Below are 57,232 nucleotides of genomic sequence, written 5' to 3' on the forward strand. Positions count from 1 at the left end.
CAAAATCCTGCGAGACTACCGCCGCGCCGCAAGCACGCTCGCCGACACCGTCTCCGGAATCGCGAACCTCCACAACATCATCCTCACAGCCTGACCCAACCACTAGCCCCACCAACCACAACACCAGCTACGAGACAGCCCTTAGGCAAACGCAAGCTCCGCGAATTGACCGCAGAAGATGTCGACAAATGGTTGGCCGAACTAGCCTGTTCTGTCAGCACGCGCACACTACGGCTGCTGCACTCGATTCTTAGTCGAGCTGTCAAGCACGCACAGGCACGGGACAAGGTGAAGCGTAATGTCGTCGCGCTCTGCGAAATTCCTACTGGACAGGATGGAAGGCCATCAAAGTCCCTCACGCTCGAACAGGCGGAAGCCGTCTTGGCTGCCTCGGAAAACTCACCGCTGCACGCGTACATCGTGTTGTCCTTGTTGATCGGTGCCCGAACGGAGGAGCTGCGCGCGCTGACTTGGGATCACGTAGACCTGGCTGGTGACGTCACCGCCGATCCCCCGGTGCTGCCTTCCATCAGTGTCTGGCGGTCTGTCCGGGCTGGCGGCGATACGAAAACGCGGAAGTCGAGGCGCACCCTCGCGATGCCGAAGCGTTGTGTGATTGCGCTCCGACTGCATCGAATGCGGCAACGAGCCGTGAAGGTGGCGAGCGGGCAGAGGTGGCAGGAACACGGGCTGGTGTTCGCCTCGCAGGTCGGTACGGAGCTGGATGCGCACAACGTCCGACGCCAGTTCCGGAAGGTCGTCGCGGCCGCCGGGCTCATCGCGGAGGAGTGGACACCTCGCGAGATGCGGCACAGCTTCGTCTCGCTGCTGTCCGACGCCAAGGTGCCTCTGGAAGACATTTCGCGCCTGTGCGGCCATAGTGGCACCGCTGTCACCGAGCAGGTCTACCGCCACCAGATCCGGCCGGTGATGGTCGAAGCCGCCACCGCGATGGACCAGATCTTCAGCCTTAGTCACCCACTTAGTCACTCGGCGCGCTGAGATCGCTGAACGAAAAGGACCCCTGACCTGGCTTTTAAAGCAGGTCAGGGGTCTTCTCTGGCCGTCGGGCTGACAGGATTTGAACCTGCGACCCCTTGACCCCCAGAGTAGTGGAGGCAACGCGCTTACCTGCGAAAACGGAGAATCCCCTGCACAAGCTGGGGCAGTTGCGGCACATTCGGGGCAGCTCAGCGAACAACACGAACATCGGCGGCTCCACTTTCGCTCCTTGCTCCACCAGTCGGCTGGGTGTTCGGTCAGTCCGCGCTACCTGCGAACGCAGCCTGGCGTTGACCTCTTCGGTGTGAACTATGTACGCGATACCGCGCCGACCTGGGAAAACATGCCTTCCGCAGGTTAGCGCGGGTCCGTTCGGAGCCGTCGGGCGCAGTTCAGCACCATTCAAAGCCTCCGTCTGCTCCCCGTTTGCTCCCCACGCCGCTCCCCCGTTACCTTCTTCGCGGCTCTTGTCCAAGGGCCATGGTCGCCAGGCCGGGCATGACTGATGCCCCCGGACGTCCTTGTCGATCTTCACGACCGAGGCGATCGAGGCGGTGGTGTACTCGCTGAAGGTGGAGATGCCGCACTGTTGGCCGACCGGGTCGCCGTCGAGGTGCATCCGGAACCTGGCCGGGTCGTCGGCTCGGGCGCCGGTGCGCAGCGAGGCACCGAGGTCGCAGAGATTGGACAGGCCGCTGGCGCAGAACTCGCACCGGCCGCAGGCAGGCAGGAATCAGAAGACGACGTGATCCCCGACCTCGAAGGCGGGAGTGTCCGGGCCGACCGCGGTGATCACGCCGGCGCCCTCGTGGCCGCCGGCGCAGGGGTAGATGCCGACCGGAATGTCCCCGGTAACGGCGTGGTCGGGTTGAGCGCGGCTGAGGGCTCCTGGAACACCATGCCGATCCGGGCGCCACGCACCTCCCGCAGCGCGCGTGGCCCGAGCCCGAGCAGTTCCCGGTTCCCGAGCACCCGTCCCGCTTCCTCCTGTCGTGACCGTCTCGGAGGCGGCCGGGCTCTCGTCCGGCCGCCGAACCCGTCAGGCTGTCCGGTGCGCCGCCCGGCGCCGCCTGTACTCGACGAGCCCGAAGATCACCAGAAGCCCGGCCATCGTGCCGTACGTCACCCAGCGCATGACTGCTGACGGCCCGGGTGGCGGGTTGAGGACATCGTTGATGTAGAGCCACACGATGACCAGTGCGGCGAGGGCCGCGGCCACGATGACGCGCCACTGCACACGCCTGTCCCGCAGCGTCCGGACGATCGCGCCGATCGAGAGGAGGAGGTAGGCGGGAAGCCACGAGTAGACCAGTGCGGTGGCGAGCGCCGTGTAGCCGCTGGTGACATCGCCGGCCACCACTACCGCCGACTCCACCACCACGAACCCGACCGCGGTCAGGACGATCATCGCGAGAGCCGGGCTGCGGTAGCGGCGGTGGACGACCGCCAGCCGGGATGGCAGCAGCTTGTCGGCGGCCAGGGTGGCGACGAAACGGGAGCCGAAGTTCACGAACCCGACCAGGCCGGCGAACATCGACACGGCCAGGAGGAGGTCCGCGGCGGTTCCGACCGCGGGAGGCAGCCCGGCGTGCAGAGCGAGCGCGGCGGGCGGTGAGAGCCCGGCTTCGATCTGCGCCGACGCGGCGGCGAGCCCGGGAATCTGCACGATCGTGGCGAGCAGGTACGCGATCCCGAGCACGACCGGCAACGACATGACGGCGAGGGGAACGTTCCGCTTCGGATCCCGGGTCTCGGCAGCCAGCGCCGCGAGGCTCTCGAACCCCACGAGAAACGTCACGCCGGCAGCGAAGCCCTGGAACGTCCCGTTGACCGAAAGTTCGTCCAGATCAAACTGGTGCGGCAGCTCGAGACCGGTGTGGGCACCACTGAGCACGGTGATGAGCAGTGGCAGCGGAAGTGACACGGCCGCCGCGATGACCACGGTGCGCACCGACGCGTCCAGGCCGCGGATGGCGATGAGTGCCGCCGCGCCCAGGGCGACGAGGTAGATGACCGCCTGGAAGGCGGCGCCGGTCGCGGCGTCCACTCCGATCTCGGTGAGAAAGCTGCCGAGGAACACCCCGACGACGCCGACGATGATCGCGACCTGCAGCACGAACCCCAACAGCAGCGCCGCGGCGACGACGATGCGGGCCCAGCGACCCTGGAACGCGTTGCCCATGTACGAGTAGATCGAACCCGTCGCCACGTACCGCCGCGCGAAAAAGCTGACCGTCAGTCCGATGCACACTGTCGCGGCCATCCCGAGAAGCTGTGAGGGCCAGCTCTGCATCCCGCTGTAGGAGAACATCAACATGGGAACGAGGGAAATCCCGACCGCGGGAGAACCGGCCGCGATCGCGAACAGAACGATCTGGGTGCGGCTGAGGTGACCCGCTTCCAGGTGCACCACCCCGCCGGAATCCACTGCTTCGCGTTGGTTCCGCACTTCTGGGTCAGGCATGGTGGGCCTCCCTATCGGCGGTCTGACAACACGACCTGCCGCACAGCGCGTGCCGCGCGGAGGCCGGTTTCGATGGCGCCGTCGATGTAGCCGACCCAGCCGGTCGCGATGTCCGCGGTGGCGAACGCGATGCGGCCCTCCAGCTCCATGAACCTCGTGTGTGGTTCGTAGCCGCTCAGCTGTCCCAAGCCGTAGTACATCCACGCGCCCCGGGAAAACTCGTCGTCCATCCCGTACACGCCAGGGACGACGTCGACGACCTCCACGTGCGGCAGCAGCTCCCGCAACGCCGCCGCGACCTCGGCGGGATCGCCCGGGTCCGTCATGCCACCCGTGGCGATCGCCACGACGGTCTGCTCGTCGGCCGACTGGCGCGAATCGGTCCAGACCGCGTCGAGGGGACGTCCTGGCCTGTTCAGGACGTTGATGTTCCGCGGCTCCCCCTTGATGCGAATGAGAATCTTCGCGGCCCCGGTGGCTCCTTGCATGCCCTCCCGCGCCGCCTGGATCCGTTCCGGGGACAGGGCCGGGGAGAAATCGATGTGGGGCCACACCCCGGTCGGCGTCGCGATCACGACGGCAGCGGACGAATACGTCCGGCCCCCCGCGGTCGACACCCGCACGCCCTGGCCGGTCGACTCCACTGTGGTCACTGCTTCGCCGAGGCGGACCTCGGCGCCACCGTCGGCCAGCATTGCGTTGAGGAGACTCGCCGTCCCCCGCGCGAGCTTGAAGCCCAGGATGGCTTCGTACACCGAATCGGCGTCCCCGCCGGACACCGACCACCATCGCATCCAGGTCAGGATGCTGCTTTCCTCCGCCGAGCGCATGGTCTCGTAGGTCAGCGCCTGGGTGACGAGCGCGTCGTCCTCCTCCGACAGGTCGAACCTGTCCATCCACTCGCGAACCGTGGTCCGGTCCAACTTTTCGACGTCCGCTCGTCGTAGCAGGGGCTGGAACGGCTGCGGGAAATAACGCCGGGACTCTTGGAAGAGCTTGTCCAGCAGCGCCGATTCACGCTTGTCGTATTCCGCGGCGTCGACCCAGGCCATGCCCGAGGAGGACGGAGCGAAACACTGGTCGGGCGCCACAGCGCCCGGAACGAGATCGTCGGCCAGACCGTAGCGCGTGATTTCCGCCCACACGTGGGGCTGACGCCAATGCACGTACGTGCCGCCGATGTCGACGAGCTGACCGTCGGACATCTGCGATGTCCACGTTCGTCCGCCTACGTGGTCCCGGCCTTCGAGTACCAGTGTGCGCAATCCTCGGACGGCGCACTCGCGAGCCGCCGTGGCGCCGGCAAAACCAGCGCCGACCACAATGACATCATAGTTTTTTGGCATGATCACTCCTTTGTGAGTCACGCGGTTGGTGGGAAGGAAAAGATCCGGTCTAGCGGGCCCGGTGCGCGGTCTTGGCGCCGGGTCGGTCAGCCATGAGTTCGATGGACTTCACGGCCAGGTCCATCGAGGCCCGCATACGCTTGCGGTCATGGTCGGCGAACCAGGCGAGGACAAGCCCGTCGACGATGGCGAAGACGAGGCGGACCAGTGGCTCGACGAGGTCGTCGTCCTCGCCGGGCAGCATGCAGGAACGGAGTATGCCGGCAGACTTCCGCTCCCCGGACCGGTAGGCGGTCCTGGCGATTTTCGACCACTTGCCGCCCTGGTGCAGCATCCATTGGTACAGGTCCAGCTGGGCGCGCGCGTAGGAGGGATTGGCCGTGTACCACTCGCATGCGGTGACGAGGAACGCCGCGGCCGCCTTACCCATCCCCGCATGCCGGCCCGTCGACTGCACCGCGTCCAGGATCAAGGCGTCGACATGCTGGAAAACGGCCACGAGAAGGTCCTGTTTCGTGGCGAAGCAGTAGTGGATGCTCGCCAGCGGGGCGTTCGCGGCGGCCGCGATGCGCCGCGTGGTGGCGCCACCGACGCCATGCTCGCCGATGACCTGGACGGCAGCCTCGATGAACCGCTGTCGACGGTCATCCGCCGCCATCCGGACCATGCGCTCCCCCTGCCCGCTGACTTGGTCGGCCGACCCAGACGGTAGCACGGGCTTAGCTTCCGTCAGCTCCTGGAATGAACCGCCGGATGTTGCGCGCTGCCTTGAGTCCGGTCTCGATCGCACCGTCGATGTAACCGACCAGCACGGTCGCGATGTCGGCCGTGGCGAACGCGATGCGGCCTTCCAGTTCGATGAACTTCCGCGACGGTTCGAAGCGGGTCATCACGCCGGGGCGCAGGTACATCCACGCGCCTCGCGAGTGCGGATCGCCCGCGTCGTAGACGCCAGCCGCCACTTCGAGAACCTCGACGTGCGGAAGGAGTTCCCTGATGCCGTCCGCGATCTCGGCCTTGTCGTTCGGATCCTTCATGAGCCTGCCCGCGACGGCCACGACCGTCTGCTCGTCGGGTGCGTCACGCCGCTCCGTCCACATCGTGTTGATGCGGTACGCGTCGCCGCTGGCCACCTCGATGCTGTGCGGCTCACCCTTGATCCGGGCCAGCACTTTGGCCGCGCGCGGGCCCTGAATCCCTTCGCGCACCGCCTCGAACCGCTCCGGCGCGATCGCGGGCGAGAAGTCGATGTCCAGCCAGGAACCCGTCGGCGTCGCGACGACCACCGCGGCACCCTGGTAGGTGTGCCCGTCGGTCGTCGACACCTCGACACCGGCATCGCCAGAGACGACCCGGGTGACGGTCTGCCCGAGCCGGACCTCGGAGCCGCCGTCGGCGAGCATCCGTTCTTGCAGGCTGCCGATCCCGTTCCGCAGCCGGTATCCGAGCAGCATCTCGTACGCCGAGTCGTAATCGCCGCCGGACTGGGCCCACCACCAGACCCAGGTGAGGATCCCGGCCTCGTCCGCGGGCCGGAGCGCCTCGTAGGTCAGCAAACCGGTCGCCAGCGCGTCGTCCTCCGGCGACAACTGGAATTGGTCGAGCCAGTCGCGAATGGTCAGCTGGTCCAGTTTCTCCACCTTCTCCCGTGCCGCCAGCGGATCCGGGAGGAACGGGAAGTAGTCACGCGCATCGGCGAAGATCCGGTTCATGAGCTCGGCCTCGCGCTTGCGGTGGGTGGCCGCGTCCACCCATTTCAGCCCGTCCCCGGACGGCGCCAGTACCTTTTCCGGGGTCTCGGACGCGGCGATGAGGTCGCCGGTCAGGCCGTATCGGGTCAGCTCGGCCCAGATGTGGGGCTGGCGCCAGTGCACGTACGTACCGCCGATGTCGATCGGCTGACCGTTGGAGAACCGGGAGGTCCAGGTCCTGCCCCCGATCCGGTCACGGCCTTCGAGCACCAGCGTGCGGAAGCCTCGTGTCGCGCACTCCCGTGCCGCGGCGGCGCCGGCGAAACCCGCGCCGATGACGATGACGTCGTAACGTTGCGACATTACTTCTCCTTTTTCCTGCGGCCGGCAGATTTCGGCTTGTTGCTGAAAAGGATTGTCAGGCGAGGTGCGATGAGAAAGGCTGATGATCAGCCGACTTGGTCGCTTGACCAGAATGCGTCCGGTCCTCGTCCGTGTCAACAGGAACCGGCGGGTCGGGCACCGTGCACAGATCGCGTCCGCCGGGTTCGTCCGCCGCGCCGAAGTTCCGGCCACCGTCATCCTGTTAGCGTCGCGAGATCTGGAACTGGCGGGAGGAGACACGATGCGGCCAGCCCCCTTCGATTACTCCGATCCTGAGACGGTGTCCGAGGTCTGCGAAGTCCTGCACCGACTTGGCGGCGAGGCCGCCGTGCTCGCCGGTGGGCAGAGCTTGCTCGCCCAGCTCAACAGCCGAACTCGCAGGCCCGCCGTGCTGGTCGACCTACGCCGAGTCGCGCAGCTGCGCGAGGTGACCGTCGAGCGCGGCACCCTCGTGATCGGCGCGGGTGTCACCCAGCGGGCGCTGGAGCACCACTCGGCGACACCGGCCGTGCTGCGCGAAGCGCTCGCCCGCGTCGGGCACATCCCCACGCGCAACCGCGGCACCGTCGGCGGAAGTCTCGCGTTCGGCGATCCCCAGGGCGAGTTGCCCACGGCGGTGCTGGCGCTCGACGGCCGCGTCCGCGTGACCTCCGTGCGGGGTGAGCGTGTCCTCGCCGCGACGGGGCTGTGGACGGGCCCGTTCAGCACCGCGCTAGCCCCCGACGAGCTGATCACCGCCATCGAGGTGCCGCTGCCCGAGGATTCCCGGTGGGCGTTCGAGCAGCGCGACTTCCGCCGGCACGGCAAGACCACCGCGGTCGCCGGATTCCGCGCCGGGCGGCTCGTGCTGTCCCTGGGCGGTGTCGGCACGCGCCCGTTCCTCGTCGACGACGAGCTGCTCGCGGATCGCTCCCCCGACGCCGTCGGCGCCGCCGTGCGCGAACTCGTCGTGCCGATCGGCCCCGACCCCTACGTGTCCATCGACCACCGCAGGCACCTCGCCGCTTCCGCCACCGCGGCCGCGCTGCGCCGCGTCCTGACCACCGCACCTCGGGAGGATTCATGACCACGACGGCACGGCCGATGCCCGGACGCCGGACGCGGCGCGCGATCACGGTGCGCGTCAACGGCGAGGAGGTGACCGGCGCCGTCGAGCCACGCACCCACCTCGCCGACTTCCTGCGCGAGAAGGCGCAACTCACCGGCACCCACACCAGCTGTCACCAGGGCCCGTGTGGAGCGTGCACGGTGCTGGTCGACGGGCTGTCCGCCCGGTCGTGCCTCACACTGGCCGTGCAGGCCGACGGGGCCGAGGTCACGACGGTCGAGGGCATCGCCGAGCGCGGCGCGCTTTCGGTGCTCCAGCAGGCCTTCATCGAGCACTTCGGCTTCCAATGTGGATACTGCACGCCCGGCATGATCGTTCTCGGCACCGAAATCCTCGCCGAGGCCGCCGCCGGCGCGGTGTTCACCCGCGAGGATCTGCGCGCCCGCCTGTCGGCCAACCTGTGCCGCTGCACCGGGTATGTCGGCATCGTCAACGCCCTCGAAGCGGCGCTCGCCGCCCAGGCACGGGGAGAGTCCGCATGAACGCCACCGACCAGCGCGTCACCGGCAGCCGTGTCCCCAACCGCAACGGCGAGCGGTTCGTGCGCGGCGCCGGCCGCTACACCGGCGACATCCACCTCCCGCGCGAGGCGACGATGGTGTTGCTGCGCAGTCCGCACGCCCGCGCCAAGATCCTCGACATCGACACCTCCGCGGCCGCCGCGCTCGACGGCGTCCACGCCGTCGCGACCGGTGCCGAGCTGTTCGACCGCATCGGCCCCCACGGCTACCTGTGGGACCTGCCCGGCCAGAAGGTCGGTTCCGGGCGTCCACTGGCACACGGCGAGGTGCGGCATGTCGGCGAGCCACTGGTGGCCGTCGTCGCGTGCGACCAGTACGTGGCCGAGGACGCCCTCGACCTGATCCGGGTGGAGTACGAACCGCTGCCGCCGGTGAACACCCCGGCGGAGTCCCTGGCGGAGGGCGCACCGCTGCTCCACGCCGACTGGGGAGACAACGTCCAGGTCGTCGCGAGCTGGCCGGTCGCGATCCCCGGCCTGCCCACACCCCCGGACCCGGCGCAGGCGCTGGCGGAGGCACATCTGACCGTGCGCGAGACGTGGACCTCCTCGCGCATCACGGCGGCGTCGATGGAAGCCCGCGCGGTGGTCTGTGACTACGCGCCCGGACCGGCGCTGACGTTGTACACCTCCACCCAGGCCCCGCACATCATCCGCGAGGAGGTCGCCCGGATGCTCGGGGTCGCCGAGCACCGCATCCGCGTCATCGCCCCGCATGTGGGCGGCGCGTTCGGCATGAAGGGAGTCTTCTACCCGGAGGAGGCCCTCGTGCCGTACTTCGCGATGCTGCTGCGCCGCCCGGTTCGCTGGATCGAACAGCGCGACGAGAGCTTCGTCGCGGACACCCCCTCGCGCGCGCAGGAAATGGACTTGGCGGTCGGCTTCGATACCGACGGGCGCATCGTCGGGCTGCGCGCCCGGTACTCCATCGACCTGGGCAGCGCGCCGTCGGCCTGTGGCGCCGGGACCGGATGGGCCACCGGTGCCCTGCTTCCCGGGCCGTACGCGGTGCCCGCCGTCGACATCGTCGCCACCGCGGTGGTGACCGACAAGACACCGCTGGGTGCCTTCCGCGGTTTCGGTCAGCCCGAGGCCAATTTCCCGCTGGAGCGCACGCTCGACATCGCCGCGCGGCGGCTCGGGCTCGACCCGGCCGAGATCCGCCGACGCAATCTGGTCCCGGCGGCGAAAATGCCGTTCGCCACGGCCACGGGCAGCATGCTCGACAGCGGCGACTACGCCGAGCTGCTCGAGCTTCTGCTCGAACGTCCCGCCTACCGGGCCGCGCTGGCCGAGCGGGACGCCGGCCGCGCCGAGGGCCGCGTCCTGGGCCTGGGACTGGCCGTGTACAACGAGAACACCAACTTCGGCCCCTCCGGAATCCTGCCGCTGATCGGTGTCTCGACCGGTGGCTGGGACACCGCGACGGTGCGGATCGAGCCCGACGGCACGGTCCGCGTGGTCAGCAGCCAGACCCCGATGGGCCAGGGCGTCGAAACCGCCTACGCCCAGGTCGCCGCGGACGCGTTCGGGGTGCCGCTCGACGCGGTCACCGTCGCGTTCGGCGACACCGATTCCAGCCACTTCACCGGGTACGCCAGTGGCGCGAGCCGTGCCGCGGGTGTCGGCGGCTCCTCGGTGCTGATGGCCGCGGGCAAGGTCCGCGACAAGATGCGGGCGATCGCCGCGCACCTGCTGGAAGCCTCGGCCGACGATGTCGAGCTGACGGCGGGCGGGTTCGTCGTCGCCGGCAGCGGGATGGACCCGTTGCCGATCGCGGGCGTGGCCAAGGCCGCCTATCAGGGCGGCAACCTGCCCGAGGGCATGGAGCCCGGGCTGATCGCGGAAGCCGGGTACGACCCGCCGGGGATGGCCTTCTCCTACGGCGCGGTGGCCGCGCTCGTGGAGCTCGATCCCGAGACCGGGAAGGTCGCGGTGCGCCGGCTGATCTTCGGGCACGACTGCGGCACCCAGCTCAACCCCGCGATCGTCGAGCACCAGGTGATCGGTGGTGCGGTGCAGGGCATCGGGATGGCCCTGTCCGAGGTGCTTCCCTACGACGAGCACGGGCGCCCGTTCGCCAGGTCGTTCGCCGACTACCTGCTGCCGCTGGCCACCGACGTGCCGGAGATCGATCTGTTCCACACCGAGCACCCGACGCCGTTCACCCTCAACGGCGCCAAGGGCGTCGGCGAGAGCGGTGTGATCGCGGCACCCTCGGCGATCGTCAACGCGATCCAGGACGCCCTGCCCGAGGGCGCCGCCCCCATCACCTCGATCCCCGTGCTGCCCGAGCGGGTGCTCGACGGGCTGCGCACCGGCGTCAGCCGAGGGTGACGACGGTTTTGCCGACGAGGCTGCGGTCGCGCAGGGCGTTGATCGCGTCGGAGGCGCTGCGCAGCGGGACGAGCGCGGCAAGGGATTAGTCGAAAGCCTTGGCACCGGCCGAATCGAGCACGAGATCCGCCCTGGCCCGCGGTCACCTCAGCCAGCTCGGCAAACCCACCGCCGTCTACGACCAGCGTCGCCACCCGGCACGGCCACCTCCCTCGCCCCGACACCTGGTAGCGCGTTGTCCTTCCCGACCTCGGCGCGGAGTTCGACTACGGCGCCACCTACGTGCTCGAGGACTACCGCGCCTACATGTACGCCCCGCTGCACATCGAGACCGACTACGTCGGCATGCCCGTGATCGCGAAGACCGAGATCATCTCCCAGACGGACTCCTTCACCGGCAGCGGTGGCTTGGAGACTGAGGGGCGCGGGTGCGGCGCCGGCTTCTGACGGTGCCGGGCGCCACGGGGTGCGGAACGCGTCGCGGATGTCGCCAAGGTGAGTCGGCAGGTCCTCACGCAGGTTCCCGGTATCCAGCGGCCGGCGGCGGGGCGAACTCGTCACGCCGGTCGATGAACGCCGTGGCCACCAAACCCGCCTTGTCACCCCACCGCCGGTAGATCGTCGTCTTGTTCACCCCGGCCCGCTCGGCCACCGACTCGATCCGCAGCGCCGCGTACCCGACCTCGCTCAGCTCGGCGATCGTCGCATCCAGCACGGCCTGGCCCACGCGCGCCGTCCGGCCTCCTGGCCGCGACGTCCTGCTGTCCGCCCGCAGGTGCTCGACCGAGCCGGTGCCCGGTTCGCCGGTGTCCTTCCCCACCGCCCCAAGATAACGGGCCCGCTCTCACCAGCCTCCGCGCAGGACCAGGAGGCGGACCTGCAACTCAAGCGTGAACCGCTGGACCGCGTCGTCGAGGTCGATGGCGCAGAGCTTTTCGATCCGCTGGAGCCGGTAGCGGAAGGTGTTCCGGTGCACCCGCAGGGCCGCGGCGGCGCGGGTGGCGTCGCAGCCGGCGTCGAACCAGCTCAGCAGGGTGTCCAGGTACTCGGCGCCGCGCGGCGAGTCGTCGTGGCGCAGCACGTCGAGCGCGCCGTGCAACAGCTGCGGATGGTCGGTGGCCAGGCCGGCCACCTCGGCGATCAGGACGTGCGGGCGCAGGTCGGCCAGGTCGCCGGTCACCGGCTCCGCTCGCGCGGCCAGCACGTCCACCGCTCGCCGCAGCAGTCCGCATTCGGCACGGACGTCCTGGCTCGTCTCGAGCGGCCGGCTGAGGCAGGCGACCAGGGGGCCGCCGGCAGCCCTGGCTGCGCGTTGCCGCAGGCGCTCGGCGAACGCGGCCGGGCCGGGCGCGGCGGGGAACAGCACGTAGGCCACCGCGCCCAGTACCGCCGTGGACGCGTCCGGATTCAGCATCCGCGCGCAGCGGCCCAGCACCCGTTCGACGTCCGGGGTCACTCCGCCCGTCTTCGCGTGCGCCCCGAGGCTCATCAGGCACCATCGCCGTGTGCCCGGCCGGTCGAGCCGGTCCGCCAGTGCCTCCAACGATCCGGTCCCGGTCAGCAGCCTGCGCAGCAGCTCCGCCCGCACCGCGTCTTCGTCGTCGCGTCCGGCCGGTTCGTCGATGAACCACGCGGCGGCCGCCGCCGCGACGTCACCGAGCACCCGCGGCGCGGAATCGGGGGTGTCGGCGCCGGGCGCCAGCACCGCATATCCGCCCACCACGTGCCCGACCGGGATCGGCGCGACGAGCCGCGGACCCGCGCCCGGCACGTCGATCCAGGCGGCGGTCCGCATCGGCGCGAACTGGTCGCGCAGGGCAACGGGGACCCGCCGGGCGAGGATCGTCTTGGTGGTGAGGTCGTCGACCGTCCCGGGGCAGGCGAAGGCGAGCACCCGCAGACCCGCGTCGGTGAGCACGACCGCGCCGTCCAACGCGAGTGCCGCGCTTTCGGCGAGCTCGTAGAGCCCGCTCGCGGTGGGGGCGCCGCTTCGCGCACCGAATCGGGCGCCGGACACCAGCGCCCGCACCAGCGTGCCGATCTCCTCCCAGCCGACCTGCTCCCCCACCGCGAGCACCGGCACCCCGGCCCGCGCCGCGACCGCCGTGACGTCGAAGTCCCGCGGCAGGCAGCCCTCGCGCACCACGAGCGCGGCGGCATCCGCGCGAGCGGCCGTCTCCAGCGCCTCGGTGAGCTCGGCGGCGGCCGGGCGCGGCGCGGGCACCAGCACCAGCTGATGCCGGCCCGGTGGCCGCGCCGGGTCCCAGATCGTCGCGCCGGACAACGGCTTGTCGATCCCCGTCGCCGGGGCCAGCACCGTGAACCAGCCACGCCGGGCTCCGACGAGTCGCGGCAGCCGGACCGCCGGCAGTGGAAGGACCCCTGTCGATTCGCCTGGCCGGTTGTCGACGACCGTCATCGGACCACTCCTTCCGCCACGTCACACCGCGTGGGAGCAAGGTTAGGCAGCGATCGGCCCGCCGTCAGTGGGCACACAGCCCGGTGAAAGCCGTTCAACAGTGCGCTGAGCCACGACCACGGTTCTCCAGACGTGTCAGGCCAAGGTGCGAAGCCGTGGCAGGAGATCCTTCCTGGCCAGTTCGAGGAACCGGGCCTGGTCGTGGCCGGGCGCGTGCAGCACCAGATCCGTGAAACCCGCCGCCACGTACGGGCGTATTCGGTCCACGACCTCGTCCGGATCGGCCGAGACGATCCAGCGGGAGGCCACCTGCGTCATCGGCAGTGCGTCGGCGACCCGTTCCATGTCGACCGGATCGGAGATGCCGTGCTTCTGCTCGGCGGTCAGCGACAGCGGCGCCCAGAACCGGGTGTTCTCGATCGCGGCTTTCTCGTCGGTGTCGTAGGACACCTTGATCTCGATGGACCGCACCACGTCCGCGGGGTCCCGGCCGGCCTGCGCGGCACCGGCGTCGACAGCGGGCTGCAACTTCTCCGTGTAGAGGTCCATCCCCTTGCCGCTGGTGCAGATGAATCCGTCCGCCGCCCGGCCGACGTACTTGGCGACCACCGGCCCGCCCGCCGCCACGTGGATCGGGACCGGCTGCGGTGGCCGGTCGTAGACCGTCGCGTTCTCGGTGCGGTAGTACCGGCCGTCGAAGGTGACCCGCTCCTCCGTCCACAAGCGACGGATCAGGTCGATCGCCTCGCGCAGGCGGGCGAAGCGTTCCCGGAACTCGGGCCAGTCGAGCCGGGCCACCGAGACCTCGTTGAGCGCCTCACCGGTGCCGAGACCGAGAACGACCCGCCCCGGGTAGAGCGCGCCGAGGGTGGCGAACGCCTGGGCCACCACGGCCGGGTGGTAACGGAAGGTCGCGGTCAGCACGCTGGTGCCCAGCCGGACCCGTCCGGTCCGCTCGCCCACCGCGGCGAGCCAGGCCATCGAGAACGGCGCGTGCCCGTCGCGGTGCCGCCATGGCTGGTAGTGGTCGCTGACGAGCACCGAGTCGAACTCCTGCTGTTCGGCCAGCACGGCCAGCTCGACGAGTTCGCGTGGTCCGAACTGTTCCGCCGACGCCTTGTAGCCGACGGTGATGCCGGCGTGTTCGAAGTTCATGTCCGGCAGTCAACAGCTCCGCAGCGGCCAGGTCATCGTGCTCCGTGGCCGAACCCGGACCCGTCGCCCTTGTGCGGCCCGTCGGGCGGGTCGTCCCACTCGACGTCCACCGCGCGCGCCGCCAGGTGCACTGCCAGCCGGTCGTCGGGATCGCCGAGGTCGGCCTGCAGCAACTCGGTGACCCGTTCCATGCGCTGCATGACGGTGTTGCGGTGCACGCCGAGGAGCACGCCGGCCGCCTTCGCCGAGGACTGGCAGTCGAGGTAGCAGCGCAGCGTGCGGACCAGCTCGCCCGACGGGTCGGCCTCCGCCAGCGGCGCCAGCAGGTCGGCCGCGGCACCGCGCAGCGGAGCCGAGCCGTACCAGCCCGCCAGCAGCCTGCGCGTGCTGACGGCGTCGAAGTGCTCGACGGCCGCCGGGCGGTGGGTGGTGCGGGCGAGCAGGGTCGCCTGGCGCGCCTGGTCGACGGACCGGCCGATCCCCGCCGTGCCCGCGTGCGGTGCGCCCATGCCCGCGCACAGGCGCAGCCCGGGATGCTCCGCCTCGAGCGCGGCGAGTGTCCTGGTGAGCCGCTCGGTCAACGGTCCGGGGTCCGCCTCGGTGGCCTCCGCCTCAGTGGTCGACCAGAACACCCAGCCCTCGGCCCGTTCCACGACAGCCGCGGGCACACCGTGCTCGGCCAGCTGTTCCTCCAGTTCGGCGCCCAGCGCGGACGCCCGCAAGGCCGGGGGCGCGTCCGAGACCTGCACGTGCACCGCGGTGTGCCAGCCGGCCAGCCGCCAGCCCAGCGCCGTGGCCCGCTCGACCGTGCGACGTCCCGGATCGTCGGGTTGCTCGAGGATTTCGTTCAGCAGCAACGATCGCCGGCGGTGTTCGCGTTCGGCCCGGACGGCCTCGCTCGCCACGTGCACCGCGAAGGACAGCGCGACGATCGCGACCGCGCGCCGGACCGGTTCGAGCAGTACCCCGGTCGCGAAGCGCGGCCGGCGGACCACGATCCAGTACGCCGCCGGCCCGGCCGGGTCGACCTGCACCGGCTGCGCCAGCAGGCCGTCGCCGTCGGTCTCGAACGTCACCGCGACCGGATGCGGATCCCCGAGCTCCTGCGCGGTCGCGCGGGTGCCGAGCAGCGCGTGCACCGCGGGGTCTCCCGCCACGAACCGCGCTTCGGCGTCGACCAGGGCGACCGGCTCGCCGAGCGTCGCCGCCAGCAAGGAGGTGAGCGCGTTCGCGTTGGCCGGTGGGCGCTGGAAGTGACGGGCCGCGTCACCGAGCACCCGCAGTCCCGCCATCTCGGGCGCACGGACGTAGGGGTCGAACGCGGCGACGACCCCGGCGGGGGCGATGTCCTCGACACCGACGAGCGGCAACGCCAGCCGGTCCGCCAGCCGCCGGGTGGCGAAGGGAACCTGCCGTGACGTGCGTGCCGCGATGATCCCGGACAGGCCCGCGCTGCCGGCCAGCCGGATCGCGAGATCGACCGCCAGATCGTCGAGGGCGAGCTGCTCACGGCCGAACACCACGACACTGCCCGGCGCGAGCTCGGACACCTCGTGCACAGCCGAACCGGCCACGACCATCCGGACGGGCCGCCCGAGGCCCGCCGCACCGCCGAGCACCTCGTGGTGGTTGAGCAGGTCCAGGTCCAGCAGCTGGCCCAGGGTGACCGCCGGGGAGCCCGTCACGGCGCCACCGTCGCTTCGGCCGGCTCCAGCAGCGGCCCCACGGCGGTGACCCGCAGCCGCGCGGCGGGCACCGGAACATAGGTCATCAGCGCCTCCTGCACCGGGCTCTCCCGCAGCGTGCGCGGATCGGCGCCGGCCCGCACCGCGGCGTCCGAGGCGAGCCGCCGGGCCCGGTCCACCGAGTCCTGCCGCCCACCCGCGCCCTGCCAGAAGATCCGGTCGACCGAGCCCATCGCCTCGGCCGTCGCCGCACCGACCGCCGCCGCCAGATCGCCGTCCGGTGGCCGGAGCACCGGGAGGCCCGGCGGATCCGGCAGGTCGTCCGCCCGGTCGCCGACGATCACGACCGGCATCCCGTCCACCCCGTACCGTGCGCGGGCGAGCGCCGCGAGCAGCCGGGCGGTGAACTCTTCCGCGCGACGGGACACCATCGTCAGTCGTGGCGTCCGCAGGCCCGTCCGGATACCCGCGATGTGCCGCGGCAGCCCCGAATCGGGCAACAGCCCCGCGTGCGTGGTGCCGACGACCGCACGGTCGGCGGTGACCTCCACGACTGCGGCCGAGCGGACCCCCGCGAGCCGCGCCGCACCGTGGATCAGACCCCCGTGCCCGGCCCCGATCCAGGCCGTGGCATGGCGTGGCGCGTCGAGCGCGGGCAGCACCGTGCCGTCGCCACGCAGGACGTGAAGCTCCGCGTCCGGGCAGTGCACCCGGACCGCCGCCCCCAGCTCGTCGAGACGAGCACGGGCGACACCGGCGAACGCCGCGTCCAGCACCGCGGTGTGTTCCCGCTCCAGCAACCCGAGCGCCTCGGTCTCGGCACCGCGCAGCACCGGCACGTCCGCCCCGAGCTCATCGGCGATCACGTCCGCGGCACGCTGCTCGTGCTCGGGATTCTCCAGCGCGTGGATTCCCGCGACCGCGACCGCGCCGACGTCGCCGGCACACCGGCGCGCGAACCCGGCCACCGCGAGAAGATCCAGCGGCGCCGAGATCCGGCCGTCGTACTCGTGCCCGCCGCGCACCATCGTCACCGGCCCGGCGAACGCCCGCCGCTGCGGGGCGGGCCATCCGGCCAGCGGGGGCAGCGCGGTCGCCGCGGGAGCACCGATGCGCACCACCCCCACCCGCACCCCACCGGCGACCTCCGCCGGCGTCAGGTCCGGCAGGATCACCACGACCCGGTCGATCGCCGCCGGGTCTTTCCCGCCGGCGACCACCGCGCCCAGCAATCGCGCGGCCGGGTCCCGTCGTGGTCTCCCCCGGTGGGTCGCGACGATCCGGCCCTGCCGGTCGAGGGCGACCGCGCGCGCCCGGACCGCGTCCACCCCCACCCGCAGCCGGCTCGCGCTGGGCGGCGCCGTCATCGCACGGCCGCGACAGGACGGGCGCCGTCGAACCGGACGGGATCCACGGCGTAGCCGAAGGCGCGCGGTCCCACCATCGCGTGCCCGCCGGGCGTGTGCCACCGGTGGTCCGCGGGCCCGGTGATCACGTGCACGACCTGTCCGAGCGCGAGGTCGACGGTCTGCATCAGCGCGCCGGTGCCCGCGTCGGCCACGCTGATCAGATCCGGCACGGTCGCCAGCACGATGCCCTCCCCGCTCACGATCAGGTTCTCGTTCTGGAAGTCGATCCGCACGAAACCGTCCGCGGTCTGCAGGGACACGACGCCGCGCGGCCAGCCGTCGGTGGAATGCTGCACGAGTTCGGCGACCGTTCCCGTGCACAGCAGCCGGCCGCCGCACGCGCGCAGGTAGGGCTCGTACCCGCCGGCCACGGCCGGGGACACCGCGCGCATCGCCGCGCCGATCCGGGCGCACTCGGTCACCGAACCGTCGACCCCGAGGCGGGCGCAGTCGCCCGCGTTCACCCGGTACGCGCTGACGAGCGCGACGAGGCCGAGGCTGGGCATGACCGCACGGACGAGCCTGCCGAGCACGGTGGGGTCGCCCTGGCTGAACTCCGCCACGACCCCGGCGCCGCCGACCACGGTGATCGGCGCGGCGGGATGCCCGTGCAGGCCCAGCAGCGTCATGTCGATCGACGGCAGCGTGCGCCGCATCAGGTCGCTGTCCAGGCACGGCAGGCCGAGCTCGGCGGCGACGGCCAGCGCCACGGCCAGGTTGATCGCGCCGAGCTGGATCGGCAGCACCGCCGCGCACGCCCGCGCGGCCCGCGCTTCCACCGCCGCGCGCAGCGTCTCCGCCTCGAGAGTGCTGTGCGCCTTCTCGGCGAGGGCGTAGGGCGTGCCGGCGGACACGACCGGCAGCACGAGCGCGTCCGGATCGAGCATCCCCGGCCTGACCAGCGGGATCGGCCCGTGCCTGCGGACGGCGGCGGCCAGCAGCTGCTGCCCCAGGTACGGGTCGCCGCCACCACCGCTGCCGAAGTGCACCGCCCCGCGCACGATGTCGTCGACCGCGGCTTCGGCGACGTGATCCATCGGTGGAGTCTAGCCCCGGAAAGTCGCGTACAACCTGGCGAAGGTACGCGCGGCCGCGACCAGCTCGGCGACCGGCACGTACTCGTCGGCGGTGTGCGCGACCCGCGCCGAGCCAGGTCCGTACACGACGGCCGGGATGCCGAGCCGGTTGCGGAGGAACCGCGCATCGGTGCCGAGTTTCAGGCCGCGGACCGGCGCGTGCCCGGCCGCCCCCCGGAACTCCGCGACGAACGGGTGCTCAACGTCGAGTTCGGAGCCTTCGGCGAACGCGAGCACGGTCGTGTCGTAGTCGAACGCACCCACGGCGTCGATCAACCGGGTGATCTGGGCCAGTGCCCCGGCGCGGGTCTGGCCCGGCAGCACCCGGCGATCGACCCGCAGCCGGCACTCGGCGGCCACGATGTTGGCCGCGGTGCCACCGGCGATCGTGCCGACGTTGCAGGTGGGTGAGCCCAGCAGCGGATGAACGTGACCACCGAAGTCGGCCAGGTGCAGAGCGGAGACGATCCGCGCGGCGTCGGCGACCGCGGAACGCCCGACGCCGGGATCGCTGCCGTGCGCGGCGCGCCCGCGTACGGTGATCTCGGCCATCAGCACGCCCCGCTCGGCCACCCCCACCGCCAGCTCGCTGGGCTCGGGAACGACCGCCGCGTCAGCCTTCACCAGCCCGGAACCCACCAGCGCCTCGGTGCCCAGCCTGCCGCCGGTCTCCTCGTCCGCCACGAAATGGAAGGCGATCGTGGCCGGTGGCACGACACCGGCGTCCCGGCACGCACGCAATCCCTCGAGGGCCGCGGCGATCCCGCCCTTCATGTCGCATGCGCCACGGCCGTAGAGCAGGCCGTCCCGCACCTGCCCGCCGAACGGCGGCACCGCCCAGTCCGCCTCGACCACGGGAACGACGTCGATGTGCCCGTTGACGAGCAGCGTGGGACCGGCTCCGGAACCCACGTGACCCAGTACCGACGGCCGTCCCGGCACCGGTTCGAAGACCTCGATCGCGGCGCCGAGGTCGCGCAGCGCCGCCACCAGGGGTTCGACCACCGGCTGCTCGCCGCCCGGCGGGTTCCTGGTGTCGTGCCGGATCAGCTCCGCCGCCAACGCGGTCACCCGTCCGGTGTGGACGGCGGCCGCGGCCGCTTCGGCGGTCACGCCGATTCCCGGGCACGTGAGGTGATCGCGGCGAGCGCGTCGGCGTCGAGAAAGCCCAGTGGCGCCAGGCCTTCGGCGAAGCGCAGCAACGCGGGCCGGAACGCGACGACGTCGGCGAACAGGTCGGCGGCCTCGTGCTGCCTGCCGGCGCGGGCGAGCAGCAGCGCGCGCCAGAAATCGGCTTCCCGGTTGTCCGGCCCGATGACCTCCGCCGCGGAGGCGAGCGCGCGCAGGTGTGCCTCCAGCCGCTGAGGTTCGACGCCCTCGAACGGCCCGAGTGTCAGCCCGCGCGCGAACATGACGTCACCGACGGCACCGAACGCGCGCGACCGGGGCAGCAGCCGGGACAGCTCGGCGAGCGGGTCGGGATGGTCGTCGACCCGCAGATCCACGATCTTCTCGGCCCACGGTGCCGGGCCGCGCCGGCCCGACACCACCAGCAGGGCGGCGGACTGCGCACCGCGCACGTCTCCCCCGGCCGCCTCCCCCGCCCGGAGCCCGGCCAGGATCCGGTCGGCGAGGTCACCGTCGGCGGATTCGAACGCGGCCAGCGCGGCACGGCACACGGACGGATCACCCAGCATGTTCCCCTGCACCGTCACCCCGTCCCCCAGCGCCGCGGCGGCGTGTGGCGCGCACGAGCGCCCGGTGTGCGCGGCCACCGCACCCGTGGCATCGACGACACCCAGCTGCCGGTAGCCGGACTCGGGATCACCGGCCACCAGCTTGTCCACAGTGGATCGTGCGGATTCGCCCGCACGCAACAGGTCCAGGCCATGCGGACCGTGGCCGACGTCGACGAACGCCTGGGTCGCGACCGCGCCGACGCCGGCCTCCGCCCAGGGCAGCAACGCACCGACGCCGAAGAAATGGGTCTGGGCGCCCACCCCGAGCTGACCCGTGGCAGGGTCACGGGCGACGATCGAGTACGTCACGCGGCCGCTCCCTCGGCCTTGGCGAGGTGGTCCCGCAGGATGTCCGCCACCCGTGCCGGCTCCTCGAGCATCGGCAGGTGCCCCACCCCCGGCAGTGTCATCGCGGTGCCGCCGGTGGCCTCGGCCAGTTCCCGTGACATCGCGACCGGGCAGGTCGGATCCTCGGTGCCCGCCACCGCGAGCACCGGGACACCGGCCGCGGCGACCTTGCCGACCAGGTGCCGGATGTCGGCCCCGAAGGCCCCGCGCAGGATCCGCGCGATCACCGCTTCGGGCCGCGTGCCGACCGCTTCCGCCATCAGATCACCGATCGCGGCGGAGGACCGGTAGGCCGGGCCCACGATCTGCGGCACCAGATCGGCGAAATAGCCGGCGGTTCCCTTGGCCTCGAGTTCGGTCACCATCTCCTCGATGGCCTCGGCCGGCACCCGGGTGCCCAGTGTCGAGCCGAACGCCGTGACGCTGAGGACCCGTTCCGGGCGCAACGCGGCCAGCGCCACCGAGATCGTGCCCCCGAGCGACCCGCCAGCGAGGTGCACCCGGTCCAGTCCGAGACCGTCGAGCACGGCCAGGACGTCGACGACGTAGCCCTCCTCGACGGTGAACGGGCCCACTTGGCCGGAGCGCCCGTGCCCGCGCAGGTCCGGCGCCACGACCGGCCGGCCGAGCCGCTGCGCCACATCGGTCCAGACCACTGCGGCGGAGTTGATGGGGTGAAGGAGCACGAGCGGGGTGCCGGGCCGGTCGCCGGTCGTGCGCAACACCGACAGGCGACCGGTTTCCCCGGCGACGCTCACACGGTCCAGCGTCACCGTCACTCCGTTCCGTACTTGGGCATCTGCTGGTCCATCACGCTGCAGTGCATGTGCCAGATCTTCCACACCGGTTGGCCGTCGCCGTCGTCGCGCCGGTAGAACTCGGTGGTGCGAAACGGGGTGGGCACCGAGTCCGACTGCCCCGGCAGCAGCAGGTCGGCCACGCCCTCGGCCGTGAGCAGCGCGACGTCACCGAAAACCTGGACGTCCGGCCCGACGGTGTCCTTGATCGCGGTGATGTCCAGACCGATCTTCGCCGCGTTGACCCACAACCGGTGCTTGTCCCGCGCCCCGTGATAGGTGTGGCCGTTCAGGTTGAACTGGTGGTATTTGTCGCCCGACGGGAAGTAGTCCAGCATCCTGTCGGCGGCGAGGCCCACGTTCGTCTCGTACCAGCCCTTGTGCGCGTCGAGGATCTGCTCGCGGTCGCTGCTCATGATCTCTGCCCTTTCAGTACGTGAATTCGCCGGTCAGTTCACCGACGGCGGTGAGCGTCTCGTCCGCCCCGTCCGCGACCACGGTCGCGACGGTGACGGTGTCCGCGCCGGCGTCGAGGAACTCACCGATGCGCTTGCGTGCGGCGTTCTGGTCGCCCACGAGGCCGAAGATGTCGATCCACTCGTCCGGCATCTGCGCGGCGACGGTCTCGGGCCCGCCGCGCGCGAGCATGGCCGAGAGGTGCTCGTTGGCGCCGACCGCGCCGAACAGCGGTCCCGGGCCCGAGGCGGCGAGGTAGAACGCCAGGACGGCTTTGAGCGCCTCCCGCGCGGCGGCGACCTCGCCCGGGTCCCGCGTGACGTTGGCGGCGGCCAGCACGCTGATCGTGATCCGCTCGTCGCGACCGGCGGCCTTCGCGGCGGCGTCGAGTTTCTTCCGCGCCGCCCGCACGTATTCGACCGGGGCGAGCGCGCTGACCAGGAGCCCGTCCGCCAGTTGCCCGGTCAGTTCGAGTCCCTTGTCGCCGAGCACGCCCGTGAACAGCGGGACCGGCTGGGGCACCGGATGGGTGAGCGTGACCTGCCGGAAGGTGGCGAACTTCCCGTCGTGGTCGACGGTCTGCCCGGCCAGCAGCGCGCGGACCCCGGTCAGGGTTTCGCGCAGCGCGCTCATCGGCGACTTCTGGGTCAGCCCCATCTGCGCGGTCCAGGCCGGCACGCCGTGCCCGATGCCGGGGATCAGCCGGCCGGGGTAGGCGCGGGCGAGGGTGGCGATTTCCATGGCCAGCAGCGCCGGATGGCGGACCACCGAGGAGACGACGCCGATGCCGACCGGAACCCGGGAGGTGGCCCCGAGGGCGAGTGCCGCCCCCGCCACGCCACCGAGGAAGAAGTAGTCCTCGGGAAGCCACAGTTCGCCGTAGCCGGCGGCTTCCGCGGCAGCGGAGCGCTGACCGATCTGTTCCGGCGGGGTGGTACTGCCGAGCAGCACACCCAGCCGGCTGCGCGCGGGTTGAGTCATGAGGCAGGCTCCTGTGGTGCGGACCGGTGGTGAACGTTGTCCGCGAACACTACGAACTGAGACGCCGGGAGCGCTTCGGCCACGTCGACGAACCCGGGCCCGAGTGGCTGTGCGCGGTGCACCACGTACGTCCACTGCGGTCACCCGCTCCGGCGCTTCACTCTTCCAGATAGTGCAGGGCCAGGCATTCGACGCTGATATCCATGTACGGGTTCAGGGGCATGCCGGACAGCAGCCGGTGCAGTCGGTGGCGTCCTGTGCTTGCCACACCCCCACATTCGCCGAGGTTCCCGGGACGCGCCAGATGCGAAGGATGTGTCCCTTGCGCTGGTAGTCGGTCGCGTGGGCGCGCTCCCGCTCGAGCAGGCCCGACCAGTCTTTCTCGTCGAGCCCATCGGGTCGGGTGACTGTGATCCGGACCAAGAACTCCATCGGTTGTCTCCTTGCTCGGGCGGATTCCTGTCGATGTGTTCGCCCCGGCGCCAGATTGTGGCGGTCATGGTCCGAACCTCAGGGTGGTTCCCACGGAGGGCTGCAGGTAGCGGTCGGCCAGGTCGGTGGAGAAGCTGGCGTGGGTGGCGACACCGCTGCAATGCATGGGCACGGAGCTCCTCGCCGAACAGACCGCGACAGCGATCCACACCGCGCGGCTCCGGGGACGACGGGACTGGGCCGAGCAACAGCACCGCACACTCATGCTGCCGCCAAGAGGTGGCGCCGGGCAGTCACGAGTCAACCCAGCGCGACGTGCCCGACCCTTGCTCAGCAGAGCGGCTTGAACCTGACTCCGCCGCCGCGCGACAGCGGACGCGCGGCGGCGGAGGGTCACTGGGACTGGAAGAAGTCGATCGGTTACGTGGTCATCTGTGGATGCCCGTACTCGGGTGTGGGCAGCACTTCGAACACGTTCGGGCACAGGAAGTGCCGCACGGCTGGGTAATCTGCTGCCGCCAGCACGGAAGAACCGACCTCGAAGCGGCGCCCCTCTGTGAGGCACGGAGGGCGCGTGCAACACCGATGAGGAACTCGCACACGAGGCCCCGCTGGGGAAGCAGTCGCGCCGGGTCATCAATCTGCTGATCACCTCGACGCAGCTGAGCACCCAGGCGACCACGGCGGTGATCGCCGAGCGGGCCGGGGTCAACGCCTCCACGGTGGTGCGCACCGCGCACGCGCTGGGTTTCGACGGCTGGCCCGCCCTCCGCTCGGGGATCCGCACCCGTTACCTGGCCACCCTGTCGGCCCACCAGGTGCTCGCCGAGCACAACGGGTCGGTGTCGGACCCGGTCACCGGCGCCATCCAGCAGGATCTGCGCAATCTCGAAGCGCTGGCGCACGGCCTCGATGTCGCGGACGTGCATCGTGCGGCGCACCTGCTGCTGGAGTCGCGCCGCGTCGTGGTCACCGGGTCGGGCACCTTCGCCGCGCCGGGCCTGCAACTCACGCACACCTGCACCACGCTGGGGCTGGATTTCATCCTGGAGCGCCACGGCGGGACGCAGCTGGCCAACCGGGTGGCCACGTTGACGACGGACGACTGCTTCGTGATCTTCAGCTTCTGGCGGTTGCCCCGGGAGTTGCTGGCCGCGGCCCGGATCGCCCGGGACAACGGCGCGCGCGTCATCGTGGTGACCGACCGGCGGAGTTCGCAGCTGGTGCCGCTCGCCGACGTCACGATGGTGATCCCGAGCGAGGGCGTCGCCGCGCTGCCCTCCATCACCCCCGCGATCGTCGTGGTGCACGCCCTCACCGCAAAGATGGGCTGGATCGGCGGCCAGGAGGTACGGGGACCGCATCAGCCGCACCGAAGCCATCTGGGGACGGATGGACATCTTCGACGCCCACGGCTGATCACCCGCACGCCCCGGTGAGCAGCTTCGCCGCCAGCTCGACGAGTTCCTTCTTCTCTGCGCTAGTCAGCCGGGTCGGCGAGCCGTTCTCGTCGGTGTCGGCTTGGGCCATCCAATTCCGCAGGCAGGACTCGCTGATACCCAGATCCTTCGCCAGCGCAGCGACCGACTTGTCGCCCAGACGGGCCAGCTCGCCGCGCCGCGCAGCCGTGACGTGCCCGGACTCGAGGAACTCGGGCAGCGCCTGGGGCAGCGGCTGCCCGCGCACCAGCGCGCCGCCCTCGTGCACGGCGACTACCGGCTGGGCAACGTCGTCGTCGGCGGGGACGGCACGATCACCGCCGTCCTGGACTGGGAGATGCCACCCTCGGCGACCCGCTGACCGGCCTGGCCTCCCTGCTCGTGTGGTGGGGCGGCATCAGCGGCCTCGACAGCCCGGTCGCCGCTGTGCCCGGCAACGTCCCCGGGTTCCGGCCCGGCAGCACGCTCGCCGAGCACTACGCGCGGGCCACCGGCCACGACCTGTCCGGCGTCCTCCTGTGCGCGGTGCACCACGCACTCCATCGTGGACAGGACCGTCCCCTGCCGTGACGGCCGGGCGGGCTCGGCTCAGCCGCTGGGCGTGCGGAGTTCCTTGCTCAGCGCCGGGATCCGGGCGTCGACGAGCCGGTCGACGAAGCCGTCCGCCCCGCCGGGAAGGGTATCCGCCCCCTCGATCAACGTCACCCAGGCCGCGTTCTGGCTGGCCCCGGCCAGCGAGAGCGCCTCGAACTCGGTGTCGACCGTCTCGTCGATCAACCCGCGTCCCTTGAGTTCGCGCAGGTAGGAGGCGATGAGCCGCCACATGTGGGCAGGACCTGAGCCGGCCGCCCGGTGCGCGTCGGCGTAGTAGGTGAACAGCTCACGGTCGCCCATCACGGACCCGACGATCGGGGTACTCGTGCGGTAGAACGAGTAGAGCGCCTGTACCACATCGACCAGTCCGGAGCGCAGGTCGGCGCGCTTCGCCCGATCGAGCGCGTCGTAGACGGTGTTGGCCTCGGGCAGTCCGGCCGACAGGACCGCCGCCAGCAGCCCGCCCTTCGACCCGAAGTGCTTGAAGATCAGCCCCTCGCTGCAGCCGGCCACCTCGGCGATGCGCCGCGTGCGCAGCGTCGCGACCCCCTCCTGCCTGATCAACATGCTCGTCGCTTCGAGGATCTGCTCCCGCAGGGACATCGAGTCTCCCTCTCTCGTCTGCCGACCGGCCCGCCGTTGACACGACCGTCGCACGCATGCATCATAAACCACCAATGAGGTGAGCACTCACTCACCGCTCGGTGCGTGCCGAGACCTCAACGACGAGAGGGCGGTTCCAGTGGACCTGATGCGACCTCGGAGAACCTCCGCCGTGCCGGACCCGCCACGACGCAGGGACGGCGACCTCATCCTGTCGGGCCGGGGGGACTACCTCGATGACGTCCGCGTCCCGGGCTTGACCTACGCCGCGTTCGCCCGCAGCCCCCACCCGCACGCGCGGGTCCGTGGCTTCCGGACGGCGGCCGCGGAGGCCTGTCCGGGTGTTCTGCGCGTGCTGACCGGAAAGGAAGCAGCCGAGCTCATCGGCCCGATCCCCCATTTCGTCAGCCCTGCCAACATCGGCGGCAAGAGCGCCGAATTCGAATGCCTGGCGTCGGAGGAGGTGCACTACGTCGGCCAGCCGGTGGCGGCCGTGGTCGCCACCGACCCTGGCGACGCCGAAGCGGCGGCCGAGCTGATCGAAGTGGACTACGACGTGCTTCCGGCCGCGCTCCACGCGCGGCAGGCACTCACACCCGGTTCCGCCCGCGTGTTCTCGCAGTGGGAGGACAATCTCGTCGTCCGGGTCGCGTTCACCGAGGGTGACGTGGCAGGAGCATTCGAGTCCGCTCCCCACGTCCTGCGGGACCGGGTGAAGATCCAGCGCTATGGCACATCCCCGCTGGAACCACGCGGCTACATCGCACAGTGGAATCCGGACGGACGCCTCGTCATCCGCGCCGCCACGCAGATGCCCCATCCGTTGCGCTCCGCCCTGGCGGCCATGTTCGACCTGCCCGAAACCGCGGTCCGGGTCATCGCGCCGCGCCTCGGCGGCGCGTTCGGCCACAAGTTCCACGGCTTTCCGGAAGAGGGCGTCGTCTGCCTGCTGAGCAGGTTGGTGCGGGCACCCGTGAAATGGCTGGAAAGACGCGAGGACGCGATGCTGGTCGGCGCCCGCGAGATGGAACACGACCTGAGCATCGCCTTTGACGGCGACGGCGTGATTCTGGGCCTTCGTGACTCCATCGTCTGCGACGTCGGGGCGCTCGGAACCAGCGCGGGGTGGGGAATGGCGTTCGTGGCCGCGATGACGTTCCCCGGCCCGTACCGGGTGCCGGCCTACGAGGTCGAGAGCCTCGTCGTCGTCACGAACAAGGCCCCGTGGAACGGCGCCCGCGGCTACGGGAAGGAGTCGGCGTGCCTGGCGCTCGAACGAGCGGTCGACCTGGTGGCCGCCGAACTGTCGCTCGATCCGGCCGAGGTCCGCAGGCGGAACTTCATCCCCAGTACCGCTTTTCCTTACTGGACGGCGTCGAAACGGCTGGATTCCGGGGACTACGAAACGGTCCTCGACAAGGCGCTCACCCTCAGCGACTACCCGGAGCTCGTCGAAGGACGCCGGCAGGCGCGCGCCGCGGGCCGGCTCGCCGGCGTCGGGATAGCCTTCGAACTGACCCCGGAAGGCGGTGACTTTCCCGGCGGACTCGCCCGCGGGTTCGACACCTCGACCGTGCGGATGGATCCCAGCGGATCCGTGACGGTGCTGACCGGCGTCACGAGCCCGGGAACCGGGAACGAGACGGCCATCGCGCAGCTTGTGGCCGCGGAACTCGGCGTGTCCTTCGACCGGGTCCGCGTCGTGCAGGGCGACACCGACACCACGCCGTACGGATTCGGGAACGGGAGCAGCCGCCCACTGAACCTCGGTGGCGGCGCGGCGGTGCTCGCCGCCCGCGAGATCCGCGAGAAACTGGTCGCCGCCGCGGCGGTGGCCCTGGAATGCGATCCGGCAAGCATTTCCCTGGACCAGGACACCGCGGTCAGCGACAGCGGCGCGAAGATGCCGATCAGCGATCTGGCCCGCTTCGTCTACACGACTTCGATCGCGCACCCCGGAGTGCCGTACCAGCATCTCGAAGCGACCCGCAGCTACGCCCCCGAGCAGAATCTGCTGCACCAGCCGGATTCCGCCGGCCGCACCTCGTCCTATCCCACGTTCTCGAACTCGGCCCACGTCTGCGCGGTCGAGGTGGACGAGTACACCGGGCAGGTCACGCTCGCCTCGTACGCGGCGGTCGATGACTGCGGCGTCATCGTGAACCCGGTCCTCGTGCGCGGGCAGTTGCTCGGCGCGATCGCGATGGGCATCGGCGGCGCGCTGTGGGAAGAAGCCCGCTACGACGACCGGGGCCATCCGGTGGCCACGTCGTTCAAGAACTATCTCGTGCCGCGCAGTGTCGACCTTCCCCCGATTCGCCTTGGCCATCACACCACGCCGTCGCCGTTCACGCTACTGGGCACGAAAGGCGCTGGCGAGGGAGGTGTCGCGGGCGCGGTCGCCGCCGTGTGCAATGCCGTGAACGACGCGATCGCGCCCCTGGGCGCCCGCGTCAGCGAGATGCCGCTCAGCGGGCCGAACGTGTTGCGTGCCATCCGGGAGGCGACCCGATGATCCGCGATCGGCTTCGGTACCACGCGCCGCCCGATGTGGACATCGCGTGCCGCATCCTGGCCGACAGTTCCTCCGCCACCGTCATCGGCGGTGGCACGATCGCCGTGCCGCGGCTCGGTCGCGGCGAAGTGCGGGCGGACGACGTCGTCCATCTGCACCGCGCCGGGTTGACCGGGGTACGGCTGACCGGGGACGAACTCAGTATCGGCTCGATGGTGACCTACACCGAACTCCTTGCCACGCCGGGCATCGATCAGCTCATCCCACTGTTGTGCACGGTCGCGCGGGGGATCACCGGTGGCGACCAGATCCGCAACCAGGGCACGCTCGGCGGGTCGCTCTGCCACGCCAACCCCGCCTCGGACGTGCCGACGGCACTCGCCGCCCTTCAGGCACGCCTGATCCTCCGTAGCGTCCACGGCGAACGCGAGGTGCGTGCCGAGGAGTTCCTGCGTGGCGGTTTCCAGACCACCATCCGCCCGGGAGAAATCCTGACCCACATCCTCGTGCGCCCCGTCGAAAAGTCCGGCTACTGCAAATTCAAGCTCAGTGAAAGCAGCTGGCCAATCGTCACCGCGGCGGCGACCGTGAGCGGCGGGCGCTGTCATGTCGTTCTCGGCGGAGTGGAGCCGGCGCCGGTCCGGATCGACCTCTCCTCCGTCGTCACAACGGAATCCGCCATCAGAGAGCTCGTCGCCGCCACCGTCCGGCCGCTCTGGTCCGACGCACTGGCGCCCGCCGAATACCGGCACCTGATCAGCGGCGAGATCGCTGCCCGGGCCGTGGCACAGCTTGGAGGAATGTGAATGTCGAAGCCGAACGCCGAGGACGTTCCCGGCCGTGAGATCACGGTGACGGTGAACGGGGTCCAGCGCAGCGCCTGGTGCGCCGACCGGACGCTGCTGGTCCACTTCGTCCGAGAACAGCTGGCCTTGCCCGGAACGCATGTGGGGTGCCTGAACGGGGACTGCGGAGCATGCACCGTGCTCGTCGACGGCGCACTCGTCAAGTCCTGTCTGCAATTAGCGGCCGCCGCCGACGGCGCGGAGATCACCACGGTCGAAGGACTCGGCGAGCCCGGGAATCTGCATCCGGTCCAGGAGGCGTTCTGGGCGGAAGACGGGTTCCAGTGCGGATTCTGCCTGCCGGGCCACCTGCTCGTCACGCTGAAACTCGCCGAGCAGAAGGAAGACCCGTCAGAGGAGGAGATCCGGTCCGCGCTCGCCGGAAATCTCTGTCGCTGTACCGGATATCAGTCGATCGTCGCCGCCGTGCGGCGCGCGGTCCGGCAACCAGAAGGGGCCTAGCTTGCGCTCGCGGCAACAGATCAGCCAGATAACCGAGGCACGGCTGCGGGAACTGGCGGAGAATGTCTTCGCCTACATCCAGCCGGACGGCGGCTGGTTCGTCAACAATTGCGGCGTGATCGTCGACCCGAATTCCGGCGACTGCCTGGTCGTCGATTCGGCCTCGACGGAGGACCGCACCAGAAACCTGATCAGGACGATTCGGGAAAGCACCGGCCATACCGCCTCGGTTCTGGTCAACACGCATCATCACGGCGATCACACCCACGGGAATTACCTGTTCGACAACGCCGTGCACATCGCGCACAGGCTGTGCCGGGAAGAGCTGCGGCATTTCGCACTCCCCGCTCCTGGTTCGTTCTCCGACACCGTGGACTGGGGCGATATCCACGCCTGCCTGCCCACCGTGACCTTCGAGGAATCGCTGACCGTCCACATCGGCGAGCTGGCCTGCCACCTCGAACACGTGGGCACCGCCGCGCACACGACCAACGATGTGGTGGTCTGGCTGCCGGAGCGGTCCGTCCTCTTCGCCGGAGATCTGTTGTTCAACGGCGGAACACCGTTCGTGGTCCACGGTTCCATCGAGGGATCCCTGGCGGCGCTGCGCGCCCTGCGACGGTACGAGGCCGTGACCATCGTGCCCGGGCACGGCCCGGTGGCGGACGCGAGCCTGATCGACTTCGTGGAGTCCTACCTGCTCTTCGTGCAGGACCTCGCCGCCGACTGCTTCGCGCGCGGCCTGGCACCACTGGAGGCCGCCCGCCAGGCGGAACTCGGCGAATTCGAACGACTGCTGGATTCCGAACGCCTGGTGGGAAATCTCTACCGGGCCTACGCCGAAATCGAAGGACGGCCGCGAGGCTGCCGCCTCGACGACGGCCGGATTCTGGCCGACATGGTCGCCTTCAACGGCGGCCGGCCGCTCACCTGCTGGGCGTGACGATACAAATTTCGAACAAGGAGAACGGTTATGCGGTGGGTCAGCTACGTTTCACCAACCGACAAGAAGGAACGCATTGGCGCGGTGGTCGGCCAGCGCATTCACGGGCTGGCCGAACCCCCAACGCTGCGCGACCTCATCGCTCAGGGTCAGGAGGCCACGCACGCCGCCGCTGAGCGCGCGATCGACAGCCCGGCGGAGGTGCTGGACCTCGCGACGACCGAACTGCTCGCCCCCATTCCCGTTCCGCCGTCCGTCCGGGACTTCATGTCGTTCGAGGACCATGTCGCGACCTCGGCGCTGGCGGTCGGCGACCGGGTGGACGAGGGCTGGTACGACAATCCGGTCTTCTATTTCACGAATCCCGCGGCTACGACCGGCCCGGTGGCGGACATCGCCGTCGCACCCGGTTCGGACGAGCTCGACTACGAGCTCGAAGTCGCCGCCGTCATCGGACTCGCCGGCAGTGACATCTCCGTCGAGGACGCCGGGAAACACATCGCCGGCTACACGTTGCTGTGCGACTGGAGTGCCCGTGACCTGCAACTGCGGGAAATGCGGCAGTCCCTCGGCCCGGCGAAGGGCAAGGACTTCGCCACCTCCCTCGGACCAGTACTCGTGACACCCGACGAGATCGCCCACCTGCGCACCGGAGACGGCTACGCGATCACCATGACCGCCGAGGTCAACGGCAAGCCGTACAGCTCGGGGTCCTGGGCCGGCATTCACTGGTCGTTCGAGCAGATGGTGGCCTACGGGTCACGGGGCACACGGCTCGTCCCCGGTGACGTCATCGGCAGCGGGACGGTCGGCACCGGCTGCATCTTCGAACTCGCCCGCGTGCACGGACCGGACCGCTTCCCCTACCTGCGCCCCGGCGACGAAGTGGTGCTCCGCGCCGATCACCTCGGCGAGATCAGCGCCCGGATCGTCCCGGGGGCCGAGCCGCTGCCGCTGACCCCGGCGGCGCACGCGAAGGGGTAGCCACGTGCCGGCCTACGCCGGCGCCGGTCGTCCTGTCAGCGGCAGGCCGGTCGCGGCGTAGGCCTGGTCGATCAGGCTCTCCAGATCGTCTTCGCCGGTCACCCACCGGGCGAACGCGGTGCGGAACAGCGCGAGCGCGACCTCGACCTGCGCGATCGCGGTGAGTTCGCCGACTCCCCGGTCGATCAGCACGCGCGCGAGGGCCTCGGCCCAGGACTGCCCCTTGAGCAGCTCACGCTCGGCGAGTTCACGGTGCGCCCTGATCAACGCCGCCCGCTGGGCGAGCCGCTCCCGCCGCGGGGTCATATCGGCGGCGAGGGCGGACAACGCGTCCCGCAGCGCCTGGCCGAGCGGCTCGGGCGGATTCGGCAGCGCATCGACCAGCAGGCGCACCAGCCGATCGCCGTCACCGAAAAGCACCTCTCGCTTGTCGCCGAAGTGGCGATAGAACGTCCGCTCGGTCACCCCCGCGCGTTCGGCGATCGCGACGGCCGTGGTCTCGGCATAGCCGTCGCGTGCGAACAGCTCCAACGCGGCCTGCTGGAGCCGCTCCCGGGACCGTTCCCGCCGATTGACCATTGTGCCCTCCTACGTGGGCAAGACGACAGATACTGACACCCCCAGGATGGCAGATACTGACATTCCCGTGGTAGCGTCGTCAATGTCAGAAACTGACATCCGGAGGATGACGATGCTGGTCCGCACCGACACGATCACCGCACTGCGGTCGTCCTACCACGCTGGAGACGTCACGGCGGGCGAGGTCATCGCACGCCACCTCGGCCGGATCGAGACGTTCGACACGACGGTCAACAGCATCGTCACGATCAACCCGCGCGCGGCCGAAGACGCGGCACGGCTCGACGACCACCTCGAGCGGACCGGGGAACTCCACGGTCCGCTGCACGGGATCCCGGTCGTGATCAAGGACAACATCGACCTCGCGGGCCTCCCGACCGCCTTCGGTTCGGTGGCCTTCGCGGAGCACATCGCCACCAGCGACGCCGTCCTGGTCACTCGGCTCAAAGAGGCCGGAGCGGTGGTGCTCGGCAAGACCACCATGCCGGACTTCGCGGTGTCCTGGCACGGGCATTCCTCGCGCTCCGGCATCACGCGCAATCCCTACGACACCGCACGGGACCCGGGTGGTTCCAGCAGCGGCAGCGCCGCCGCGGTCGCGGCCGAATTCGCGGTGGCCGGAATCGGCACCGACACCGGCGGCTCGATCCGGGTCCCGGCCGCGTTGTGCGGGCTGGTGGGCCTGCGCCCCAGCGTCGGGCTCGTCAGCCGCGCCGGTACCGCCGCGCTCGTCGGTGACCAGGACTCTCCCGGCCCCATGGCCCGCTGCGTCGCCGACGTCGCGGCGTTGCTGGACGTACTCGCCGGCTGGGATCACCGGGATCCGTACACCGCGCTGCCCTCGGTGACCCGCCGGACGGGGACCTTCAGCGAGCGCATCGCCGCCGGAGCGTCGCGGGGGGCCCGCATCGGCGTCGTCCGTGCGCTGTGCGCGAGCGGCCCCGAGGACGATCCCGAGGTGGCGGGCGTGGTCGACGAGGCACTCGGCGCACTGCGCTCCCGCGGCGCGGTCCTCATCGAAGTCGAGCTGCCGAACCTCACCACGATGCTCCGCGACACCTTGATGTATTTCCTGCAGTCACGCCGGGACGTCAACCAGTACCTGGCCGACGCCGGTGCCCACACGCAGGACATCGCCGAGGTCGTCGCCCGGGGCGAGTTCTTCCCGCACCTCGCGCTGTTGCCGCCGCTCGCCGCCGGCCCCCGGGACCCCTGTTCCGCCCCGGCGTACGCACGCGCGCTGGAACGCCGGACTCACCTGCGCAACACCGTGGCGGGCCTGTTCGCCGAGCACGGCTTGGCCGCCCTGGCGTATCCCACGGTGCGGATCACGGCTCCGCTCTGGGCCGACGTCGAGGCCGGCACCTTCGAGGACGGCCCCGCCCACGGCCGGGACCGGGCACCGGGAACCTTCCCGACCAACACCTTGATCGCCGCGCAGTGCGCGTTTCCCGCGCTGACGCTGCCCGTCGGGCAGACCGGCCGCGGGCTGCCCGTCGGTCTCGAACTGCTCGGCCTCCCCCACCACGACGGAGATCTCCTCGCTCTGGCCAGCGACCTGGAGCTCGCGTGCCCTCCGCGCCCTGTCCCGACCGGCTACCAGCAGGTGGTGAACCCATGATCGACCCCGACGTTCCGATTATCGACGTGCACGCCCATTTCTCGCCCCCGGCCAGTGCCGAAGTTCGGCGGGCCCGGTGGGAAATGACCCGCCGGGAGCACTTCCTGGCCGAGGCGCCGTACGAGTGGAGCCTGACCGAAACGCTGGCCGTCATGGACGAGACCCGCACCGCGATGCAGTTGCTCAGCAACATTCCCGCCGACCTCGGCCAGCTGCGTGCCTCCAACGACTACGGCGCCGAGATCGTGGCCGCGCACCCGTCGCGGTTCGGGTTGCTGGCCGCGCTGCCCACCGACGATCCGGACGCGGCCATCGCCGAGATCCACCGGGTCGGTGACGTCGACGGGTGGGCCGTGCACGCCGAGTACAACGGGATGTCCCTCCAGGACCCCGTCCTCGACCCGTTGTGGGCGGAACTCAACCGGCGCCACGCGGTCGTGTTCGTGCATCCCAACGCCTACGTCCCCGCGGTCGCGGCGATGCCGAGGCCGCTGTTCGAGGTGGCCTTCGACACCGGCAGGACGGTCGTGGCCATGGTCTACACCGGCGTGTTCCAGCGATTCCCGGACATCACCTTCGTGTTCGCGCACGCCGGCGGCACCTTCCCCGTCCTCGCCGGCCGGCTGAGTCTGCTCGGCGCGGAATCGTGGGTGCCCAATCCCCTCGGGCTCAGCCGCGAGGCCATCGCCGCGATACTGCGCCGGCTCTGGGTGGACACCGCGGCCTCCGCCAGCACCCAGCAACTGGCCGCCGCCGTCGAGACGGTCGGCGAGGACCACATCGTCTACGGCTCGGACTGGGGCGTTCCCTGCACCGGGCGCGCATCGCTGACCCGCAACCTCTGCGCGCTCCGGGACAACCACGCCCTGTCCGAGGCCGCCCGCGCCGCGATCCGCGACCGTGCCGGCGTCCTGTTCCCCGACGCGGCGCGGCGCGCTGCTCAGTGGAACGCGGCGTGACGGTTTCAGCCAGCGGTGACCGGGATCCGCTGGTTCCATTCTGATCAGATCGAGACAGTGAGGAGTCTTCCCCATGACAGATTCGACTCAACGTCCTTCGCGTGCTCTCGTGCTGGGCGGGGGTGGGGTGACCGGCATCGCGTGGGAGGTCGGCGTGCTGGCGGGGCTGGCCGCCGGGGGTGTCGACTGGAGCAAGGCCACTTCGGTGATCGGCACCTCGGCGGGGTCGTTCGTGGGCACCGCGGTCGCCAGCGGCTACGACCTGGAGCGGCTCTTCGCCGCCCAGCTCGTCCCGGACGCCAACGAGGTGGACGTCAAGGCGTCCGAGGCCACGATGCAAGCCTGGTGGGCGGCACTCGAGGAGGGCGGCGACGATCCGCGCAAGGTCGGCGCGGCGATGGGGCGGATCTCCCAGGCCGACCCCGAGCCCGTACCCCCGGCCGTCCGCCGCCGGGTCGTGACGTCGCGGCTGGTCACCACCGACTGGCCCGCCGTCCTGAAGGTCACCGCCATCGACGCCGACACCGGCGAGCTGCACCTGTTCGACCGGCACTCGGGCGTGGACCTGGCCGACGCCGTCGCCGCCAGCGGCGCGGTTCCCGGGGTGTGGCCGCTCGAACGCTTCCAAGGCCGTTCCTGGGTGGACGGCGGCATGGTCTCCACCACCAACGCGCGCCAGGCCGCCGGGCACGACACGATCGTCATCCTGGCGCCGATGCCCGCCGGCTACGGACAAATTCCCGGCGCAGCCGCGGATGCCGAAGCGCTCGCCGAAAATGCCGACGTCCACCTCATCACACCCGACGAACACAGCGTCCAGGCCATCGGCCCCAACCCCTACGATCCCCAACGCCGCCCCGCCGCCGCACACGCCGGCCGAGCACAAGGCGAAGCTGTTGCGGACAACGTTTCGATGCTGTGGTGAGTCCCGGCGGGTAACGGCGGACAGTGCCCACGTCGGGCTCCTGGTCTGAATCGCCGGGCTGCGCTCCGCGCCGACTGTCCGGGGATTATGGTGCCTCGCGGTCAGGCGCCGGAGTGCCCGGCGAAGTCCTGTGAGCAGGAACAGGTCAACGAGGTCGTGGTCGCCCCTGGCGGTCGCGAATTCCGAGCCGCGCGAGGCCACCATGCGGGAGTGCCGTGACGACGATGGTGTCGAAGGGAACGGCGCCGGCCTGCCTCGCGACCCCCTGGCCGTGCTGTCCTGGCCGGCCCGCACCCAGCTGATCGGCGAACCCCTGCCCGCCGTTGCCGCAAACACATGGCGACCTACGAGATCCAACGCGAATCGTGCCGGTCGCCGAGTTACCGTGCACCGCGACAGGCAAGGTGCGCACGGCTGCCTTGCGTGATTCGGCGGGCGCGGCGGCGGCGTACCACGTACCGGGATCGGATGCCTGGACAGCTGTCCCGCACGGCGCTGGTGCGGTGCACCAACCTGGTCCGCCGCGATCTCACGATCCGTCCGCCCGCGCTGAGCCACTGGATCGACCGCGGTAGCCCGCTCGGCCAGGGCTGGCCGGCGTGCGGCAGCGGTTCTCGGCCGATCTCGCCTGATGGTCGGGTGTCAGCGAGGAGCGTCCGGGCGGCGTTCCTTGAGCGTGGACAGCAGCTTCTGCACGCTCCACATGCTGCGTTCGACGTGGGCGCGCATGGCGCGTTCGGCGTCGGCGGGTTCGCGCGCCGCCACGGCCGCCAGGATCTCGTGGTGCTCGGCGATGGTGGCGTCGTGGAAGGCGCCGCTCTCCGGCAGCAGTGCCAGCGCGGGGTGGCAGCACTGGCGTGACTCCTCGATGCCGCGTACGAGGAACGGGTTACCGCTGATGTGGGCCAAGGCGAGGTGGAACACCGCGTCGCTGCGCATGAACGACGCGTCGTCCGGCGCGCTCTGCAGCTCGTCGTGTGCGGCCTGGAGCGTCGCGAGCTCCACAGCCGTGCGCCGCTCGCTCGCCAGCCTTGCCACGACCGGCTCCACCAGGCACCGGTACTCCATTGCCAGCCGGATCTCGTCGCGGTTGCGGACCGCCTCGGCGATCACGTCCTGGAAGCGCGACTCGTCCTCGCTCGCGCCGCGGACGAACGCGCCGCCGTTGCGGCCACGACGCTGTTCGATCAGCCCCTCGGAGCGCAGCTGACGAAAGGCCAGCTGCACCGGTGTGCGGCCGACACCGAGCATCTCGGCGAACTCGCGCTCCGAGGGCAGCGCCGACCCCGGGGGCAGCAGCCCGAGCCGGATCTCCCGGCGCACGAGATCGGCCACGTACCGGTTGACGTCGACCTCCGGGGGCGGCAAGGCGACCGCGCGACCGGACAACCGGCTGACGTTCAACCCCACCGGTTCAGGCACCAGTCCCACTCTCTCGCCCAGGGACACCGCTCACCCGGTCATGTTAGCAAGCGCCCGTTTCCAGGCCCGCGCCTCAGGAATACCGTTCCCGCTCCCACTCGGTGACCGTGTTCTGCCACGCGTGCAGCTCCCACTCGCGGGTGCGCAGGTAGTGGTCGCAGAACCCGGCGCCGAGCACCTTGTCCACCCCGGCGTCACGACGGCGGAACTCGACGATGGCGCTTTCCAGGCTGGCCGGCAACGGCTCGTCGTACCGGTCCAGTGCACGGCGGTCCGGAATGGACCGCTCGGTCAGTCCGAAGTGGATGGAGGCGGCGATGGCCGCCAGTGTCAGGTAGGGGTTGCAGTCCGCGCCAGGCCGGCGCAGCTCGAACCGGCTCGAGCTGGAACCGCGGAGCAGGGCACGCACCGCGAACGACCGGTCGTCGGTGCCGCAGGAGGCGCGCACCGGCGCGAAATAGCCGGGCACGAGGCGTTTGTAGGAGTTGATGGTGGGGTTGTAGATCAGGCTCAGGGCGGGCAGGTTCGCCAGGACTCCCCAGGCGACCCGGCGGTAGGTTTCGTCGTCCGGGTCCGCCGCGGCCGAGCGCAGCACGTTGGCACCGGTGTCGTCCCACAGCGAGAAGTGGACGTGCGCGCTCGACCCTTCCTGCTGGGCGAACGGTTTGGCCAGGAAGCTCGCCCGCAGCCCGTGCCGCCGCGCGGCCTCAGCCGCGGCTAGCCGGAGCAGCGCCGCGGTGTCGGCGGCGGCCAGGCCGTCCTGCGGGTCGACGTTGACCTCGATGAGGCCGGGTGCTCCTTCAGCGTGCACCACCGACAGGCCCAGCCGGAGCGCGTCGGCGTAGCTGCGGAGTGTGCCGACGAACTCGGCGACCTCGGACAGCGTCAGCGGACTGTAGCTGAGCCCGGAACTGGCAGGTTCCCACCCGCCTTCCCGGAACAACCGGAACTCGAACTCGAACGCCGCCCGCACGGCGATGCCCTGGCCGGCCAGGGCGTCCAGCGCGCGCCGCAGCACCTGGCGCGGGCTGACCTCGCAGGGCAGGCCGCCGGTTTCATGGAGATCGCCCAGCAGCAGCGCGGCATCCGGGAACCACGGCACCGGCCGCAGGGTGGCCGGGTCGGGTCGCAACAGCAGATCCTTCGCTCCGCCGTTGAGCCCCATCGTCGGCAGCGTCGTGATCGGCTCGTCCCGGGGGTCCACGGCGAGCAGCAGGTCGGTGGTCGGCAGCCCCGCGGTGCGCGCCTGCTCGTCCACGACCCGCGGCTCGACCATCTTGCCGCGCAGGCCACCGTGAAGGTCGGGGAAGAGCAGCAGGAGCGAGCGCACGTCGGCGGGTCGATCGCCCACGGGGGTGGTGGCTGTCGCAGACAAGGTTCTCCCTCGACTTCCCTAATGGACTTCGTCAAGCACCTTTTTCTAGCAGAGCGCGACCAGCGGCCGCAAGAACTGCTTGACTTCAGTTGTGGCACCCGGCTACAAAAGGAGTATCAAACGCTCCAATTAGCCGAACACGAGGAGTGAGCCCATGACCGCAGCGTACGACCGCGACCCGCTGGAGACCGCCGCGCTGGAGCACCTGTGGCTGCACAGCAACGACCTCGAGTGGGACGAACTCACGCGCGGCGGCCTCCGCGTGTTCGTCGAAGGACACGGCGCGACCCTGACCGACGTGCGCGGCAACTCCTACCTGGACGGGCTTTCCGGCCTGTTCGTCGTCGCGGCCGGCCACGGACGCACCGAGATCGCCGACGCGATGGCCGCACAGGCCAGGAAGATCGCCTACACCGCCGCCTCCAACGCGGCCAACCCGGCCGCGATCGCCCTGGCCGAGAAGATCAGTTCGCTGACACCGGGCGATCTGGACCGCGTGTTCTTCTGCTCCGGCGGCTCCGAGGCCGTCGAGAGCGCGATGAAGATCGCCAAGCAGGTCCAGGCGATGCGGGGCTTCGGCAAGCGGTACAAGATCATCGCGCGCCGCGGGTCCTATCACGGCACCACGTTCGGCGCGGCCAGCCTGACCGGCAGCGCCAACGAGGGCTACTTCGGCCCGTTCATGGCGGGCGTGAGCAAGGTCCCCTCGCCCAACCACTACCGCAACGACTTCGGGCTGGAGGGCGAAGCCGGCGACATCATGTGCGCGCGGTTCGTCGAACAGGAGATCCTCACGCAGGGCCCCGAGCACGTGGCCGCCGTCATCGGCGAGCCGATCTCGGTCGCCAACGGCACCCACCTGCCCGGTCCCGTCTACTGGCAGATGCTGCGCGAGATCTGCGACCGCTACGGCGTGCTGCTCATCATGGACGAGGTCATCACCGGCTGGGGCCGCACGGGCACCTGGTTCGCCGCCGAGCACTACGGCGTCGTCCCCGACCTCATGACCATGGCCAAGGGACTGTCCAGCGGCTACGCGCCGATCGCCGCCGTCGCGGCGCGCTCCTCGTTGTTCGACGACTTCCGGCCCCACGGCCGCGCGCTCAACCACCTGATCACCTTCGGCGGTCACGCGGTCGCGGCGGCGGCCGCGCTCAAGAACATCGAGATCCTCGAACGGGAACGCCTCGTCGAGCGCTCGGCGGAGATGGGCACCTACCTGTTCGAGCTGGCCCAGCAGCTGCGCGAGCACCCGACCGTCGGCGACGTCCGCGGCGGGCAGGGCCTGCTGTGCGCGATCGACTTCGTCAAGGACAAGGGCACCAAGCAGGCGTGGGGCACCTCGCACCCGTTCATCAAGTTCCTGGCGCTGCGCACGCAGGAAGAGGGCCTGGTGACTCGGGTGTGGGACGTGCTCCACCTGGCCCCGCCGTTCGTCCTGACCCGTGCGGAGGCCGAGCGAGCGATCGAGATCGTCGACCGCTGCCTCACCGAGGCGGAACACAAGTTCGCCGACGAGATCGCCTGAGCCGCCATGACCACACCCGTCATCGGAGTCTGTGCCGCGTTCGAACCCGCCCGCTGGGGGTTCTGGGACCAGCAGGCCGCGATCCTCCCCGCCACCTACTTGGAGAAGGTGCGTACCGCCGGCGGGCTGCCGATCGGCCTCGTGCCCGATCCCCGCGCCACCGCGCGGCCCGAGCTGGTGCTCGACCGCGTCGACGGCCTGCTGCTGATCGGCGGTGTCGACCTGGAGCCGGACACCTACGGCGCGGCCAGGACCGAGCGCACTGAGGCGACCGCGCCGGAACGCGACGCGTTCGAGCTGTCCCTGGCCCGTGCCGCGCTCGCCCGGGATCTCCCGGTGCTGGGGATCTGCCGCGGCATGCAGATTCTCAATGTGGCTGCGGGCGGCACGCTGCACCAGCACCTGACCGACGCCGGGTTCGCCGAGCACCGGCGCAGCCCCGGACGGCTGGACAGCGCGACCTTCCACGAGGTCGACGTGGTGCCCTGCTCGCTCGCCGAGTCGCTGTCGGGCAGCGGCGTCCAGGTCGTGAACTCCCACCACCACCAAGGGGTGGACGCGCTGGGCGAGGGCGCGGTGGTGACGGCGTGGTCCATTCCGGACCGGCTGCCCGAGGCCATCGAGTTCCCGTCCTGCCAGTACGCCCTGGGTGTCCAATGGCACCCGGAGGTCGACCACCTTCAGCACGCGCTCACCGCCTTCGTCGCGGTCGCGGCGCGACCGGCCAGGGAGGACCAGCCAGCGTGACCACCATCGACGTGATCGAGCCCGCCACCGAGCGCGTGCTCGACACCCTCGAAACCACCGATGTCGCCGAACTGGACGCCATCGTCGCGCGTGCCGCGAAGGCGCAGAAGCTGTGGGCCGCGAAGTCCCCGCAGTACCGCGGGCAGGTTCTGCTCGCGGTCGCGGCGGCGATCGAGTCGAACTCCGAACACCTGGCACGACTGGAATCCCGCAACGTCGGGATGCCGATCACCGAGGCTCGGGGCGCGGTCGCGGGCGCGGCCGCGACCTTCCGCTACTACGCCGCGGCGCCGGAACGCCTGCTGGGACACACCATTCCAGTCGAGGGCGGCGTGGACATGACGTTCCGGGAACCGATCGGGGTCGTCGGCCTGATCACCCCGTGGAACTACCCGCTCACCATCGCGTCCTGGAAGGTGGCGCCGGGCTTGGCCGCGGGCAACGCGATCGTGCTCAAACCCGCGGAGCTGACCCCGCTCACCGCACGCGAGCTCGCCTCGCTCGCGACCGCGGCGGGTCTTCCGGAGGGTCTGCTGACTGTGCTGGTCGGCCCGGGCCGGACGATCGGCCGCGCGACGGTCGAGCACCCGGGCATCGGCAAGATCGCCTTCACCGGGTCCACCGAGGTCGGCAAGGACATCGCCCAGCGCGCCGCAGGCACCCTCAAGCGCGTCACGCTGGAGCTGGGCGGCAAATCGGCCGCGCTGGTGTTCGCCGACGCCGATCTCGACGCCGCGGCGAGCGGCTTGCCCGTCGCCGTCTTCGGCAACTCCGGGCAGGACTGCTGCGCGCGGTCCCGCGTGTTCGTCGAGCGGCCCGCGCTGGAGACGTTCATGGAGAAGCTGGAGAAGGTGGTCGGCGGGATCGTGGTCGGCGATCCGCTGAATGAGAGCACCCAAATGGGGCCGCTGGTCTCGGCGGGCCAGGCGGCACGGGTGCGGGCCTATGTGGACGGTGCGCCGGTGCTCTTCCGCGGTGTCGCACCAGGGGGCCCGGGTTACTGGGTTCCGCCCACGGTGCTGTACCCGATCGACGACCGGCACCCGGCGGCGCGGGAGGAGATCTTCGGCCCGGTCGTGTCGGTGTTCGCCTTCGACAGCGAGCAGGAGGCGCTGGCCCGCGCCAACGACACGGTGTACGGGCTGGCCGGGTCGATCTGGACGTCCGACGCGGCACGGTCCCTGCGGGTGGCGCGTGCCGTCGACGCAGGCGCCCTCGCGGTCAACTCCTACACGTCGGTGCGCATCACCACGCCCTTCGGCGGGTTCAAGCAGTCCGGTCTCGGCCGCGAACTGGGCCCGGACGCGCTCGACGCCTACACCGAGGTGAAGAACGTCTTCTTCAGCACGGCGGGCTGACACCGGCGTGGCCCGCGAAGAACCGGGTGAGCATGAAGTGGGCCTGGGCGAGGACGGCGGGATCGCCGTCCTCGTCGCCGGTGAAGGCGAACTGCACGAGCCGTTCCAGCGCGTGCAGGGCCACGCTGCAGTGGGCCTGGGTCAGCCCCGCGAAGGCCGGCGCGTGCTGGCGGAACTGGTCCAGCACGCGGGCGGCCCAGTCCTCGATGCACAGCTCGTCGAGGGTGCGGACGCGTTCGGTGAGGTTCTGCCGCACCCACAGTTCGCGGACCAGCGGGATGCGGTGTTCCTGCGTGTAGTAGTCGATCAGGACGTCGATGATCTCGGTCCACGCCTGGCCCGGCCGGTCCTTCAGCGCCCGCGCGAGCCCTTCGGTCGAGACCTGCATCTGACGGTGGCACAGCTCTTCGAGCACCCGTTCCGGAGACTCGAAGAACGCGTAGAACGATCCCCGGCTGACGCCCGCCTTCTCCAGCAGCAGCGTCGGTGACCCCACGACCGCTTCGTAGCCGAGGGTTTCGACCAGCTCCGTCGCGGTGTCCAGCACGTGCTCGACCATGGCCCTGGACCGCTCCTGGACCGGCAGTTTGCGCAGTCCGCCCGCGATCGGGGCACGCGGATCGGATCTGCTCTCGTACCCGGTCCGTCTCATCGGTACTCCCCCGTTCCGCCTGTTACGACCACGTTACACGACTCTAGTCGCGTTACCAACCTGGACTGCGGTCACGTCTCCAGTATTCTTCGGCACAGGAAAACGGCGGCGCCAGACAACGCACAACGCTCGGCTGGGGTGTCCCAACCGAGCGTTGTGCGTGCGGGTCGTTGATTCGGCGGCGGTTGCCGTCGAGGTGTCCGCCGCTCCGAACGGCCGCTGGTGTTTGTCGTTGCCGCGAGGCTCCGTCCCCCGGTCGCCGACCGGGGGACGGAGCCTCGCGGCGGGTCAGACCGCGGCCAGCGGCAGCACCGTCTGCGCATTGCGGACCAGGATCTGCTCGAGCGCGTCGTCGTCGGCGCCCTTGCGCTTGAGCCACGGGACGATCACGCGGTGGATGTAGCCGTAGCCGTTCCCGCCGAACTTCTGCCTGCTCGTCTTGAAGCAGATGTCGTGCGACAGCAGCAGCCGGTCGGCGAGGCCGGCCTTGATGAGACCGAGGATGGTCTCCACGCGCAGCTCGTCGGACGGGTAGACGAAATCCACCTCCGGCTCGTACCCGCTGGGGTAGCCGAACAGGTCGAGCTCGACGTAGCAGCCCAGCTCCCCGACCACGTCGAGGAACCGCGGATCCCGCGAGAACCCGTCGCAGTGCCCCATGATCACCCGGCTCATGTCGGCCCCGAGACCGGCGATGCGGCGGCCGATCTCGAGCAGCGTGTCGGCCCCGGGCACGTAGTACGGGTTGTGGATGGACAGTGCGGCGCCGGTCTGCCGGGGCGCCCGCACGCTCGCGGCCAGCGCCCGCTCCTCCAGCGGGTCGATCGGCCAGGACAGGCCGACCTCACCGACGATGCCGGCCCGCACGTCGGTGCCCTCCATGCCGACCGTGATGTCCTCGACGATCTCGGCGACCATCGCATCCTCGGTCATGGACCTGCGCTCGTCGGGCCAGCTCGCCGCGACGTAGTAGGTCGACCCTGCCACGATGTGCACGCCGGTCACCTCGGAGACGTACCGCAGGCCGGCGGCGTTGCGTCCCATGCCGATCGGGGACAGGTTGACCAGCGTGCCGACCCCGAGATCGGGCAGGACCGAGAGCTCGTCGATCGCGTCCTTCTCGTCGCCCATGTGCAGGTTCCCGCGGTTGGTGCACGGGTTCTCGCGCCAGTGCCACAGGTTTTCCAGGGTGGGGCTGGAGTCGGGGTCCCGCGAGGCGCGCGGGTCCTCACCCGGGTCCCAGTACATGTCCACGGCACCGAAGACGTGCTCGTGCGGCAAGGTGGCGCCCATCTCGGCGGGGTCGATGTCCCCGCGGACAGTGCGTAACGTGCCCGGCATCTGTCACTCCCTTGTGGTCAGAACGCGGTGTAGACCTTGAACACGGTTTCGTGGATGTCCCACGTGCCCGTCCAGCCGAGCGGGAAGACGGCGCTGTCGCCGGCCTTGATCTCGTAGGACTCGCCGCCGTCCTCGGTGACGGTCATGCGGCCCTCGAGCATGGTGATGGATTCGTTGGTCTCGAAGACCCAGCGGGACGGCCCGGGCGCGCACTCCCAGAGGCCGACTTCGAGCACCCCCTCACCGGTCCACAACTTCTTGCCCGCGGTCCGCATCGGCTCGCCGGTCGCCTCGGGCAGGGGACCCCAGTCCTCCAGCTCGACCGAGCGCGCGTCGGTGAGGACCACCGTGGGCACGGAGGAGGTGTGTGTCATCGCTGCTGGTTCCTTTCGTTGGGTGAAACGGTCAGCTGTGCAGGCGCAGGGGAAGCGTGAAGTAGTGGCGCGAGGCGTCGGTGTTGCGGATGTCGGGTTCGGCGGTCAGCTCGACGCGTGAGAACCGGGCCGCGATCCGCTCGAACACCACGCGGATCTCGGCCTCGGCGAGCAGCCGTCCCTGGCATCCGTGGCTGCCGAAGCTGAAGGTCAGGTTCCGGGTCTGCTCCGGCGGCCGGGTGAAGTCGAACTCGTCCGGGTTGTCGAACACCGCCGGGTCGTGGTTGGCGGCGCCGAGCATCAGGCGCAGGCTGCGGCCGGCGGGCACGTGGACGCCGTGGATGACGAGGTCCTCGGTCGTCGCCCGGGTCACGACCGGCTCGGGCGCGTCGAAGCGGGCCAGTTCGGCGACGAACGCCTCGTGCTTGTCCGGGTTTTCCCGGAACGCGTCGAAGAGGTCCGGCCGCCGCGTGAACAGGTGCAGACCCGAACAGATGAGGTAGGTGGCGTCCATGTGGCCGACGACGTAGAAGAACAGGGTCGTCGCCAGCAGCTCCGCGGCGGTCATCTCGCCCCGGTCCTGCGCGGCCACCAGGGAGCCCAGCAGGCCCTCCCCCGGGTTCTTGCGCTTGGCCTCGATCAGCGCGGCGGTCCGGCCGCGCAGCTCGTCCAGGGCCTCCTCGGCCCGTTCGAAGTCCTGCTGTGAGGGACGGGCGCTGAGGATGGGCATCGCCTGCCGCATCTTGCGCCGTACCTCGTCGTGGTCGTCGGCGGGGATGTTCAGGATGTGGCAGACCGTGCGGTGCGTGACCTCCACCGCGAGGTCGGAGCCGTCGACGAGCCCGTCCTGGCCGAGGCCGTCGAGGAGGCGGTCGGTGATGGCGGCGGTCGTCTCGGCCCACTCGCGGACCCGCTTGGGGGTGAACCACTTGCTCGTCAGGCGCCGCAGCCGGGTGTGGCCGGGTTCGTCGTGCCCCAGGGCCATGTCCAGCAGAACGCGCCAGGCGCCGGCCTTCTCCCATTCCGGCGCGATGCGGACCGAGGGCAGCCGGCCGTAGTGCATCAGGTCCTCGTACCGGGTGAGCACGAAGCTGCCGTCGTGGTCGTCCCGCATGATCGGCGCCTCGGCCAGCGCGCGGGCGTAGTAGGGGTAGGGGTCGATCCGGAACTGCGGGTCGGTCCACGGCAGGTAGCGGGTGACCTCCGGGCACTGCCCCGGCACGGTGACCGCGGTCGTATGGGTTGACATGGGCATTGTCCTTTCCGGTAGGTGTGGGATCAGCTCGCGGCCTGGCCGAGACCGGCGTAGGTCCGTGGCCGCGCCGACTTGAAGTAGAGCGCGAGCCCCACGCCGGCGATCGCGGAGACGGCGAGCACGGTGAGCAGCACCAGGTTCTGTCCCGGCGCGCCACCGACCACCAGGTCGAAGTGCAGGACGGCGAGCACCACGGTCGCGCCGAGTGCCAGGGCCGCGATGCCCGGTGCGATGTAGCACTTGAACGAGTTCTCCCCGGTGGACCTGCCCGTCCGCGCGAACCACACGATGACCGAGACGCTGACCACCGCCATCAGGGCCAGCAGGCCGACGGTGGCCAGCCCGAACAGCTGGGCGTCGAGCCCCACCCCGGACGTGTTGGTCAAACCGAGGGGAATCAGGACCACGGCGACGATCACGGCGGTGACCGTGGACGCGCGGGCCGGTGAGTGGTGGCGGGGGTGCACCTTGGCGACGTAGGCGGGCAGCGCCCGGTCACGGCCGAGGTTGAACAGGTAGCGGGCGACGACGTTGTGGACCGAGATCGCCGCGGCGAGCTCGGAGGTGATGATGAACAGGAACGTCAGCTGCGTGAAGAACGGCGCCACGAACTGCCCGATGGCGGCGGGGAACATCGACTTGGGATCGTTGGTCGCCGCGTCCACCGCACCCGAACCGTAGGCGGTCGTGAGCAGGTAACACGACAGGATGTAGAGCACACCCACGAACAGCACGGCACCGTAGGTGGCGCGGGGAATCGTCCGGTCCGGGGTGCGCACCTCGTCGCGGAAGACCGCGGTGGCTTCGAAGCCCAGGAACACCATGACCGCGAAGAGCATCGTCACGCCGACGTCGCCGTGCGACAGCGCGGCCGGCGAGAACGGGGTGGCCGAGAAGCCGTCCGGGCCACCGCCGTGCAGCACAACGGCCACGTTGAAGATCATGGCGATCGTGACTTCGAGGACCATGGCGACGCTGAGGACCTTCGCCGACACCTCGATGTGGAAGTAACACAGGACGCCGACCACGGCCCAGGCCAGTGCGCCCCACAGCCACCACGGCGTCGTGGGCCCGCCGATGCTCTCGATGAGTTCCGTGGCGGTGAGGCCGAGGAACACGAAGCACCCGCCGAGCATCAGCAGGTAGGACACGACCGCGAGGAAGGCCGCGCCAAGTCCGCTGATCTTGCCCAGGCCGGCGCTGACGAACGCGTAGAACGAACCCGGCTTCGGGATGCGCCTGGTCATCGTCACATAGCCGACCGCGAACAGCAGCAGCAGGATCGTGGTCGCGACGAACGCGAACGTGGCGCCTTCCCCGCCGAAGGTGACGGTGAACGGAATGAACCCGGCGACCACGGCGATGGGGGCCGAAAAGGCCAGGACGGTCAGCATCAGCGAGCCGACCCCCATGCGGCCCGAGAGCTTGTCCGGAACGGCGCCGGTGCCGAGGTCCGTGGTCGACGGCGGATTGACGACGGGCGTGCTGTCACTCATTTCGGGTTGCCTCTCTCGGACGAGTCGGGGGTTCGGCGGTGCCGTTCCGGTCAGGCCGGCGCGGCGACGGCGAGGACGACGCCGGCCCAGGCGACCGCGATGTCGGATGGGTTCAGCCCGCTGTCCGCGTCGTGGTAGCCGGTCTCCCCGATCTGGGTCGCACCCAGGCCGGTGAAGGTGGACCGCAGCGTGGCGACGCCGAGGTTGTACGTGTCGTAGGTGCTGTCGCCGAGGCCGAACGCGGCGAACCGGACACCGGACAGGTCGGGTTTGCTATCCACGAGCGCCTCGTGGAAGGGCGCGGCGGTGGCGGGCAGGTCGCCCTCACCGTAGGTCGACACCACGAGGATGACCATGTCCTCCCCGGCGAGCTCGTCGACCGGGTAGTCCTCCATGTTCACCACCCGGGTCGCGGTTCCCTTCTCCTCGAGCGCGGCGGCGACGTCTTCGGCGACCAGCTCGGCGTTGCCGGATTCGGTGCCGAAGAGGACGGTCAGCTTGTTCACGCAAGGTCCTTCCTGTGGTTGGGGTCAGCGGGCGCCGGTGGCGATGGCCAGCATCTGGTCGAGGTCGGTGATCTTGCGCCGGCACCGGTCCGGCCGCGCCGAACGGTGTTCGGCCGCCTCGATGCGCTGCCAGTCACCGAACCCGATCGCCCGGTGAGCGAGCAGGTCCGCGACACCGGCGAACCCGGGCCTGCTCGCAGTGATCCGCCCGGCCTCGAAGTCGTCCACGATGGACCGGACGAGGCTCTGGGCGTGCTTGCGGTTCTCGGCGATCGTCCCCTGCGCACCGCGGCTGAGCCACCCCGCGCGGTAGACGTGGTCGCCCGCCCAGTCCGGACCGGGGCAGCCGTCGTCGTGCGCGGCGCCTTGGGTGAACCCGATGGCGGTGACGACGGCGTCGGCGGCGAACTCGACCGGCGTGCCGTCGTCACGGCGGCACGCGGTCAGCACGGTCCGGCCGTCCCGGGTGGTCACCGATCTGGGCTGCAGTCCGAAGTGGAAGGTCACGCGGGTGCGTCCCGGCTCGTCCCGCGCCGGGGCGGCGGAACTCCGCAGCAGGTCGGCGACCGGGCCGCTGTCCTTCTCGTCCAGCCCGGAAGCGACTATGTTCACACCGTTCAACGCGATGAGCTCGCGCAGCATCGCGGCGTCGCACTTCGCCTGGGACGCCCCGGATCGGGCGATGACGTCGAGCGTTGCCGGCCGCTCCGGGCGCAGCTGCGTGAGCATTTCGTCGTCGATGTCCGATCCGGTGAACGCCGCGGTGTCCTTGGACAGCAGCCTGAGCACGTCGAGAGCGACGTTGCCCATGCCGACGACGAGCACCCGCGAACCCAGCGGCGTGCACCGCCCGGTCCCGTCGCGGGACAAGCCGTGATGGGGAAACCCGTTGAGCGCGCGCAGCAGCGCACCCGCTCCGACGACCCGTGCCCCCGGGTCGCGCGGCACGTCGAGTTCCCGGTCGCCGGACAGGCCGGTCGCCAGCACAACAATGTCGAAACTGGTCGCCAACCGGGAGAAATCGATGTCCCGGCCCACCGTCACATTGCCCGCGAACCGGATGCCGCCGCGGGTGAACAGCCGGTCGAACTGCCGCACGACCCCTTTGGTGCCCTGGTGGTCGGCGGCCACGCCGTAGCGGATGAGCCCGTAGGGCGCGGGCAGCGACTCGAAGACCGTGATCTCCGAGTCCGGCCACGTCTTGGACAGGAACTGGGCCACGTAGCAGCCGGACGGGCCGCTGCCCACCACGGCGATCGTGGGGCTCCCTGCGCTCGGGGGGACGTGTTGCGAAGTGTGCGTTCCGACCATGCCATCACCTTGGTAGCGCTATGACTGCGGGAACTGACTGGAATCGAGATTTGAGACGCGACCTCAGTCGCATTCATGGGAGGTTAATACACGACTCGCGTCGTGTCCACCGGTCGATTCCATCGAGTTCACGCGTACACTCTCAAGCCACCTCGGGTGTCCAAGTTAAGGAGCGATGGTGTCACGGTCGACTTCTCGGACGGCCCCTGCCGCGTGGCACGAGCGGCTCGACGGTGGCCTGCGCAAGCAGCCGGTGCAGGAACGCTCCCGGGCGATGGTGGAACATGTCCTGACCACGGCGGCGGAGCTGGTCGAGAACGTCGGCTACGAAGCGGTGGTCGGTTCACCGACCCTGCTGCTGGAGAAGTCCGGCGTCAGCCGGGGCTCCTTCTACGCCTTCTTCGAAACACCCGAGAGCGTCCTGGACGAACTGTGTTACCGGCAGATGCGGGACGCGACCGCGAGCTTCCAGCAGGCCCTGGACGACCGGCGCGGGAAGCGGTGGACCGAGATCGTCGACGTGGTGATCGACTACTACACGCAGGAGCACCGCACCCCGTTGATCCGGGAGCTGTGGGTGCGCCAGAACCTCACCGACCGCGTCCGCATCCTCGACGAGGCGTGCATCGAGGACTGGGCCGGCCGAATCCTGGGGCAGTTCCAGCGCCACGCTCCCCTGTTCGGCGAGCTGACCCAGCTGCACTGCAGCGTCGCCCTGCACGCACTGGAACGCCTCGTCCAGTTCGCCTTCACCGACGACGAGGACGGCGACGCAGTCATCCTCGACCAGGCCCACTTCATGCTCACCCGGTTCTTCGCCGGCCACTCGGGCCGATGACGGTCTAGCGCCCGCAGCCTCGGTCGCCTACCATTCCCGACACACGACTCCAGTCGCGTCACAAAACCGGACCACGGTCACGTCTGCAGCAGCGTCGCTGCCGGATGTCCGGTACCAGGGCTGCCGCACCTGTCACCGACTTCTTCCTCCTCCCCGCTCGAGAGGATTCTCGATGAGCAACGAAGTGGATGCCGCGGACTCGACGGTCCTGCGACCCGCACCCCAAACCCCCGCCCCGTCCGGTTCCGCCCGCAGACTCAAGGGACGGATGGGCGTGATCGAGCTGGTGTTCACGGTCCTGGCGTGGTCGGCGCCCGTCATGGTGGTGTCGGCGAGCACGCCGTTCATCATCAGCTTCGGCGGGACCGGTGCCCCGCTGGCCTACGTGATCGCCATGGCCGTCCTGCTGATCTTCTCCGTCGGCTACACCACCATGACACGCTACGTCGACAACCCCGGCGCGTTCTACGCCTACATCACCGCCGGACTGGGCAGAGCGCCCGGACTCGGCGCGAGTTTTCTCGCGATCGTCGGCTACCTGTTCATGGCCGTGGCGACCTACATGTTCATCGGCGTCTCCCTCAACACCCTCCTGGAGACGATCGGGGCGCCCACCCTGCCCTGGTTCGTCTACACCTTCGCGGTCCTGGCGGTCACCGGCGTGCTCGGCTACTTCCGCATCGACCTCTCCGCCAAGGTGCTCTCGGTCGTCATGGTGTGCGAGATCGTCATCGTCGGCATCTTCGACGGCGCGGTCGTAGGCCGCGGCGGCGGCCCCGAGGGCGTTCCGGTCACGTCCTTCACCTGGAGTGCCCTTATGTCCGGGTCCGTGGGTGTCGCGGTATTGTTCTCCGCCCTGAGTTTCGGCGGGTTCGAGGCGACGGCCGTCTTCCGGGAGGAGACGAAGGACCCGCACCGCACGGTCCCCCGCGCCACCTACCTGGCCGTCGGCGCGATCGGCGTCTTCTACATCGCCGCGACCTGGTTGCTCATCGCGGCCTATGGTCCCTCGCAGGCGACCGCGGCCGCGGCCGCGGATCCGACCGGCATGTTCTCCGCCGCCGTGGAGACCTTCGTGGGCGTGTGGGCCAGGGATGTGGTGACGGTGCTGGTCGTGACGTCGGCGTTCGCGGCGCTGTTGTCTGTGCAGAACATCGTTTCCCGGTACTGCTACTCGCTGGCCGTCGACCGCGTGCTGCCCGCCCGGTTGGCCAAGGTCCACCCGCGCCACGGCTCGCCGAACGTGAGCTCGGTGACCGTGAGCGTGGTCCTGTTCGCGGCGCTGCTGGCGTTCTCCGGCATCGGCTCGCCCGAGTTGTGGTACGCCCAGCTCGCCGGAACCGGCGGATTCGCCATCATGGTGCTGATGACCCTGACGAGCCTGGCCGTCATCGTGTTCTTCCGGCGGCGCCGCGACATCCGGGATTCGACGCGGTGGCACACGTTCATCGCGCCGCTGCTCAGCGCAGCAGGCATGGGGATGGTGCTGTACCTGGCGATCACGAACTTCACCACCATGACGGGCGGGTCGACCACGCAGGCCGTCGTCGAGCAGGTGGTCGTCTGGGGCGTGCTCGCCGCCGGCGCGGTGCTCGCCTTGGTCTACCGGACGAAGCGCCCGGGCGTGTACGCCCGCATCGGGCGCCAGAAAGCGTAAGGAGTATCGATGGAGTTCACCCACGTCCCGCCGGGCCCGCCGAGCGACAAGGCCCAGCAGTTCATGGTCCGGATGCGCGACGGCGTCCGGCTGGCAACCGACGTGTACCTGCCGGAGGGGGAGGGCCCCTTCCCGGTCGTGCTGACCCGCCTGCCCTACGACAAGAACGGCGACATCATCCGCGTCGACGTCTTCGCCGAGGCGCTCGTCGAGCGGGGGTACGTGCTCGTCGCGCAGGACACCCGCGGCAAGTTCCGCTCCGAGGGCGAGACGGTGCCCTGGGTCAACGAAGCCTGCGACGGCTACGACACGATCGACTGGATCGTGAACCAGCCGTGGTCCAACGGCCGCGTCGGGATGACCGGACTGTCCTATGTGGGCTTCACGCAGTGGGCCGCGCTGGCCACCAACCACCCAGCTCTGCGTGCCATCGCGCCCCGGAGCACGAACACGAACCTCGGGGCCGCGCAGCTGACGCCGGGCGAACCCGAGTGGGGGTTCTACTTCAAGTACGTGATGGACTTCTACGTCGTCAACGACCTCCTCGCGCACGAAGAGGACTACGACTGGTCGCGGCGGCCCCTGGTGAACGCGTTCGAGGACGCGGTGGAGCAGATGGGAGTCCGGCCGCCGGCGATGGACATGCACCTGTCGGTTACACCGCCGCTGCGCCGCTTCCCCGAGGGACATCCCCTCAACGCGAAGCCCGTTCCCGTGCTGCTCTCGCTCGGGTGGTTCGACCCGTACTGCCGGGCCGAGGCCATGCGCGACTACCACGCGATGACGGCGAACCCCGCGTGGCGGCCGCTGGTCCACCTGCGGCTCGGGCCGACCGACCACGACGACACGCGTCTGGACGACCGGCCGGCCGCCGTGGAGCACCAGGGCAGCATCGACATCCCCCTGCTCACCCCGGAGCAGATCAGGGCGTGGTTCGACGGCGAGCTGCGGTTCTTCGACCGCTACCTCAAGGCGGACGACGATGTCGAGCCGCTGCCGCCGGTGGAGTACCAGCTGGCGCACAGTGACGAGGTGCGGCACGTCGGCGCGTGGCCGCCGCCGGAGGTCACCCGTCGGGTTCTGCACCTGTCTGCCGGACCGGACGACACCAACGGGCACCTGGTGTCGCGGCGGGACGCGGCCGCGACCGCGGTGTCGTGGGTGCACGACCCGGACAAGCTGGTGCCGACCGCGACGAACCTGTGGTCCCTGCTGGTCGCCGAATGGCCCGATTACCGGGCGACGGCCGACCGCGACGACGTGCTGGCCTTCCGCGGCGAACCCCAGACCGAGCCGCTGGAGCTGGCCGGCCCGGTCACCTTCCACGGCACGGTCACCACCACGGGCCCGGAGATGGACCTGTTCGCGTTCCTGCTCGACCTCGAACCGGACGGCAGCGCGCGGTTCATCTGCCGCGGACAGCAGCGGCTGACCGCCACCGAACCGACGGAGGTGGCGATGCCGGCGGGCGAGGCCGGATACGTGGTGCGGCCGGGCCACTCGCTCCTGCTGATGCTGTGCAGCAGCGACTACCCCGACTTCATCCCCCTGACCGGCACGCGGGAACGCTGGTGGTTCGCCACGTCGATGCGCCCCACGACGCAAACACTGGAAATCGGCGGCCGGGCCGGCGCGCGGCTTGAACTGACCGTGCTCTGATCGCGCGCCGGGCTCTTCCGGCACCCCAGGCGATAGCAGGCGAAGTCCGCGCGGACGGCAGGCCCTTCGCGGCGAGCCACGACGTCAGGACCGGACCGCGCCTGGGAACCCGGCGCGCGAGCTCCGGAACGCACGCGTATCACCCGGGCTGTCGGGAACGGAGGGGACGCAGGCCGGTGCGGATTTCGCTGACCAGCACCTCGGGCTGTTCCAAGGCCGCGAAGTGCCCGCCCTTGTCGGCCTCGCCGTAGTGGATCAGATTGCGGTAGGTGTCTTCGATCCAGCTTCGCGGCAGGCGCGGGATGTCCTTCGGGAAGACGGTCACCGCGACCGGAACGCTCAGCTTCGGGCCGGCGAACGTGGCCGATCTGTTCTCCCAGTAGATGCGGCCGGACGACGCCGCGCTGTTGGTGAACCAGTAGAGGGATATCGCGTCGAGCATGTCGTCGACGCCGAGGACGTCCTCGGCCAGCCCGTGATTGTCGGTCTTGGACTGGAACTTCTCGTAGATCCAGGCTGCCTGACCGGCGGGAGAGTCCGCCAGGGCGAATCCGACAGTCTCCGGCTTCGTGCCCTGCAGGTGGTTCGACCCACCGAGATCGCCGGTGTAGAGGGCGAGGGTCTCCACCGCGTGGCGCTGTTCGGGCGACAAGGTGCCGGGTATCTGCGCGGGAAAGGCGTACTGGGTGTTCAGGTGAATTCCGAGCAGCCCCTCGGGTTGCATGGCCCCGAGGGCGGTGGTCACGACGGCACCCCAGTCGCCGCCTTGCGCGGCCCACCTCGGGTAGCCCAGACGCTTCATCAGCTCCACCCACGCGCTGGCGATGCGCGACACAGTCCACCCGGTCTCCGCGGGCTTCTGGGAGAACCCGAACCCGGGAAGTGACGGGACGACGACGTCAAACGAATCGGCGGCGTCTCCTCCGAACGGAACCGGATCGGTCAGCGGGCCGATCAGCTTCAGGAACTCCACGATCGAGCCCGGCCATCCGTGCGTGAGAATCACCGGCATCGCGCCAGGATTGCCGGACCTGACGTGGATGAAGTGGATGTCCAGCCCATCGATCTCGGTCAGGAACTGGGGGAAGCGGTTGAGCTCGGATTCGAAGCGCCGCCAGTCGTAGCCGTGCTCCCAGTAGTCGATCAGTGATCGGGCGTTCGCCAGGCGAACGCCTTGCGACCAGTCGTCCACCGTTTCCGGATCCGGCCACCGGGTTCTGGCCAGTCGCCGCTTCAGGTCGTCGATCTCCGAATCCGGGATCGAAACGGTGAACGGGCGGACGAGGGCCGAGGTCGGCGTTGGTGCGGTCATGGCCGTCTTCTCTCTTCCCGAGCCTCGCGGCACGGCGCAACCACTCGTTGCACACTGGTGTGCAACCTACTTTAATGCACAGCAGTGTGCAACACTCGCGCCGTGCCCACCGAGTCCTCGCGTGCGCGGTCGATGAACGAGACCCGCGATCGCATCCTCGACGTCGCCCTCGAGGTGCTGGGCGACAACCCCGACGCCGGAATGGGCGACATCGCCTCCGCCGCCGGCGTCGTCCGCCGCACCGTCTACGGCCACTTCCCCTCGCGCCTCGACCTGATCCGGACACTCACCGAACGGGCCGTGAGCGAGATGACCGCCGTACTCACCGAGGTCGACGGCGCCAACACGGAAGCGGACGCGACGTGGGCCGATTTCGTCGCCCGCATCTGGCCGGTGGCCCACCGGTACCGGGTGCTGCTCGCGCTGCGCCGCGGCGAGTACGGCGAGGCGATCCACGGCCTGCTCGGACCACTCGACGAGCTCCTCGCCGACCTCGTGAAACGGGGCCAGGACAGCGACCTGTTCGCACAGCACCTGCCGGCAGGCACGCTGAGCCAGCTCGCCTACGGCATCGTGTTCGCCATCGCCGACAGCGACCTGTCGAACGCAACCAACGGCGCCCGGGCAGCGACTATCACGAGCCTGCTGATGCTGGGAGTTCCCGAAACCCGCGCAAACGCTCTCGTGGGCGACCAGCGCTGACCCGATCGCGATCCCGGCATCGAACTCACAGCCACCCGGGTGCGACGAGGATCGACCAGCTCAACAGGGGGCCTACGACCGCCATCGCTCCCGAGAAGCGGAGCAGACCGCGGTAGATCCTGCGCCGTTCCGGCTCGGGGGCGTTGGCCATCGCGATCGCGCCGCCGGTCGAGAACGGGGACACGTCCACCAGGGACGAGGAGATCGCCAGTGCGGCGACGAACCCGATCGCCCCGATCTCGCCCGTCGCGATCAGCGGCACCGTCAGCGGGATGACCGCGCCGAGGATGCCCGTCGTCGACGCGAACGCCGAGACCACCGCGCCGATGAGGCAGATCAGCAGCGCCGCGAGCAGCGGTGAGTCGACCCCGGCGACCGACGTGCCGAGCCAGTCGATCGTCCCGTTGCGCTGCAGCACCCCGATGTAGGTCAGGATGCCCGCCATCAGCAGGATGATGTCCCAGCTGACCTCCTTCACCGCACTGCGGCTCGTCGCGGGGAACGCCAGCGCCACCACCGCCGCCACGGTCAGGGCCAGGAACCCGATGTCGAGGCCGAAGACGAGCGCCCCGACGGTCAGCACGACGAACCCGAGCAGGGTCAGGCCCTGCTGCGGGCTCAACGACGTCGACGGCGGTGCGGTGGCGGCTCCGGGGCTGTCGGCGACCACCACAGCCGGAGCCTGACGCCGCGCCAGGAGCACATAGGTGGCCACGGCGACGGCGGTGCCGATGCCGAACGTGCACGCGAACAGCAACAGCGGATTGCTCGCCAGTCCGTTCTTCTCCTGCACGCCGTGCACGATGACGCCGAGCAGGCCGGTGGGCGCGAACGAGCCCGCGGTCGACCCGAGCCCGATCAGGATGCTCACGAGCAACGGCCGGAGGCCGTGGGCGGTGGCGAAGCTCATCGCGATCGGCATGAGGATCGCGCCCACCGCGGGCGGCAGCGCGCCGATCCCACAGATCGCGGTCGACAACAGGAAGAAGACCCACGGGATCGCGGACGTGCGGCCGCCGGCGAGCCGGAAGGTCGCTTCGACCAGCCACTGGACGGTGCCGTTGTTCTTGGCGATGGCGAACAGGTAGGTGACACCGACGAGCACGACGAACAGCTCGGCCGGGAACGAGGCGAGCACGTCGTCCGGTGATTCACCGCCGATGAGGCTGCCCACGAAGAACGCGGCGACGAGCCCGAGCACGCCCATGTTGACCGGGCGGACGGTGGCGAGAGCGAGGACGGCGGCGAGCACGCCGATGGACAGAAGTGCGGTGGGCATGGGATCTCCCGAGCGAAGCAGCGGTGGTTGGCTGGGATGAGCGGGTGTTACCGGGCGGGCGCGCGGCGCCGGTGATGAGGCGACGCGGTCCCGTGAAACAGCGGTGGTCGGCGGGCATGGACGGGTGTTGCCGGGCGGGCGCGTCACGCGGGTGATGAGACAGCGCGGTCCGCGAAGCGGCGGTGGTCAGCGGAAACCGAAACGGGCTTACCGGGTGGGCGGCGGGTAGTACGCCGCCCCCGCCATGAGCCGGCGGGCCGTGCGGCTGAAGCCGAGCAGGTCGAAGGCCACGTGTGGCGGCTCCGGGACCGTCCGGGCGGCCACCCGGGCGGGCGTGATGCCGGACGGGTGGCCGATGAGGACGGTGTCCCGCTGCCGCCGGGTGGCGACGGTCTCGACGACCGAGCCGCGGACCCGGGAGGCCGCGGCGAGGCACACCGACGCGGTGCCCGCGATGCTCTCGTGCAGGCGGTTCATGAAGATCAGCCGGACCCGCAGGTCCATGTCCGGAGCGTCGGCGGTCGTGCCGCTCAGGGTGCGGTAGCCGCCGGGTGGGGCGACGAGCCCCACCATGGGCAGACCGGGTGACTCGTCGTCCACGC

At 70.3% G+C, this 57,232-nt stretch carries 52 protein-coding genes and 2 pseudogenes (1 of these 54 cut by a window edge); 23 read left to right on the top strand and 31 right to left on the bottom strand.

The features are described 5' to 3' along the window. The first annotated feature begins 165 nt into the window (after positions 1-165). Entirely contained in the window at positions 166-1,002 is an 837-nt protein-coding gene (locus tag D0D28_RS16345; RefSeq protein WP_116111153.1) for a site-specific integrase, read from the top strand. Between the two features lie 733 nt (positions 1,003-1,735). Here D0D28_RS16345 and D0D28_RS36800 read toward each other — a convergent pair. The 5 genes and pseudogenes from D0D28_RS36800 to D0D28_RS16375 form a co-directional block, all read right to left on the bottom strand. Beyond that, a pseudogene (locus tag D0D28_RS36800) lies at positions 1,736-1,852 on the bottom strand (alcohol dehydrogenase catalytic domain-containing protein); the annotation flags it as partial. Between the two features lie 189 nt (positions 1,853-2,041). Then, positions 2,042-3,466 carry an APC family permease gene (locus D0D28_RS16360; protein ID WP_116111154.1) on the bottom strand — a complete coding sequence of 475 codons (1,425 nt, stop codon included), beginning with the start codon at positions 3,464-3,466 and terminating at the stop codon, positions 2,042-2,044. An 11-nt stretch (positions 3,467-3,477) separates the two neighbouring features. Beyond that, the gene (locus tag D0D28_RS16365) at positions 3,478-4,812 is read right to left on the bottom strand and encodes a flavin monoamine oxidase family protein (RefSeq protein WP_116111155.1); all 1,335 of its coding nucleotides are present in this window, start codon (positions 4,810-4,812) and stop codon (positions 3,478-3,480) included. Positions 4,813-4,861: 49 nt separating this feature from the next. After that, positions 4,862-5,479 (bottom strand): TetR family transcriptional regulator, encoded by a 618-nt coding sequence (locus tag D0D28_RS16370; protein WP_162831090.1) that lies wholly within the window; start codon positions 5,477-5,479, stop codon positions 4,862-4,864. A gap of 52 nt (positions 5,480-5,531) precedes the next feature. Continuing rightward, a complete protein-coding gene (locus D0D28_RS16375) occupies positions 5,532-7,085 on the bottom strand; it encodes a flavin monoamine oxidase family protein (RefSeq protein ID WP_116111157.1) in 1,554 nt (517 codons plus the stop codon). Positions 7,086-7,128: 43 nt separating this feature from the next. On the opposite strand from D0D28_RS16375, the gene D0D28_RS35700 reads away from it, so the two are divergent. The 4 genes from D0D28_RS35700 (at position 7,129) to D0D28_RS35705 (ending at position 11,299) form a co-directional block, all read left to right on the top strand. Next, complete coding sequence (locus D0D28_RS35700) at positions 7,129-7,953, top strand: FAD binding domain-containing protein (RefSeq protein WP_275895908.1); 825 nt, start codon at positions 7,129-7,131, stop codon at positions 7,951-7,953. Next, a complete protein-coding gene (locus D0D28_RS16390) occupies positions 7,950-8,477 on the top strand; it encodes a (2Fe-2S)-binding protein (RefSeq protein ID WP_240323230.1) in 528 nt (175 codons plus the stop codon). The genes D0D28_RS35700 and D0D28_RS16390 overlap by 4 nt, the downstream gene beginning before the upstream one ends. Continuing rightward, positions 8,474-10,852, top strand: coding sequence for a xanthine dehydrogenase family protein molybdopterin-binding subunit (locus D0D28_RS16395; protein WP_116111159.1), 2,379 nt, complete (start codon positions 8,474-8,476; stop codon positions 10,850-10,852). The genes D0D28_RS16390 and D0D28_RS16395 overlap by 4 nt, the downstream gene beginning before the upstream one ends. 282 nt (positions 10,853-11,134) lie before the next feature. Beyond that, on the top strand, positions 11,135-11,299 hold the full coding sequence (locus tag D0D28_RS35705) for a hypothetical protein (protein WP_162831092.1): 165 nt from the start codon (positions 11,135-11,137) through the stop codon (positions 11,297-11,299). A 64-nt stretch (positions 11,300-11,363) separates the two neighbouring features. On the opposite strand, the gene D0D28_RS16400 is transcribed toward D0D28_RS35705, so the two are convergent. The 12 genes and pseudogenes from D0D28_RS16400 to D0D28_RS16455 all read right to left on the bottom strand — a co-directional run bounded on the left by D0D28_RS16400 (position 11,364) and on the right by D0D28_RS16455 (position 23,349). Continuing rightward, positions 11,364-11,672, bottom strand: coding sequence for a TetR/AcrR family transcriptional regulator (locus D0D28_RS16400; RefSeq protein WP_240323231.1), 309 nt, complete (start codon positions 11,670-11,672; stop codon positions 11,364-11,366). A 24-nt stretch (positions 11,673-11,696) separates the two neighbouring features. Beyond that, the gene (locus tag D0D28_RS16405) at positions 11,697-13,271 is read right to left on the bottom strand and encodes a helix-turn-helix domain-containing protein (RefSeq protein ID WP_116111160.1); all 1,575 of its coding nucleotides are present in this window, start codon (positions 13,269-13,271) and stop codon (positions 11,697-11,699) included. Between the two features lie 135 nt (positions 13,272-13,406). Next, on the bottom strand, positions 13,407-14,426 hold the full coding sequence (gene fgd / locus D0D28_RS16410; RefSeq protein WP_116111161.1) for a glucose-6-phosphate dehydrogenase (coenzyme-F420): 1,020 nt from the start codon (positions 14,424-14,426) through the stop codon (positions 13,407-13,409). A gap of 32 nt (positions 14,427-14,458) precedes the next feature. Beyond that, positions 14,459-16,111, bottom strand: a complete 1,653-nt coding sequence (locus tag D0D28_RS16415; protein ID WP_240323232.1) for a helix-turn-helix domain-containing protein — start codon at positions 16,109-16,111, stop codon at positions 14,459-14,461. After that, positions 16,108-17,478 (bottom strand): hydantoinase/oxoprolinase N-terminal domain-containing protein, encoded by a 1,371-nt coding sequence (locus tag D0D28_RS16420; protein WP_116111162.1) that lies wholly within the window; start codon positions 17,476-17,478, stop codon positions 16,108-16,110. The genes D0D28_RS16415 and D0D28_RS16420 overlap by 4 nt, the downstream gene beginning before the upstream one ends. Beyond that, positions 17,475-18,557: a DUF917 domain-containing protein gene (locus tag D0D28_RS16425; RefSeq protein ID WP_116111163.1), complete on the bottom strand. Its 1,083-nt coding sequence runs from the start codon at positions 18,555-18,557 to the stop codon at positions 17,475-17,477. Before D0D28_RS16425 ends, D0D28_RS16420 begins: the two co-directional genes overlap by 4 nt. A gap of 9 nt (positions 18,558-18,566) precedes the next feature. Further along, on the bottom strand, positions 18,567-19,709 hold the full coding sequence (locus tag D0D28_RS16430) for a M20 family metallopeptidase (protein ID WP_116111164.1): 1,143 nt from the start codon (positions 19,707-19,709) through the stop codon (positions 18,567-18,569). Beyond that, a complete protein-coding gene (locus D0D28_RS16435) occupies positions 19,706-20,644 on the bottom strand; it encodes a DUF1028 domain-containing protein (protein ID WP_116111165.1) in 939 nt (312 codons plus the stop codon). Before D0D28_RS16435 ends, D0D28_RS16430 begins: the two co-directional genes overlap by 4 nt. Next, on the bottom strand, positions 20,641-21,456 hold the full coding sequence (locus D0D28_RS16440) for an alpha/beta fold hydrolase (RefSeq protein WP_240323233.1): 816 nt from the start codon (positions 21,454-21,456) through the stop codon (positions 20,641-20,643). Before D0D28_RS16440 ends, D0D28_RS16435 begins: the two co-directional genes overlap by 4 nt. Before the next feature lie 2 nt (positions 21,457-21,458). Then, complete coding sequence (locus tag D0D28_RS16445; protein ID WP_116111167.1) at positions 21,459-21,896, bottom strand: nuclear transport factor 2 family protein; 438 nt, start codon at positions 21,894-21,896, stop codon at positions 21,459-21,461. Positions 21,897-21,909: 13 nt separating this feature from the next. Further along, on the bottom strand, positions 21,910-22,917 hold the full coding sequence (locus D0D28_RS16450) for an LLM class flavin-dependent oxidoreductase (protein ID WP_116111168.1): 1,008 nt from the start codon (positions 22,915-22,917) through the stop codon (positions 21,910-21,912). A gap of 157 nt (positions 22,918-23,074) precedes the next feature. Beyond that, positions 23,075-23,349: pseudogene (locus D0D28_RS16455) on the bottom strand (muconolactone Delta-isomerase). Positions 23,350-23,960: 611 nt separating this feature from the next. Between D0D28_RS16455 and D0D28_RS16465 the strand changes: the two are divergent. From D0D28_RS16465 to D0D28_RS36810, 3 genes are all read left to right on the top strand, one after another. Next, on the top strand, positions 23,961-24,788 hold the full coding sequence (locus D0D28_RS16465) for a MurR/RpiR family transcriptional regulator (protein ID WP_275895909.1): 828 nt from the start codon (positions 23,961-23,963) through the stop codon (positions 24,786-24,788). An 82-nt stretch (positions 24,789-24,870) separates the two neighbouring features. Further along, positions 24,871-25,149: a phosphotransferase gene (locus tag D0D28_RS36805; protein WP_240323234.1), complete on the top strand. Its 279-nt coding sequence runs from the start codon at positions 24,871-24,873 to the stop codon at positions 25,147-25,149. Positions 25,150-25,169: 20 nt separating this feature from the next. After that, positions 25,170-25,358 (top strand): hypothetical protein, encoded by a 189-nt coding sequence (locus D0D28_RS36810; protein ID WP_240323235.1) that lies wholly within the window; start codon positions 25,170-25,172, stop codon positions 25,356-25,358. An 18-nt stretch (positions 25,359-25,376) separates the two neighbouring features. Here D0D28_RS36810 and D0D28_RS16480 read toward each other — a convergent pair whose 3' ends face one another. Further along, positions 25,377-25,985 (bottom strand): TetR/AcrR family transcriptional regulator, encoded by a 609-nt coding sequence (locus D0D28_RS16480; protein WP_116111171.1) that lies wholly within the window; start codon positions 25,983-25,985, stop codon positions 25,377-25,379. A gap of 172 nt (positions 25,986-26,157) precedes the next feature. Between D0D28_RS16480 and D0D28_RS16485 the strand changes: the two genes are divergently transcribed. From D0D28_RS16485 to D0D28_RS16505, 5 genes are read left to right on the top strand one after another with little or no spacing between them, the layout of a single operon-like run. After that, positions 26,158-28,500: a xanthine dehydrogenase family protein molybdopterin-binding subunit gene (locus D0D28_RS16485; protein WP_162831094.1), complete on the top strand. Its 2,343-nt coding sequence runs from the start codon at positions 26,158-26,160 to the stop codon at positions 28,498-28,500. Next, positions 28,497-29,306: an FAD binding domain-containing protein gene (locus tag D0D28_RS16490; protein WP_116111173.1), complete on the top strand. Its 810-nt coding sequence runs from the start codon at positions 28,497-28,499 to the stop codon at positions 29,304-29,306. Before D0D28_RS16485 ends, D0D28_RS16490 begins: the two co-directional genes overlap by 4 nt. Beyond that, positions 29,307-29,807: a (2Fe-2S)-binding protein gene (locus D0D28_RS16495; RefSeq protein WP_116111174.1), complete on the top strand. Its 501-nt coding sequence runs from the start codon at positions 29,307-29,309 to the stop codon at positions 29,805-29,807. It abuts the gene before it with no gap. 1 nt (position 29,808) lies between these two features. Beyond that, positions 29,809-30,750, top strand: coding sequence for an MBL fold metallo-hydrolase (locus D0D28_RS16500; protein ID WP_240323236.1), 942 nt, complete (start codon positions 29,809-29,811; stop codon positions 30,748-30,750). A 30-nt stretch (positions 30,751-30,780) separates the two neighbouring features. After that, positions 30,781-31,734 (top strand): fumarylacetoacetate hydrolase family protein, encoded by a 954-nt coding sequence (locus D0D28_RS16505; RefSeq protein ID WP_116111175.1) that lies wholly within the window; start codon positions 30,781-30,783, stop codon positions 31,732-31,734. Positions 31,735-31,746: 12 nt separating this feature from the next. On the opposite strand, the gene D0D28_RS16510 is transcribed toward D0D28_RS16505, so the two are convergent. Continuing rightward, entirely contained in the window at positions 31,747-32,265 is a 519-nt protein-coding gene (locus D0D28_RS16510; protein ID WP_162831100.1) for a TetR/AcrR family transcriptional regulator, read from the bottom strand. 154 nt (positions 32,266-32,419) lie between these two features. Between D0D28_RS16510 and D0D28_RS16515 the strand changes: the two genes are divergently transcribed. The 3 genes from D0D28_RS16515 to D0D28_RS16525 all read left to right on the top strand — a co-directional run bounded on the left by D0D28_RS16515 (position 32,420) and on the right by D0D28_RS16525 (position 35,818). Next, entirely contained in the window at positions 32,420-33,934 is a 1,515-nt protein-coding gene (locus tag D0D28_RS16515) for an amidase (protein WP_162831095.1), read from the top strand. Next, positions 33,931-34,893: an amidohydrolase family protein gene (locus D0D28_RS16520; RefSeq protein WP_116111178.1), complete on the top strand. Its 963-nt coding sequence runs from the start codon at positions 33,931-33,933 to the stop codon at positions 34,891-34,893. The genes D0D28_RS16515 and D0D28_RS16520 overlap by 4 nt, the downstream gene beginning before the upstream one ends. A 73-nt stretch (positions 34,894-34,966) precedes the next feature. Next, positions 34,967-35,818 carry a patatin-like phospholipase family protein gene (locus D0D28_RS16525; protein WP_116111179.1) on the top strand — a complete coding sequence of 284 codons (852 nt, stop codon included), beginning with the start codon at positions 34,967-34,969 and terminating at the stop codon, positions 35,816-35,818. Positions 35,819-36,460: 642 nt separating this feature from the next. On the opposite strand, the gene D0D28_RS16530 is transcribed toward D0D28_RS16525, so the two are convergent. Together D0D28_RS16530 and D0D28_RS16535 are read right to left on the bottom strand one after the other, a co-directional pair. Then, a complete protein-coding gene (locus D0D28_RS16530; RefSeq protein WP_162831096.1) occupies positions 36,461-37,240 on the bottom strand; it encodes a FadR/GntR family transcriptional regulator in 780 nt (259 codons plus the stop codon). Between the two features lie 73 nt (positions 37,241-37,313). Beyond that, positions 37,314-38,591: a glutamine synthetase family protein gene (locus D0D28_RS16535; protein ID WP_205413282.1), complete on the bottom strand. Its 1,278-nt coding sequence runs from the start codon at positions 38,589-38,591 to the stop codon at positions 37,314-37,316. A 178-nt stretch (positions 38,592-38,769) separates the two neighbouring features. Between D0D28_RS16535 and D0D28_RS16540 the strand changes: the two genes are divergently transcribed. Genes D0D28_RS16540 through D0D28_RS16550 form a run of 3 tightly spaced genes read left to right on the top strand, consistent with a single transcriptional unit; the run spans position 38,770 to position 42,248 of the window. Next, positions 38,770-40,143, top strand: a complete 1,374-nt coding sequence (locus tag D0D28_RS16540) for an aspartate aminotransferase family protein (protein WP_116111181.1) — start codon at positions 38,770-38,772, stop codon at positions 40,141-40,143. A 6-nt stretch (positions 40,144-40,149) separates the two neighbouring features. Further along, positions 40,150-40,890, top strand: a complete 741-nt coding sequence (locus D0D28_RS16545; protein ID WP_116111182.1) for a gamma-glutamyl-gamma-aminobutyrate hydrolase family protein — start codon at positions 40,150-40,152, stop codon at positions 40,888-40,890. Then, positions 40,887-42,248, top strand: a complete 1,362-nt coding sequence (locus D0D28_RS16550; RefSeq protein WP_116111183.1) for an aldehyde dehydrogenase family protein — start codon at positions 40,887-40,889, stop codon at positions 42,246-42,248. Before D0D28_RS16545 ends, D0D28_RS16550 begins: the two co-directional genes overlap by 4 nt. Here D0D28_RS16550 and D0D28_RS16555 read toward each other — a convergent pair. From D0D28_RS16555 to D0D28_RS16585, 7 genes are all read right to left on the bottom strand, one after another. Further along, on the bottom strand, positions 42,232-42,900 hold the full coding sequence (locus D0D28_RS16555) for a TetR/AcrR family transcriptional regulator (protein ID WP_116111184.1): 669 nt from the start codon (positions 42,898-42,900) through the stop codon (positions 42,232-42,234). The two genes, D0D28_RS16550 and D0D28_RS16555, sit on opposite strands and share 17 nt — an antisense overlap. 288 nt (positions 42,901-43,188) lie before the next feature. Next, on the bottom strand, positions 43,189-44,241 hold the full coding sequence (locus D0D28_RS16560; RefSeq protein WP_116111185.1) for a phosphotriesterase family protein: 1,053 nt from the start codon (positions 44,239-44,241) through the stop codon (positions 43,189-43,191). 17 nt (positions 44,242-44,258) lie between these two features. Beyond that, a complete protein-coding gene (locus D0D28_RS16565; protein WP_116111186.1) occupies positions 44,259-44,615 on the bottom strand; it encodes a cupin domain-containing protein in 357 nt (118 codons plus the stop codon). Between the two features lie 31 nt (positions 44,616-44,646). After that, complete coding sequence (locus D0D28_RS16570) at positions 44,647-45,864, bottom strand: cytochrome P450 (protein WP_116111187.1); 1,218 nt, start codon at positions 45,862-45,864, stop codon at positions 44,647-44,649. A gap of 29 nt (positions 45,865-45,893) precedes the next feature. Further along, entirely contained in the window at positions 45,894-47,366 is a 1,473-nt protein-coding gene (locus tag D0D28_RS16575; protein ID WP_205413283.1) for an APC family permease, read from the bottom strand. 50 nt (positions 47,367-47,416) lie between these two features. After that, complete coding sequence (locus D0D28_RS16580; protein ID WP_116111188.1) at positions 47,417-47,872, bottom strand: flavodoxin domain-containing protein; 456 nt, start codon at positions 47,870-47,872, stop codon at positions 47,417-47,419. Between the two features lie 24 nt (positions 47,873-47,896). Beyond that, positions 47,897-49,120 (bottom strand): oxidoreductase, encoded by a 1,224-nt coding sequence (locus tag D0D28_RS16585; protein ID WP_116111189.1) that lies wholly within the window; start codon positions 49,118-49,120, stop codon positions 47,897-47,899. Positions 49,121-49,361: 241 nt separating this feature from the next. On the opposite strand from D0D28_RS16585, the gene D0D28_RS16590 reads away from it, so the two are divergent. From D0D28_RS16590 to D0D28_RS16600, 3 genes are all read left to right on the top strand, one after another. Beyond that, positions 49,362-50,021, top strand: coding sequence for a TetR/AcrR family transcriptional regulator (locus D0D28_RS16590; protein ID WP_205413284.1), 660 nt, complete (start codon positions 49,362-49,364; stop codon positions 50,019-50,021). A 172-nt stretch (positions 50,022-50,193) separates the two neighbouring features. Beyond that, positions 50,194-51,678, top strand: a complete 1,485-nt coding sequence (locus tag D0D28_RS16595; protein WP_116111191.1) for an APC family permease — start codon at positions 50,194-50,196, stop codon at positions 51,676-51,678. A gap of 9 nt (positions 51,679-51,687) precedes the next feature. Further along, entirely contained in the window at positions 51,688-53,337 is a 1,650-nt protein-coding gene (locus D0D28_RS16600; protein WP_116111192.1) for a CocE/NonD family hydrolase, read from the top strand. A gap of 139 nt (positions 53,338-53,476) precedes the next feature. Here the strand turns inward: D0D28_RS16600 and D0D28_RS16605 are convergent, their stop codons facing one another. Further along, positions 53,477-54,649 (bottom strand): epoxide hydrolase family protein, encoded by a 1,173-nt coding sequence (locus tag D0D28_RS16605; protein WP_116111193.1) that lies wholly within the window; start codon positions 54,647-54,649, stop codon positions 53,477-53,479. Between the two features lie 132 nt (positions 54,650-54,781). Between D0D28_RS16605 and D0D28_RS16610 the strand changes: the two genes are divergently transcribed. Continuing rightward, a complete protein-coding gene (locus D0D28_RS16610; protein ID WP_205413285.1) occupies positions 54,782-55,351 on the top strand; it encodes a TetR/AcrR family transcriptional regulator in 570 nt (189 codons plus the stop codon). A gap of 25 nt (positions 55,352-55,376) precedes the next feature. Here D0D28_RS16610 and D0D28_RS16615 read toward each other — a convergent pair whose 3' ends face one another. Both D0D28_RS16615 and D0D28_RS16620 read right to left on the bottom strand, forming a co-directional pair. Further along, on the bottom strand, positions 55,377-56,630 hold the full coding sequence (locus tag D0D28_RS16615; RefSeq protein ID WP_116111194.1) for an SLC13 family permease: 1,254 nt from the start codon (positions 56,628-56,630) through the stop codon (positions 55,377-55,379). Between the two features lie 207 nt (positions 56,631-56,837). Further along, positions 56,838-57,232 carry the 3' portion of a 2-methylaconitate cis-trans isomerase PrpF family protein gene (locus D0D28_RS16620; RefSeq protein ID WP_116111195.1) on the bottom strand. 748 nt of this gene lie beyond the right edge of the window, so only the last 395 of its 1,143 coding nucleotides appear in the window; the start codon falls outside the window, past its right edge — the gene reads right to left on this strand; it ends in the stop codon at positions 56,838-56,840.

This window comes from Amycolatopsis ruanii, assembly GCF_003385175.1.
Classification (GTDB): Bacteria; Actinomycetota; Actinomycetes; order Mycobacteriales; family Pseudonocardiaceae; genus Amycolatopsis_E; species Amycolatopsis_E thermalba.

Excerpts from the sequence above, each read along its gene's own strand:
- D0D28_RS16525 (WP_116111179.1), top strand. The coding sequence starts at position 34,967 with ATGACAGATTCGACTCAACGTCCTTCGCGTGCTCTCGTGCTGGGCGGG.
- D0D28_RS16595 (WP_116111191.1), top strand. The coding sequence starts at position 50,194 with ATGAGCAACGAAGTGGATGCCGCGGACTCGACGGTCCTGCGACCCGCA.
- D0D28_RS16490 (WP_116111173.1), top strand. The coding sequence starts at position 28,497 with ATGATCCGCGATCGGCTTCGGTACCACGCGCCGCCCGATGTGGACATC.
- D0D28_RS16570 (WP_116111187.1), bottom strand. The coding sequence starts at position 45,864 with ATGTCAACCCATACGACCGCGGTCACCGTGCCGGGGCAGTGCCCGGAG.
- D0D28_RS16365 (WP_116111155.1), bottom strand. The coding sequence starts at position 4,812 with ATGCCAAAAAACTATGATGTCATTGTGGTCGGCGCTGGTTTTGCCGGC.
- D0D28_RS16370 (WP_162831090.1), bottom strand. The coding sequence starts at position 5,479 with ATGGTCCGGATGGCGGCGGATGACCGTCGACAGCGGTTCATCGAGGCT.
- D0D28_RS16395 (WP_116111159.1), top strand. The coding sequence starts at position 8,474 with ATGAACGCCACCGACCAGCGCGTCACCGGCAGCCGTGTCCCCAACCGC.
- fgd (WP_116111161.1), bottom strand. The coding sequence starts at position 14,426 with ATGAACTTCGAACACGCCGGCATCACCGTCGGCTACAAGGCGTCGGCG.
- D0D28_RS16605 (WP_116111193.1), bottom strand. The coding sequence starts at position 54,649 with ATGACCGCACCAACGCCGACCTCGGCCCTCGTCCGCCCGTTCACCGTT.
- D0D28_RS16360 (WP_116111154.1), bottom strand. The coding sequence starts at position 3,466 with ATGCCTGACCCAGAAGTGCGGAACCAACGCGAAGCAGTGGATTCCGGC.
- D0D28_RS16615 (WP_116111194.1), bottom strand. The coding sequence starts at position 56,630 with ATGCCCACCGCACTTCTGTCCATCGGCGTGCTCGCCGCCGTCCTCGCT.
- D0D28_RS16545 (WP_116111182.1), top strand. The coding sequence starts at position 40,150 with ATGACCACACCCGTCATCGGAGTCTGTGCCGCGTTCGAACCCGCCCGC.
- D0D28_RS16445 (WP_116111167.1), bottom strand. The coding sequence starts at position 21,896 with ATGAGCAGCGACCGCGAGCAGATCCTCGACGCGCACAAGGGCTGGTAC.
- D0D28_RS16420 (WP_116111162.1), bottom strand. The coding sequence starts at position 17,478 with ATGACGGCGCCGCCCAGCGCGAGCCGGCTGCGGGTGGGGGTGGACGCG.
- D0D28_RS16520 (WP_116111178.1), top strand. The coding sequence starts at position 33,931 with ATGATCGACCCCGACGTTCCGATTATCGACGTGCACGCCCATTTCTCG.
- D0D28_RS16540 (WP_116111181.1), top strand. The coding sequence starts at position 38,770 with ATGACCGCAGCGTACGACCGCGACCCGCTGGAGACCGCCGCGCTGGAG.
- D0D28_RS16405 (WP_116111160.1), bottom strand. The coding sequence starts at position 13,271 with ATGACGGTCGTCGACAACCGGCCAGGCGAATCGACAGGGGTCCTTCCA.
- D0D28_RS35700 (WP_275895908.1), top strand. The coding sequence starts at position 7,129 with ATGCGGCCAGCCCCCTTCGATTACTCCGATCCTGAGACGGTGTCCGAG.
- D0D28_RS16555 (WP_116111184.1), bottom strand. The coding sequence starts at position 42,900 with ATGAGACGGACCGGGTACGAGAGCAGATCCGATCCGCGTGCCCCGATC.
- D0D28_RS16495 (WP_116111174.1), top strand. The coding sequence starts at position 29,307 with ATGTCGAAGCCGAACGCCGAGGACGTTCCCGGCCGTGAGATCACGGTG.
- D0D28_RS16600 (WP_116111192.1), top strand. The coding sequence starts at position 51,688 with ATGGAGTTCACCCACGTCCCGCCGGGCCCGCCGAGCGACAAGGCCCAG.
- D0D28_RS16390 (WP_240323230.1), top strand. The coding sequence starts at position 7,950 with ATGACCACGACGGCACGGCCGATGCCCGGACGCCGGACGCGGCGCGCG.
- D0D28_RS16425 (WP_116111163.1), bottom strand. The coding sequence starts at position 18,557 with ATGGATCACGTCGCCGAAGCCGCGGTCGACGACATCGTGCGCGGGGCG.
- D0D28_RS16565 (WP_116111186.1), bottom strand. The coding sequence starts at position 44,615 with ATGACACACACCTCCTCCGTGCCCACGGTGGTCCTCACCGACGCGCGC.
- D0D28_RS16610 (WP_205413285.1), top strand. The coding sequence starts at position 54,782 with ATGAACGAGACCCGCGATCGCATCCTCGACGTCGCCCTCGAGGTGCTG.
- D0D28_RS16515 (WP_162831095.1), top strand. The coding sequence starts at position 32,420 with ATGACGATGCTGGTCCGCACCGACACGATCACCGCACTGCGGTCGTCC.
- D0D28_RS16575 (WP_205413283.1), bottom strand. The coding sequence starts at position 47,366 with ATGAGTGACAGCACGCCCGTCGTCAATCCGCCGTCGACCACGGACCTC.
- D0D28_RS16480 (WP_116111171.1), bottom strand. The coding sequence starts at position 25,985 with ATGTCCCTGCGGGAGCAGATCCTCGAAGCGACGAGCATGTTGATCAGG.
- D0D28_RS16450 (WP_116111168.1), bottom strand. The coding sequence starts at position 22,917 with ATGACTCAACCCGCGCGCAGCCGGCTGGGTGTGCTGCTCGGCAGTACC.
- D0D28_RS16375 (WP_116111157.1), bottom strand. The coding sequence starts at position 7,085 with ATGACGGTGGCCGGAACTTCGGCGCGGCGGACGAACCCGGCGGACGCG.
- D0D28_RS16560 (WP_116111185.1), bottom strand. The coding sequence starts at position 44,241 with ATGCCGGGCACGTTACGCACTGTCCGCGGGGACATCGACCCCGCCGAG.
- D0D28_RS16505 (WP_116111175.1), top strand. The coding sequence starts at position 30,781 with ATGCGGTGGGTCAGCTACGTTTCACCAACCGACAAGAAGGAACGCATT.